Origin of the sequence: Achromobacter sp. ACRQX, from assembly GCF_022346505.1 — a bacterium.
In the GTDB taxonomy this organism is placed as follows: domain Bacteria; phylum Pseudomonadota; class Gammaproteobacteria; order Burkholderiales; family Burkholderiaceae_B; genus Achromobacter; species Achromobacter animicus.
This window is the reverse complement of sequence record NZ_JAKRML010000041.1, coordinates 1-53,948: the sequence shown is the minus strand read 5'-3', so window position 1 is coordinate 53,948 and position 53,948 is coordinate 1. Positions and strand designations below refer to the sequence as shown.

General features: G+C 63.8%; 63 protein-coding genes and 1 pseudogene. 17 read left to right on the top strand and 47 right to left on the bottom strand.

Features of this window, described 5'->3' with window-relative positions; translation table 11 throughout:
• The coding region (locus MHZ91_RS26225) for a DUF4148 domain-containing protein (RefSeq protein ID WP_239216369.1) at positions 1-267 on the bottom strand (267 nt) is incomplete at its 3' end.
• Positions 268-569: 302 nt separating this feature from the next.
• Positions 570-1,736, bottom strand: coding sequence for a mandelate racemase/muconate lactonizing enzyme family protein (locus MHZ91_RS26220; RefSeq protein ID WP_239216367.1), 1,167 nt, complete (start codon positions 1,734-1,736; stop codon positions 570-572).
• Positions 1,737-1,831: 95 nt separating this feature from the next.
• On the opposite strand from MHZ91_RS26220, the gene MHZ91_RS26215 reads away from it, so the two are divergent.
• Positions 1,832-2,761: a LysR substrate-binding domain-containing protein gene (locus MHZ91_RS26215; RefSeq protein ID WP_239216365.1), complete on the top strand. Its 930-nt coding sequence runs from the start codon at positions 1,832-1,834 to the stop codon at positions 2,759-2,761.
• 100 nt (positions 2,762-2,861) lie between these two features.
• Here the strand turns inward: MHZ91_RS26215 and ssb are convergent, their stop codons facing one another.
• On the bottom strand, positions 2,862-3,377 hold the full coding sequence (gene ssb / locus MHZ91_RS26210; RefSeq protein ID WP_175124763.1) for a single-stranded DNA-binding protein: 516 nt from the start codon (positions 3,375-3,377) through the stop codon (positions 2,862-2,864).
• Between the two features lie 295 nt (positions 3,378-3,672).
• Positions 3,673-4,857, bottom strand: a complete 1,185-nt coding sequence (locus MHZ91_RS26205) for an MFS transporter (protein WP_218342508.1) — start codon at positions 4,855-4,857, stop codon at positions 3,673-3,675.
• Positions 4,858-5,097: 240 nt separating this feature from the next.
• Here MHZ91_RS26205 and uvrA point away from each other — a divergent pair, with 240 nt between their 5' ends.
• Both uvrA and MHZ91_RS26195 read left to right on the top strand, forming a co-directional pair.
• Positions 5,098-7,953, top strand: coding sequence for an excinuclease ABC subunit UvrA (gene uvrA, locus MHZ91_RS26200; RefSeq protein WP_239216363.1), 2,856 nt, complete (start codon positions 5,098-5,100; stop codon positions 7,951-7,953).
• Positions 7,954-7,985: 32 nt separating this feature from the next.
• Positions 7,986-8,648, top strand: a complete 663-nt coding sequence (locus MHZ91_RS26195) for a glutathione S-transferase family protein (RefSeq protein WP_239216361.1) — start codon at positions 7,986-7,988, stop codon at positions 8,646-8,648.
• A gap of 31 nt (positions 8,649-8,679) precedes the next feature.
• On the opposite strand, the gene MHZ91_RS26190 is transcribed toward MHZ91_RS26195, so the two are convergent.
• The 3 genes from MHZ91_RS26190 to MHZ91_RS26180 are packed head-to-tail and all read right to left on the bottom strand — an operon-like array spanning position 8,680 to position 11,546.
• Positions 8,680-9,807, bottom strand: coding sequence for a deoxyguanosinetriphosphate triphosphohydrolase (locus MHZ91_RS26190; protein ID WP_239216359.1), 1,128 nt, complete (start codon positions 9,805-9,807; stop codon positions 8,680-8,682).
• Positions 9,808-9,831: 24 nt separating this feature from the next.
• Positions 9,832-10,908: a 3-dehydroquinate synthase gene (gene aroB, locus MHZ91_RS26185; RefSeq protein WP_175124768.1), complete on the bottom strand. Its 1,077-nt coding sequence runs from the start codon at positions 10,906-10,908 to the stop codon at positions 9,832-9,834.
• Entirely contained in the window at positions 10,905-11,546 is a 642-nt protein-coding gene (locus MHZ91_RS26180) for a shikimate kinase (protein WP_175124769.1), read from the bottom strand. The genes aroB and MHZ91_RS26180 overlap by 4 nt, the downstream gene beginning before the upstream one ends.
• A 113-nt stretch (positions 11,547-11,659) precedes the next feature.
• Here MHZ91_RS26180 and MHZ91_RS26175 point away from each other — a divergent pair, with 113 nt between their 5' ends.
• Positions 11,660-14,107 carry a penicillin-binding protein 1A gene (locus tag MHZ91_RS26175; protein ID WP_175124770.1) on the top strand — a complete coding sequence of 816 codons (2,448 nt, stop codon included), beginning with the start codon at positions 11,660-11,662 and terminating at the stop codon, positions 14,105-14,107.
• 34 nt (positions 14,108-14,141) lie between these two features.
• On the opposite strand, the gene cyaY is transcribed toward MHZ91_RS26175, so the two are convergent.
• Positions 14,142-14,471, bottom strand: a complete 330-nt coding sequence (gene cyaY / locus MHZ91_RS26170; protein WP_175124771.1) for an iron donor protein CyaY — start codon at positions 14,469-14,471, stop codon at positions 14,142-14,144.
• Positions 14,472-14,526: 55 nt separating this feature from the next.
• Here cyaY and MHZ91_RS26165 point away from each other — a divergent pair, with 55 nt between their 5' ends.
• Both MHZ91_RS26165 and lysA read left to right on the top strand, forming a co-directional pair.
• Positions 14,527-14,694: a lipoprotein gene (locus MHZ91_RS26165; protein ID WP_239216358.1), complete on the top strand. Its 168-nt coding sequence runs from the start codon at positions 14,527-14,529 to the stop codon at positions 14,692-14,694.
• Positions 14,691-15,983 carry a diaminopimelate decarboxylase gene (gene lysA, locus MHZ91_RS26160; RefSeq protein ID WP_239216357.1) on the top strand — a complete coding sequence of 431 codons (1,293 nt, stop codon included), beginning with the start codon at positions 14,691-14,693 and terminating at the stop codon, positions 15,981-15,983. The genes MHZ91_RS26165 and lysA overlap by 4 nt, the downstream gene beginning before the upstream one ends.
• Positions 15,984-16,055: 72 nt before the next feature.
• Here lysA and ccsB read toward each other — a convergent pair whose 3' ends face one another.
• The 3 genes from ccsB to MHZ91_RS26145 form a co-directional block, all read right to left on the bottom strand.
• Positions 16,056-17,402: a c-type cytochrome biogenesis protein CcsB gene (gene ccsB / locus MHZ91_RS26155; protein WP_175136918.1), complete on the bottom strand. Its 1,347-nt coding sequence runs from the start codon at positions 17,400-17,402 to the stop codon at positions 16,056-16,058.
• Positions 17,403-17,410: 8 nt separating this feature from the next.
• Positions 17,411-19,492: a cytochrome c biogenesis protein ResB gene (locus MHZ91_RS26150; RefSeq protein WP_175124775.1), complete on the bottom strand. Its 2,082-nt coding sequence runs from the start codon at positions 19,490-19,492 to the stop codon at positions 17,411-17,413.
• A 120-nt stretch (positions 19,493-19,612) separates the two neighbouring features.
• Positions 19,613-20,314: a cytochrome c gene (locus MHZ91_RS26145; protein WP_175124857.1), complete on the bottom strand. Its 702-nt coding sequence runs from the start codon at positions 20,312-20,314 to the stop codon at positions 19,613-19,615.
• A 264-nt stretch (positions 20,315-20,578) separates the two neighbouring features.
• Between MHZ91_RS26145 and yihA the strand changes: the two genes are divergently transcribed.
• Together yihA and hemB are read left to right on the top strand one after the other, a co-directional pair.
• Complete coding sequence (yihA, locus tag MHZ91_RS26140; RefSeq protein WP_056571052.1) at positions 20,579-21,202, top strand: ribosome biogenesis GTP-binding protein YihA/YsxC; 624 nt, start codon at positions 20,579-20,581, stop codon at positions 21,200-21,202.
• On the top strand, positions 21,199-22,215 hold the full coding sequence (hemB, locus tag MHZ91_RS26135) for a porphobilinogen synthase (RefSeq protein ID WP_239216356.1): 1,017 nt from the start codon (positions 21,199-21,201) through the stop codon (positions 22,213-22,215). The genes yihA and hemB overlap by 4 nt, the downstream gene beginning before the upstream one ends.
• A gap of 79 nt (positions 22,216-22,294) precedes the next feature.
• Here hemB and MHZ91_RS26130 read toward each other — a convergent pair whose 3' ends face one another.
• The 3 genes from MHZ91_RS26130 to cutA all read right to left on the bottom strand — a co-directional run bounded on the left by MHZ91_RS26130 (position 22,295) and on the right by cutA (position 25,624).
• Complete coding sequence (locus MHZ91_RS26130; RefSeq protein ID WP_175124858.1) at positions 22,295-23,176, bottom strand: DMT family transporter; 882 nt, start codon at positions 23,174-23,176, stop codon at positions 22,295-22,297.
• Positions 23,177-23,381: 205 nt separating this feature from the next.
• The gene (gene dsbD, locus MHZ91_RS26125) at positions 23,382-25,277 is read right to left on the bottom strand and encodes a protein-disulfide reductase DsbD (protein ID WP_370647878.1); all 1,896 of its coding nucleotides are present in this window, start codon (positions 25,275-25,277) and stop codon (positions 23,382-23,384) included.
• Positions 25,277-25,624, bottom strand: coding sequence for a divalent-cation tolerance protein CutA (gene cutA, locus MHZ91_RS26120; RefSeq protein ID WP_175136921.1), 348 nt, complete (start codon positions 25,622-25,624; stop codon positions 25,277-25,279). The genes dsbD and cutA overlap by 1 nt, the downstream gene beginning before the upstream one ends.
• A gap of 122 nt (positions 25,625-25,746) precedes the next feature.
• Between cutA and MHZ91_RS26115 the strand changes: the two genes are divergently transcribed.
• Entirely contained in the window at positions 25,747-26,211 is a 465-nt protein-coding gene (locus tag MHZ91_RS26115) for an HIT family protein (protein WP_175124779.1), read from the top strand.
• 106 nt (positions 26,212-26,317) lie between these two features.
• Here MHZ91_RS26115 and rplQ read toward each other — a convergent pair whose 3' ends face one another.
• The 19 genes from rplQ to MHZ91_RS26020 form a co-directional block, all read right to left on the bottom strand.
• On the bottom strand, positions 26,318-26,710 hold the full coding sequence (gene rplQ / locus MHZ91_RS26110; protein ID WP_006389635.1) for a 50S ribosomal protein L17: 393 nt from the start codon (positions 26,708-26,710) through the stop codon (positions 26,318-26,320).
• Between the two features lie 186 nt (positions 26,711-26,896).
• Positions 26,897-27,883 (bottom strand): DNA-directed RNA polymerase subunit alpha, encoded by a 987-nt coding sequence (gene rpoA / locus MHZ91_RS26105; protein ID WP_008169002.1) that lies wholly within the window; start codon positions 27,881-27,883, stop codon positions 26,897-26,899.
• A gap of 229 nt (positions 27,884-28,112) precedes the next feature.
• Complete coding sequence (rpsD, locus tag MHZ91_RS26100; protein WP_175124780.1) at positions 28,113-28,736, bottom strand: 30S ribosomal protein S4; 624 nt, start codon at positions 28,734-28,736, stop codon at positions 28,113-28,115.
• Positions 28,737-28,747: 11 nt separating this feature from the next.
• Positions 28,748-29,149: a 30S ribosomal protein S11 gene (rpsK, locus tag MHZ91_RS26095; protein ID WP_006216516.1), complete on the bottom strand. Its 402-nt coding sequence runs from the start codon at positions 29,147-29,149 to the stop codon at positions 28,748-28,750.
• A gap of 15 nt (positions 29,150-29,164) precedes the next feature.
• Positions 29,165-29,530: a 30S ribosomal protein S13 gene (rpsM, locus tag MHZ91_RS26090; protein ID WP_008168996.1), complete on the bottom strand. Its 366-nt coding sequence runs from the start codon at positions 29,528-29,530 to the stop codon at positions 29,165-29,167.
• Positions 29,531-29,573: 43 nt separating this feature from the next.
• Positions 29,574-29,687 carry a 50S ribosomal protein L36 gene (rpmJ, locus tag MHZ91_RS26085; protein ID WP_003806928.1) on the bottom strand — a complete coding sequence of 38 codons (114 nt, stop codon included), beginning with the start codon at positions 29,685-29,687 and terminating at the stop codon, positions 29,574-29,576.
• A 34-nt stretch (positions 29,688-29,721) separates the two neighbouring features.
• A complete protein-coding gene (infA, locus tag MHZ91_RS26080; RefSeq protein ID WP_003806927.1) occupies positions 29,722-29,940 on the bottom strand; it encodes a translation initiation factor IF-1 in 219 nt (72 codons plus the stop codon).
• A gap of 8 nt (positions 29,941-29,948) precedes the next feature.
• Positions 29,949-31,274, bottom strand: a complete 1,326-nt coding sequence (gene secY, locus MHZ91_RS26075; protein WP_056327063.1) for a preprotein translocase subunit SecY — start codon at positions 31,272-31,274, stop codon at positions 29,949-29,951.
• Between the two features lie 13 nt (positions 31,275-31,287).
• Positions 31,288-31,728, bottom strand: coding sequence for a 50S ribosomal protein L15 (gene rplO / locus MHZ91_RS26070; RefSeq protein WP_175124781.1), 441 nt, complete (start codon positions 31,726-31,728; stop codon positions 31,288-31,290).
• A gap of 9 nt (positions 31,729-31,737) precedes the next feature.
• Complete coding sequence (gene rpmD, locus MHZ91_RS26065; protein WP_006216520.1) at positions 31,738-31,923, bottom strand: 50S ribosomal protein L30; 186 nt, start codon at positions 31,921-31,923, stop codon at positions 31,738-31,740.
• A 3-nt stretch (positions 31,924-31,926) separates the two neighbouring features.
• Positions 31,927-32,448: a 30S ribosomal protein S5 gene (gene rpsE / locus MHZ91_RS26060; RefSeq protein ID WP_008168987.1), complete on the bottom strand. Its 522-nt coding sequence runs from the start codon at positions 32,446-32,448 to the stop codon at positions 31,927-31,929.
• 15 nt (positions 32,449-32,463) lie between these two features.
• On the bottom strand, positions 32,464-32,829 hold the full coding sequence (gene rplR, locus MHZ91_RS26055) for a 50S ribosomal protein L18 (protein WP_008168985.1): 366 nt from the start codon (positions 32,827-32,829) through the stop codon (positions 32,464-32,466).
• Between the two features lie 21 nt (positions 32,830-32,850).
• Positions 32,851-33,384 (bottom strand): 50S ribosomal protein L6, encoded by a 534-nt coding sequence (gene rplF / locus MHZ91_RS26050; protein WP_062838799.1) that lies wholly within the window; start codon positions 33,382-33,384, stop codon positions 32,851-32,853.
• A gap of 12 nt (positions 33,385-33,396) precedes the next feature.
• Positions 33,397-33,792 (bottom strand): 30S ribosomal protein S8, encoded by a 396-nt coding sequence (gene rpsH / locus MHZ91_RS26045; protein ID WP_006216525.1) that lies wholly within the window; start codon positions 33,790-33,792, stop codon positions 33,397-33,399.
• 10 nt (positions 33,793-33,802) lie between these two features.
• Positions 33,803-34,108: a 30S ribosomal protein S14 gene (gene rpsN, locus MHZ91_RS26040; protein WP_006216527.1), complete on the bottom strand. Its 306-nt coding sequence runs from the start codon at positions 34,106-34,108 to the stop codon at positions 33,803-33,805.
• A 12-nt stretch (positions 34,109-34,120) separates the two neighbouring features.
• Positions 34,121-34,660 (bottom strand): 50S ribosomal protein L5, encoded by a 540-nt coding sequence (rplE, locus tag MHZ91_RS26035; protein WP_008168978.1) that lies wholly within the window; start codon positions 34,658-34,660, stop codon positions 34,121-34,123.
• A 12-nt stretch (positions 34,661-34,672) separates the two neighbouring features.
• Positions 34,673-34,993 (bottom strand): 50S ribosomal protein L24, encoded by a 321-nt coding sequence (rplX, locus tag MHZ91_RS26030; protein ID WP_008168975.1) that lies wholly within the window; start codon positions 34,991-34,993, stop codon positions 34,673-34,675.
• Positions 34,994-35,004: 11 nt separating this feature from the next.
• Positions 35,005-35,373, bottom strand: coding sequence for a 50S ribosomal protein L14 (rplN, locus tag MHZ91_RS26025; RefSeq protein WP_006216531.1), 369 nt, complete (start codon positions 35,371-35,373; stop codon positions 35,005-35,007).
• 339 nt (positions 35,374-35,712) lie between these two features.
• Positions 35,713-36,465, bottom strand: coding sequence for an aspartyl/asparaginyl beta-hydroxylase domain-containing protein (locus tag MHZ91_RS26020; RefSeq protein ID WP_239216371.1), 753 nt, complete (start codon positions 36,463-36,465; stop codon positions 35,713-35,715).
• 220 nt (positions 36,466-36,685) lie between these two features.
• Here MHZ91_RS26020 and MHZ91_RS26015 point away from each other — a divergent pair, with 220 nt between their 5' ends.
• On the top strand, positions 36,686-38,113 hold the full coding sequence (locus MHZ91_RS26015; protein ID WP_175124782.1) for an NAD-dependent succinate-semialdehyde dehydrogenase: 1,428 nt from the start codon (positions 36,686-36,688) through the stop codon (positions 38,111-38,113).
• Between the two features lie 240 nt (positions 38,114-38,353).
• Positions 38,354-40,525, top strand: coding sequence for a metallophosphoesterase (locus MHZ91_RS26010; protein ID WP_239216355.1), 2,172 nt, complete (start codon positions 38,354-38,356; stop codon positions 40,523-40,525).
• A gap of 98 nt (positions 40,526-40,623) precedes the next feature.
• On the opposite strand, the gene MHZ91_RS26005 is transcribed toward MHZ91_RS26010, so the two are convergent.
• The gene (locus tag MHZ91_RS26005) at positions 40,624-41,592 is read right to left on the bottom strand and encodes a helix-turn-helix domain-containing protein (protein WP_175136924.1); all 969 of its coding nucleotides are present in this window, start codon (positions 41,590-41,592) and stop codon (positions 40,624-40,626) included.
• Positions 41,593-41,746: 154 nt separating this feature from the next.
• On the opposite strand from MHZ91_RS26005, the gene MHZ91_RS26000 reads away from it, so the two are divergent.
• From MHZ91_RS26000 to MHZ91_RS25975, 6 genes are read left to right on the top strand one after another with little or no spacing between them, the layout of a single operon-like run.
• Positions 41,747-42,640 (top strand): alpha/beta fold hydrolase, encoded by an 894-nt coding sequence (locus MHZ91_RS26000; protein WP_239216354.1) that lies wholly within the window; start codon positions 41,747-41,749, stop codon positions 42,638-42,640.
• Between the two features lie 15 nt (positions 42,641-42,655).
• The gene (locus MHZ91_RS25995; protein WP_056571020.1) at positions 42,656-43,828 is read left to right on the top strand and encodes a substrate-binding domain-containing protein; all 1,173 of its coding nucleotides are present in this window, start codon (positions 42,656-42,658) and stop codon (positions 43,826-43,828) included.
• A 12-nt stretch (positions 43,829-43,840) separates the two neighbouring features.
• Positions 43,841-44,608: an ABC transporter ATP-binding protein gene (locus tag MHZ91_RS25990; protein ID WP_175136927.1), complete on the top strand. Its 768-nt coding sequence runs from the start codon at positions 43,841-43,843 to the stop codon at positions 44,606-44,608.
• Positions 44,605-45,357 carry an ABC transporter ATP-binding protein gene (locus tag MHZ91_RS25985; protein ID WP_175136928.1) on the top strand — a complete coding sequence of 251 codons (753 nt, stop codon included), beginning with the start codon at positions 44,605-44,607 and terminating at the stop codon, positions 45,355-45,357. Before MHZ91_RS25990 ends, MHZ91_RS25985 begins: the two co-directional genes overlap by 4 nt.
• Positions 45,354-46,364 carry a branched-chain amino acid ABC transporter permease gene (locus tag MHZ91_RS25980; RefSeq protein ID WP_239216353.1) on the top strand — a complete coding sequence of 337 codons (1,011 nt, stop codon included), beginning with the start codon at positions 45,354-45,356 and terminating at the stop codon, positions 46,362-46,364. The genes MHZ91_RS25985 and MHZ91_RS25980 overlap by 4 nt, the downstream gene beginning before the upstream one ends.
• A gap of 11 nt (positions 46,365-46,375) precedes the next feature.
• A complete protein-coding gene (locus MHZ91_RS25975; RefSeq protein WP_239216352.1) occupies positions 46,376-47,443 on the top strand; it encodes a branched-chain amino acid ABC transporter permease in 1,068 nt (355 codons plus the stop codon).
• Between the two features lie 59 nt (positions 47,444-47,502).
• Here MHZ91_RS25975 and MHZ91_RS25970 read toward each other — a convergent pair whose 3' ends face one another.
• The 13 genes and pseudogenes from MHZ91_RS25970 to MHZ91_RS25910 form a co-directional block, all read right to left on the bottom strand.
• A complete protein-coding gene (locus tag MHZ91_RS25970) occupies positions 47,503-48,159 on the bottom strand; it encodes a hypothetical protein (protein WP_239216351.1) in 657 nt (218 codons plus the stop codon).
• Positions 48,160-48,265: 106 nt separating this feature from the next.
• Positions 48,266-48,547, bottom strand: coding sequence for a 30S ribosomal protein S17 (gene rpsQ, locus MHZ91_RS25965; protein WP_006216549.1), 282 nt, complete (start codon positions 48,545-48,547; stop codon positions 48,266-48,268).
• Positions 48,548-48,549: 2 nt separating this feature from the next.
• Positions 48,550-48,741 carry a 50S ribosomal protein L29 gene (rpmC, locus tag MHZ91_RS25960; protein WP_003806912.1) on the bottom strand — a complete coding sequence of 64 codons (192 nt, stop codon included), beginning with the start codon at positions 48,739-48,741 and terminating at the stop codon, positions 48,550-48,552.
• Between the two features lie 11 nt (positions 48,742-48,752).
• Positions 48,753-49,169, bottom strand: a complete 417-nt coding sequence (rplP, locus tag MHZ91_RS25955) for a 50S ribosomal protein L16 (RefSeq protein WP_006389610.1) — start codon at positions 49,167-49,169, stop codon at positions 48,753-48,755.
• 2 nt (positions 49,170-49,171) lie between these two features.
• Complete coding sequence (gene rpsC, locus MHZ91_RS25950; RefSeq protein WP_008168950.1) at positions 49,172-49,963, bottom strand: 30S ribosomal protein S3; 792 nt, start codon at positions 49,961-49,963, stop codon at positions 49,172-49,174.
• A gap of 9 nt (positions 49,964-49,972) precedes the next feature.
• Positions 49,973-50,302 carry a 50S ribosomal protein L22 gene (gene rplV / locus MHZ91_RS25945; RefSeq protein ID WP_006227021.1) on the bottom strand — a complete coding sequence of 110 codons (330 nt, stop codon included), beginning with the start codon at positions 50,300-50,302 and terminating at the stop codon, positions 49,973-49,975.
• A gap of 3 nt (positions 50,303-50,305) precedes the next feature.
• Positions 50,306-50,581 carry a 30S ribosomal protein S19 gene (gene rpsS / locus MHZ91_RS25940; RefSeq protein ID WP_006216555.1) on the bottom strand — a complete coding sequence of 92 codons (276 nt, stop codon included), beginning with the start codon at positions 50,579-50,581 and terminating at the stop codon, positions 50,306-50,308.
• A gap of 12 nt (positions 50,582-50,593) precedes the next feature.
• Positions 50,594-51,421: a 50S ribosomal protein L2 gene (rplB, locus tag MHZ91_RS25935; RefSeq protein ID WP_056327037.1), complete on the bottom strand. Its 828-nt coding sequence runs from the start codon at positions 51,419-51,421 to the stop codon at positions 50,594-50,596.
• Entirely contained in the window at positions 51,422-51,718 is a 297-nt protein-coding gene (gene rplW / locus MHZ91_RS25930; RefSeq protein WP_006216557.1) for a 50S ribosomal protein L23, read from the bottom strand. It lies immediately after the preceding gene.
• Positions 51,715-52,335, bottom strand: coding sequence for a 50S ribosomal protein L4 (gene rplD, locus MHZ91_RS25925; RefSeq protein WP_008168948.1), 621 nt, complete (start codon positions 52,333-52,335; stop codon positions 51,715-51,717). The genes rplW and rplD overlap by 4 nt, the downstream gene beginning before the upstream one ends.
• 4 nt (positions 52,336-52,339) lie before the next feature.
• Complete coding sequence (gene rplC / locus MHZ91_RS25920) at positions 52,340-53,029, bottom strand: 50S ribosomal protein L3 (protein ID WP_008168945.1); 690 nt, start codon at positions 53,027-53,029, stop codon at positions 52,340-52,342.
• A gap of 412 nt (positions 53,030-53,441) precedes the next feature.
• Positions 53,442-53,753, bottom strand: coding sequence for a 30S ribosomal protein S10 (rpsJ, locus tag MHZ91_RS25915; protein ID WP_003806903.1), 312 nt, complete (start codon positions 53,751-53,753; stop codon positions 53,442-53,444).
• A 74-nt stretch (positions 53,754-53,827) separates the two neighbouring features.
• Positions 53,828-53,948 (bottom strand): annotated as a pseudogene (locus MHZ91_RS25910) (elongation factor Tu); the annotation flags it as partial.

Below are 53,948 nucleotides of genomic sequence, written 5' to 3'. Positions count from 1 at the left end.
GGTCAGACCTTGAGCGCGGGCAGCAGCCAGTTCTTGCTTGACCTGAGCGCGGGTCTTGTCGCTGGTGAAAGCGATCGGGGCAGCGGCGTAGCCTTCTTCACCGAATGCCAGTTCACCGTTGGTGCGGGCGGCGGCCAGTTCTTGCTGCACTTGAGCGCGGGTCACCGTGCTTTGGGTGTTCAGTTCAGGCGGATAGTCCAGTTCGCCAGCTTGGGCAGCGCCGATGAAGGAAGCGGAAAGGATCAGGGCGGATACGAGGGTCTTCATGGTCAATCTCCAGTTTTAGATGCAGTATGCGTTTCAGTTAGCTATCTACTTGTAGGTAGATGTCGAGAGAAATAAAAAAGCGATCCTACTGTATTTCTGATTTCGGCGCCGGGCGGTTTGTTGTTTGCGCTGCGTCGATGGGATGAATCTTACCTACTACTAAATAGACGACGCAAGCCGGTAAAGTGAAACAATTTATGTCGCGACGCAGGCCAACCACATCGGATGCGGCGTGACGGCCTGAATCAGTGCAGTGCGGCGGTTACCGCTGGCGCGGCCAACGGGACCGCCGTCGCCGGCAATCAGGCCGACAGCGCCTGCATCACGGCGTACAGATCGGACTTGCCCTCAAAGCCGATGCCCGGCAGATCCGGCATCGTGACGTAGCCGGCCTCCACCTTCACCCCGTCCGGAAAGCCGCCAAAGGGCTGGAACAGATCCGGGTAGCTCTCATTACCGCCCAGACCCAGACCCGCCGCGATGTTCAGCGACATCTGATGCCCGCCATGCGGCACGCAGCGGCTCGCGGACCAGCCGTGCTGACGCAGCATCGCGAGCGTGCGCAGGTACTCCACCAGCCCATAGCTGAGCGCGCAATCGAACTGCAGATAATCGCGGTCGGCGCGCATGCCGCCATAGCGGATCAGGTTGCGCGCATCCTGCATCGAGAACAGGTTTTCGCCCGTGGCCATGGGCTTGTCGTAGTAATTACGCAGCGTCGCCTGCAGCTCGAAGTCGAGCGGATCGCCCGGCTCCTCGTACCAGAACAGGTCGTACTGCGACAGCGCCTTGGCGTAGGCAATCGCCGTGTCCAGGTCGAACCGCCCGTTCGCATCCACAGCCAGCTTCTGGCCGTCCTGCAGCACGCTCAGCACCGAGTCGATCCGGCGAAGGTCCTCGTCCAGCGACGCGCCGCCGATCTTCTTTTTCACGACCGTATAGCCGCGATCGAGATACCTGCGCATTTCGTCCTTGAGCGCGGCGTGGTCCTGCCCTGGGTGGTAGTAGCCGCCGGCCGCGTACACAAACACCCGCCGGTCCGGCTGGCCAGTGCCGTAGCGTTCGGCCAGCAACTGGAAAAGCGGCTTGCCTTCGATTTTTGCGACCGCATCCCACACGGCCATGTCGATGGTGCCGATCGCCACCGACCGCTCACCGTGACCGCCGGGCTTCTCGTTCTTGAACATCGCGTCCCAGACCTTGTGCGGATCCAGGTTGCGCCCCGTGGCGTCCACCAGCGTGTCCGGGTCTGCTTCCAGCACGCGCGGGATGAATCGCTCGCGCATGAGCTTGCCCTGTCCATAGCGGCCATTCGAATTGAAGCCGTACCCGACCACCGGCTTACCGTCGCGGATCACGTCGGTGATCACGGCGACCAGGCTCAGCGTCATCTTGCTGAAGTCGATGTATGCGTTGCGGATGGGCGAGCTGATGGGCAGGGTCTGCTCGCGGATGTCGACGATTCTCATGGCTTGTCTCCGGTTGGGTCGCATCGGGAATCGATAGATTAGTGGCGCATCCCTGCTCTAGAATTCACCCAAGTTCATTTGATTATTTACTTTCAGTGAAAGCCGACCTCGCCTCCGAGCTGCAGTTCTTCGTGCTGATCGCCCGGCTGGGCAGCCTGTCCGCGGCGGCGCGGCAACTGGATCTGACGCCACCGGCGGCCACCAAGCGACTGGCCCTGATGGAAAAGCGCCTTGGCGTGCGGCTGGTCAACCGCACCACGCGCAGCATCAGCCTGACCAACGAAGGCGAGACTTACCTTGCCTATGCGACCCGGATCCTGGCGGACCTGCGCGAGATGGAGGACGTCGTGTCCAGCAGCAGCGCCCAGCCGCGCGGCCTGATCCGCGTCAACGCCACGCTGGGGTTCGGCCGCACGACCATCGCGCCGCTGGTCTCCGACTTTGCGAAGCGCTATCCGCAGGTGCAGGTTGAACTGGAGGTCACGGACCGGCCCGTCGACCTGGTGGAAGGCGCATTCGATCTGGCCATCCGCTTCGGCGAACTGCCCGACAAACGCCTCGCCGCCCGCCGCATCATGACCAACCGCCGCTTTCTGTGCGCGTCGCCCCGCTACCTGAAGGCGCACGGCACGCCGGCAACCCTGGCCGACCTGGCGCATCACCAGTGCATTCTGCACCGGCAAAACGACGAGGCGCACGGCGTCTGGCGGTTCACGCACAAAGGCCGCGTCGAAATGGTGAAGGTGGAAGGCGGACTATCCAGCAACGATGGCGACATCGTCCTGGGCTGGGCCCTGGACGGCCACGGCATCCTCATCCGGTCGGAATGGGATCTGGCCAAGTATCTGGAAAGCGGCAGGCTGCGGGTGGTGCTGCCCGACTTCACGCTGCCGTCGGCGGACCTGTTCGTTTACTACCCGCAGCGCCGCAACCAGACGGCCCGCGCGCGGGCGTTTATCGATTTTCTGGTTGAGGCATTTCAGCCAGGTCCTGCAAAGGAAATCGCTGGCGCGGACCGTCCCTAGCCCTTGAGACGCGGCTGCGTCGCCCCTTGTTCCCCAAAAGCAAAACCCCGGCCTTCCATTGAAAGCCGGGGTCTTGAACATACGTAACGCGAGGCGACGCTTAGAACGGAATATCGTCGTCCATATCCGCCAGGTTGGCGCCGCTGCTGGCCGGGGCCGCTGCGGGAGCCGGGCGCTGCTGAGGCGCCGGGCGTTGGGCCGGAGCAGCGCGCTGCTGGCGCGGCGCGTCGTCGTAGCCGCCGCCACCGTAGTTGCCGCCACCACCGCCGCCGCCGTCTTCGCGGCCGCCCAGCATTTGCATCTGGTCAGCGACGACTTCGGTGCTGTAGCGGTCGGCGCCGGTGTCCTTGTCTTGCCACTTGCGTGTCTTCAGGCGGCCTTCGATGTAGACCGAGCGGCCCTTCTTCAGGTATTCGCCGGCAATTTCAGCCAGGCGGTTGTACATGACGACGCGGTGCCATTCCGTTTCTTCGCGCTTTTCGCCGCTGGCCTTGTCCTTCCAGGACGAGGTCGTGGCGATCGACATGTTGCAGATTGCCGCCCCGTCGGGGCTGTAGCGGACTTCCGGGTCGCGACCCAGATTGCCCACGAGTATGACTTTGTTAACCGATGCCATGCCGATGTCCCTCTGTTGTTGACAGCCTGCGACTAGCGTTGCCGCGAGCGCGCCGGCAACAACATAAAAAAGCGATGTTGAAGACCGGCTTCATGAAACTCGCCGGTCATCGAAGCGATGACCGGCGATGCCCAGGTGAAGCCTGTGTTGATGCGTATTATCGACGAAAGCGCCCGCCGCGCCAAACGGGATCGGTGACAAATCGATCACCGCAGGCAAACCATTTCGGCGCTGTTGGACGCCGTTCGGGGCCAGATCCGCGACTTTCCGAAGGCTGCGGGAAAGCCCGCAACGGTCAGGCCAGGGGCCGCAGCGCCCAGGTGACCGCCAGCCACACGGCCGACAGGATTGCCGCGCCGATGAACACGGCGCTGGCGCCCGAATGCCCCGCCAGCCAGCCGCCCAGCGCGCCCCCGGCGAACAGGCCCGCGGCCTGCGCGGTGTTGTAGAAGCCCAGCGCCAATCCCTTGTAGGCCTGCGGCGCCACGCGCGAGACCAGCGACGGTTGCAGCGCCTCCAGCACATTGAAGGCAACGAAGAATCCGGTCAGCGCGATGGCCAGCGTGTAAAAGCCCTGGCTGGCGGCCGGCAGCAGCGCGCACACGAGCACCAGGCCGGCCACCGACGCGCGCAGCGCGCCGCGGTGCGCCCTGCGCTTTTCGGCCACGAAGACCACCGGCACCATCAGCACGAACGACACCAGGATGACCGGCAGGTAGACCTTCCACAGGTCACGCGCGTCCAGTCCGCCGACCTTGGCCAGCAGCGCCGGCACCACGACAAACAGCGACACCTGGATCAGATGCAGGACAAAGACGCCAAAATTCAGCCGCAACAGGTCGCGATGGGTCAGGACCTCGCGCGGCTTGGCCGCCTGCATCGTTCGGGCCTGCGTGCGAGGCACCACGGGCACCACGAAGCGCGCCACGGCCAGGCAGACGACGCCCAGGCAGGCGATGGTCCAGAACAGGCCCGACAGCCCCCACCAGCCCACCAGCACCGGCGACAGCACCAGGGACACGGCGAACGACAATCCGATCGATGCGCCCACCATCGCCATCGCGCGCGTGCGCACCTCGTCGCGGGTGGCGTCGGCCAGCCAGGCGGTGACCGCGGCGGAAATGGCGCCGGCGCCCTGGATGGCGCGGCCTATGGTGATCCAGAAGACGTCCGTCGCCTGCGCACAGACGATGCTGCCGGCGATAAACAGCAACAACCCGAAGATCACCACCGGACGGCGCCCCCAGCGATCGGACGCCAGACCGAAGGGAATCTGCATGAACGCCTGGGTCAGGCCGTACATGCCCAGCGCCAGCCCCACGCGGGCAGGATCGTCGCCGCCCGGCATGCCGCTTGCGGCAACGGCAAAAACCGGCAGCAACAGGAACAGCCCCAGCATCCGCGCGGCGAACAGGCCGGCCAGGGCCACGCTGGCGCGGCGCTCGGAGGGAGTCAATTTCAGTTTTTTATCTGCCGGCATGCGGAAATTTCAACGATGACTAGGGCGGCGCGCATGCTTCTCATGTCATACGCTCACGGTCTGATGCTTGCGGTGCGGCGCCGGCCTCGGGCCAGTCCAACCGGATGAACGGCCTTGAACGCGAGAGGATTCGGCGCGCTATAGTACCAAGTTGGCCTTTGAAATCGCTTAAATGCGCCCAAAGGGTGCGCGGGATCAAAGGCGTCATCGACGACGCAACTGGACGTTACCCATACCGACGTGACCATACGCATCCGGGGTGCTCGCACCCACAATCTCAAGAACGTCTCGCTGGACCTGCCGCGCCACAAGCTGGTGGTCGTCACTGGCCTGTCCGGGTCCGGCAAATCCTCGCTGGCATTCGACACGCTGTACGCGGAAGGCCAGCGGCGCTACGTGGAAAGCCTTTCGGCCTACGCCCGCCAGTTCCTGCAACTGATGGACAAGCCGGATGTGGATCTCATCGAGGGCCTGTCTCCGGCCATCTCGATCGAACAGAAGGCCGCGGGACACAACCCGCGCTCCACGGTCGGCACCATCACCGAAATCCACGACTACCTGCGCCTGCTCTACGCGCGGGTCGGCACGCCCTACTGCCCCGACCACGGCCTGCCGCTGCAGGCCCAGAGCGTCAGCCAGATGGTGGACGCGGTGCTGGGTTGGACGCCCGAGACGCGGCTGGCGGTGCTGGCGCCCATTGCGCGCGGCAAGAAAGGCAGCTTCGAGGACGAATGCGCCAGCCTGCAGGCGCAGGGCTACGTTCGTCTGCGCGTCGATGGCCAGTTGGTGGAAATCGACGGCATGGCGCCGCTGAAGAAGACCGAGAAGCACGATATCGACGTCGTCATCGACCGCCTGCGCATCAAGCCCGAAAGCAAGCAGCGCCTGGCCGAAAGCTTCGAGACGGCGCTGCAGCTCGCCGAAGGCCGTGCCCTGGCGCTGGACATGGACAGCGAGCGCGAACAGGTCTTCTCCAGCCGCTACGCGTGCCCGGTGTGCAGCCACAGCCTGCCCGAACTCGAACCGCGCCTGTTCAGCTTCAACAATCCGATGGGCGCCTGCCCCAGTTGCGACGGCATCGGACAGGTCGGCTTCTTCGATCCCAAGCGGGTCGTCGCCTTTCCGGAACTCAGCCTGGCCGCCGGCGCGATCCGCGGCTGGGATCGCCGCAATGCCTTCACGCACTCGCTGCTGACCAGCCTGGCCGCGCATTACGAATTCGACATCGAAGCGCCTTTTGAAGACCTGCCCGAAGCGTTGCGCGACAAGGTCCTGTACGGATCCGGCGAAGAAGAGATCTCGTTCCTGTACTTGAACGAAAAAGGCCGCAGCACCGTCAAGCGCCACACCTTCGAGGGCGTCATCCCGAATCTGGAGCGCCGCTGGCGCGAAACGGACTCGGCGACGGTGCGCGAAGAACTGGGCAAATACCGCAACATCAAGACCTGCCCTGACTGCGCCGGCTCGCGCCTGCGCCCCGAAGCGCGCAATGTGCTGATCGGCCATGACCCGCGCGGCGGCGAACGCCACGGCCAGGCCATCTACGAAGTCGAGGCCATGCCGCTGTCCAGCTGCCTGGACTGGTTCCGCAACCTGAACCTGACGGGCGCCAAGCAGGAGATCGCGCAGCGCATCGTGCGCGAGATCGAGGCCCGGCTGAGCTTCCTGAACAACGTCGGCCTGAACTACCTGTCACTGGACCGCAGCGCGGACACGATCTCCGGCGGCGAGGCACAGCGCATCCGGCTGGCCAGCCAGATCGGCTCGGGCCTGACGGGCGTGATGTACGTGCTGGACGAGCCCTCCATCGGCCTGCACCAGCGCGACAACGACCGCCTGATCGGCACGCTGCAGCACCTGCGCGATCTCGGCAACAGCGTCATTGTGGTCGAGCATGACGAGGACATGATCCGCATGGCCGACTGGGTCGTGGACATGGGACCGGGCGCGGGCGAGCACGGCGGCGAAGTCGTCGCTCAAGGCGATCCCGAGACCGTGCAGCGCGATCCCAATTCGCTGACCGGCCAATACCTGAGCGGCGCGCGCGCCATCGCCATCCCGAAGCGCCGCCCTGTCGACGACGAACTGCCGTGGCTGACGCTCACCGGCGCCACCGGCAACAACCTCAAGAACGTCGACCTGCACGTGCCCGCCGGCCGCCTCGTCTGCGTGACCGGCGTGTCCGGTTCGGGCAAGTCCACGCTCATCAACGACACGCTGGCGGTGGCTGTGTCGCGCCAGTTGCATCACGCGCAGAGCGAGCCCGCCCCCTACGTGTCGATGCAGGGGCTGGAGAACTTCGACAAGATCATCAGCGTGGATCAAAGCCCCATCGGGCGCACGCCGCGCAGCAATCCCGCCACGTACACGGGACTGTTCACGCCGATCCGCGAACTCTTCGCCGGCGTGCCGGAAGCGCGCACGCGCGGCTATGACCCGGGGCGGTTCAGTTTCAACGTGAAGGGCGGCCGCTGCGAAGCCTGCCAGGGCGACGGCGTGGTCAAGGTCGAGATGCACTTTCTGCCCGACATGTACGTGCCCTGCGACGTCTGTCACGGCAAGCGCTACAACCGCGAGACGCTCGAGATCCGCTACCGCGGCCGCAACATCAGCGAAGTGCTGGACCTGACGGTGGAGCAGGCGCTCGAATATTTCGAATCGGTGCCCGCCATCTCGCGCAAGCTGCATACGCTGATCGACGTGGGTCTGTCGTACATCCGCCTGGGGCAAAGCGCGACCACGCTGTCCGGCGGCGAGGCGCAGCGCGTGAAGCTTTCGCAGGAGCTGTCGCGCCGCAGCACCGGGCGCACGCTGTACATCCTGGACGAGCCGACCACCGGCCTGCATTTCCGCGACATCGAACTGCTGCTGCAAGTGCTCAATCAGTTGGTGGACGCCGGCAACACAGTGCTCATCATCGAGCACAACCTGGACGTCATCAAGACGGCCGACTGGCTTATCGACATGGGTCCTGAAGGCGGCGACGGCGGCGGCAGGGTCGTGGCGCAAGGCACGCCGGAAATCGTGGCAGCAACGCAGGCCAGCCATACCGGCCAGTATCTGGGCAAGCTTTTGCGCCGCAAGCCGGGCGACTGAACACCCCCACTCCATCCAATGGGAAAGCCAGCATGTACACCCTGATCATCGGCAACAAGAACTACTCGTCCTGGTCCATGCGTCCGTGGATCGCGCTGCGCGCCGCGGGCATCGCGTTCACGGAGCAGAAGGTCGGCCTGTTCACCGAGGAATTTTCCAAGCGTGTCGCGGCGGTGTCGCCCGCCGGCCTGGTGCCCGTGCTGCTGGACGGCGATTTCGCCGTGTGGGATTCGCTGGCCATCTGCGAGTACGCCGCCGAGCGTCATCCGGAGGCCGCCTTGTGGCCGAAAGATGCCAAGGCCCGTGCCCGCGCGCGTTCGCTGGCCGCGCAGATGCACAGCGGTTTCGGCGCGCTGCGCCAAGCCATGCCGATGAATGTCGAAGCCGATTTGCCGGGCATCGACTTCCCCGACGCGGCGCTCGCGGACGTCGCGCGCGTGCAGGCCATCTGGCAGGAAACGCGTGTGCAGTTCGGCCAGGGCGGCCCGTTTCTTTTTGGGCGGCTTTCCATTGCCGACGCCTTCTTTGCGCCGGTGGTCTCGCGTTTCAAGACCTACAACATCGCCGCGGAAGGTCCGGTGCGCGAGTACATGGACGCTGTCCTGGCGCTGCCGGCTATGCGGGAATGGACGCGGGACGCGCTGGCCGAAGCGACCTTCGTCGAGGCCGACGAGCCCTACCGCAAACAGCGCTGAAGACTATCCGCCCGAGGGCACGGGCGGCTTGCTACGCCATGTCGAACAGCCGCTTGTGTTCGCGGATGGCGTAGCGGTCGGTCATGCCGGCGATATAGTCCGAGATGGCGCGCGCCTGTTCGTTGAACTGCGCGCGGCGGTAATCGGGCGGCAGCAGACGCGGATCATCCAGGAACACCGCAAAAAGCTCGCGCACGATGCGCCGCGCCTTGCGCGTCATGCGCAGCACGCGATAGTGGCGGTACAGGTTGTCGAACAGGAATTTCTTCAGCGTGTCGGCTTCGCGGCGGATCTCGTCGGAAAACCCCGCCAGCGGCGGCGAGCGGCGCACGTCGTCCGCGCTGGCCGGCGCCGCGTCGCGGATGCACGCCAGCGACGTGTGGGTCAGGTCGACGATCAGCGTATTGATCATGCGGCGTATCGTTTCAGCAACTGCGCGCCGCGGCGCCAGACCGGGATAGCGGTCCATCACGTAAGCATGGTGGCGCTCGAAGATCGACACTTCCTTCAGCTGATCCAGCGTGATGAGCCCGGACCGCAGGCCGTCGTCCACGTCGTGGTTGTTATAAGCGATCTCGTCAGCCAGGTTGGCAAGCTGCGCCTCCAGCGACGGCTGCGTGCGGTTCAGAAACCGTTCGCCGACATCTCCCAGCACCCGTGCGTGGGCCACCGAACAATGCTTGAGAATGCCCTCGCGCGTCTCGAAACACAGGTTCAAGCCATTGAAGTCGGCATAGCGCTCTTCAAGCTCATCCACCACCCGCAGGCTTTGCAGGTTGTGTTCAAAGCCGCCCGCCTCCGGCGCCAGTTCGCGCATGCAGGCGTTCAGCTCGTCCTGGCCGGCATGGCCGAACGGCGTGTGCCCCAGGTCGTGCGCCAGCGAAATGGCTTCGGTCAGGTCTTCGGACAGCCCCATGCTGCGCGCCAGCGTGCGCGCGATCTGCGCCACTTCCAGGCTGTGCGTGAGGCGAGTGCGGAATAGATCACCCTCGTGATTGACGAAGACCTGCGTCTTGTATTCCAGCCGCCGGAAGGCGCTGGAATGGACGATGCGATCCCGGTCGCGCTGGAATTCCGTGCGGTTCTCGGGTGGCGGCTCGGCATGCGCCCGGCCGCGCGATCGGGACGGGTGAGAAGCATAGGAAGCCAGTTCATTCATCTGCAACACCGTCCTTCACTACGTTTACTGGGTGGTTCGTGCCAGCACGGCGCGCACCGCGTCGTCGGGGGCCGGCCGCATCAGGGCCTCACCGATGCGTGTCATGAGCACGTAGCGGATCGAGCCGCCTTCGGTCTTCTTGTCCACCTGCATCAGGTCCAACCAACGGTCGGCGCCCAGGTCCGGCGCGACGGTCGGGCAGCCGATGGCCTGGACCAGCGCGCGAACGCGTTCGACGTCGGCGGGATCAAAGCCGGCCACATCGGCCGACAGCTCAGCGGCTTGCACCATGCCGCAGCCCACGGCCTCGCCGTGCAGCCAGGCGCCGTAGCCCAGGCCCGATTCGATGGCATGGCCGAATGTATGTCCCAGGTTCAGGATGGCGCGCAGCCCGGATTCCCGCTCGTCCTTGCCCACCACCTGCGCCTTCAGCTCGCACGAGCGGCGGATGGCATACGTGACGGCCTCGGGGTCCAGGGCGCGCAGTTTTTGCGCATTGTCCTCGCACCAGCGCCAGAATTCCGGATCCAGGATGAGGCCGTACTTGATGACCTCGGCCAAGCCTGCCGAGACCTCGCGCGCCGGCAGGGTGCCCAGCACGTCGGTATCGATCTCGACCGCGATCGGCTGGTAGAAGGCGCCGATCATGTTCTTGCCCAGCGGGTGGTTCACGGCCGTCTTGCCGCCCACCGAGGAGTCGACCTGCGCCAGCAGCGTGGTGGGCACCTGCAGGAAACGCACGCCGCGCATGTACACGGCCGCGGCAAAACCGGTCATGTCGCCGATGACGCCGCCGCCCAGCGCCACCAGGACGCAGCGCCGGTCCAGTCGATTGCCCAGCAGCGCGTCGAAGATCAGGTTGAGCGACTGCCAGTCCTTATAGGCCTCGCCGTCGGGGAGTTCGATGCGCAGCACCCGCTTGCCCGTGCGCGCCAGCGCGGCTTCCGCGCGTTCGGCATACAGGGCCGCCACGGTCGGATTGGTCACCACCGCAATTGCGGTGGCGTCCGCGGGAATGCATTGATCCAGGGAGTCCAGACGGCCCGGTCCGATGTGGATCGGATAGCTTCCGCCCGGAGTTTCAACGTCAACAACGTTCATATGCGCTTCTCGAATGCTTGTAATTGCGGCAGCAGCGCCTTGACCAGGGTGTGGATGGGCATTGACCCCGTTTCCACCACCAGGTCGGCGACTTCCTTGTATAGGGGCTCGCGCCGGGTCATCAGGTCGCGAAGGGTGCCGCGCGGGTCGGCGGTGGCCAGGAGGGGCCGGTTGCGGTCGCGGCAGGTCCGGCGGAACAATTCGTCCACGCTGGCGCGCAGATAGACGACGATGCCGCGCTCGTGCAGAAGCTGCCGGTTCCCGGCGTCCAGGATGGCGCCGCCGCCCGTTGCAAGAATTATGTTGCGCCGTTGGGTACACTCTTCCAAGGCGGCGGACTCTCGGCGACGAAAACCGGCTTCGCCCTCGATTTCGAAGATTACCGGCACCCGCACGCCGCAACGCGCCTCGAGCTCATGATCCAGATCCATAAAGTCGCGCCCCAGCGCGCGCGCCAGGCTACGGCCTATGGTTGTCTTGCCCGCGCCCATCATTCCGACCAAAAATACCGGCAGGTCGTGCGGCAACGACGCGGTCTTGCCCGTGCACTCGACGGCGCAGGGCTGGCTTTCAGGCGCAGCGTCGGCGCGCGCCGGGTCCGGGGCTGCCTCCGGACATGAGTTAGCGGCAAAGTTCATGGCGGCATTATCACATTTGCCGCAGTTGCCCGCGCACCACACTGACCTATTTTGTTACAGAAACCGATCCGCCACGATGAGGCGGGACCGGAGATACCCGTAAAATCGCCGCGATGAGCAAGCCCCAGAATTCCTCCAAGAAAGACAAGCCCGCCAGCAGCGGCTCCCCGATACTGCGGTTCTTCGTTAAAACCGGCATCCTTTTCGCCGGCCTGTTCCTGTGCGGCGTCCTGCTCGCGGGCATGGCGCTGGCGCTCGCGTGGCCCAACCTGCCCGACCTGAACGCCATGACGGACTACCGTCCGCGGGTGCCGCTGCGCGTGTACACCGCAGACCGCGTCCTCATCGGCGAGTTCGGCGAAGAACGCCGCAACGTGCTGCGCTTCAACGAAATCCCGGACGTCATGAAATCGGCGGTCCTGGCGGCCGAGGACGACCGCTTCTACCAGCACGGCGGGATCGACTGGATGGGCGTGGTGCGGGCCGGCCTGACCAACCTGATCAACATGTCCAAGACGCAGGGCGCCAGCACGATCACGATGCAGGTCGCGCGCAACTTCTACCTGTCGTCCGAAAAGACCTATTCACGCAAGTTCTACGAACTGCTGCTGACCTTCAAGATTGAATCCGAGCTCACCAAGGACCAGATCCTCGAGCTCTACATGAACCAGATCTACCTGGGTCATCGCGCTTACGGATTTGCGGCCGCGTCGCGTACGTATTTCGGCAAGCCGCTGTCCGAAATCACGCCGGCCGAAGCCGCCATGCTGGCCGGCATCCCCAAGGCCCCCTCGCGCTTCAACCCCATTGCCAACCGCCCCCGCGCCGAACTCCGCCAGCGCTACGTGCTGGGCCGCATGCACTCGCTGGGCTACCTGACGGAACCCGAATACAAGCAGGCGATGGCGCAGCCCATCGTCATGAAGTCCGCCGAAGGCACCCCGGCCGGCGGCTATTCCATCCATGGCGAATACGTGGCCGAGCTGGCGCGCCAGCTCCTCTACAACGTGTACCAGGACAACGTCTATTCGCGCGGCATCAACATCTACACGACCGTGCAGTCCAAGGACCAGGAAGCCGCCTACCGCGCCGTGCGCGAAGGCGTGCTGGAATACACGCGCCGCGCGCCCTACCCCGGCCCGGAAGAACAGCTGGACCTGCCCGCCGGCACCGAGAACAACCCCGCCGCGCTGGACGAGTTCCTGGATGGCGTGTTCGACAAGTTCCCCGACAGCGGCGACCTGCTGACCGCGGTCGTGCTGTCGGCCAGCCCCACCGAAGTGAAGCTGGCGCGCAGCTCGCGCGAAGTCATCACCGTGACGGACAAGAAGGTGCTCGGTGTCGTGGCCCGCGCGCTGAACGACAAGGCCAAGCCGGAACAGCGCATCAAGCGCGGCTCCGTGGTCTACATCCGCAAGTTCGGCGACAACTGGGAAATCATCAACCTGCCGTCGGTGCAGGCAGCGTTCGTCGCGCTGTCGCCGCAGGACGGCGCCATCCGTGCCATGGTCGGCGGCTTCGATTTCTACCGCGGCAACTTCAACCGCGTGACACAGGCATGGCGCCAGCCGGGCTCGAACATCAAGCCCTTCATCTACGCCGCCTCGCTGGAACGCGGCCTGACGCCGGGCACGCAGATCTCGGACCAGCCGTTTGAACTGACCGCCGCGCAAACCGGCTCGAAGGCCTGGAATCCCAAGAACTACGGCAACCAGTACGAGCCCATGCTGACGCTGCGCCAAGGCCTGTACAAGTCCAAGAACATGGTGTCGATCCGCATCCTGCAGGCCATCGGCCCGCAGTACGCGCAGGATTACCTGACCCGCTTCGGCTTTGACAAGGCGCGGCAGCCCGCCGTGCTGCCGCTGGCGCTGGGCGCAGGTTCGGTCACGCCGCTGCAACTGGCCGGCGCCTTCTCGGTGTTCGCCAACGGCGGCTACCGCGTCACGCCTTATCTCATCGACCGCGTCACCGACAGCAGCGGCAAGGTCATCATGCAATCCAAGCCGGTTGTGGCCGGCGACGCGGCAGCCCGCGCCATCGACCCGCGCACCGCCTGGGTCATGGACGACATCCTGCGCGGCGTCACCACGTACGGCACCGCGGCGCGCGCCCGGGCGCTCCTCAAGCGCGGCGACATCGCCGGCAAGACGGGCACGACCAACGAATCCGTGGACGCCTGGTTCTCGGGCTACACGCCGACGCTGGCGGCAACCGCCTGGCTGGGCTTTGACCAGCCCAAGTCGCTGGGTTCGCGCGAAACCGGCGGTGGCGTCGCCATGCCGATCTGGGTGGACTACATGCAGAGCGTGCTGAAGGGCGTGCCGGAAGAAAAGCAGCGTCCGCGTCCGGACGGTCTGCTCGTCGAAAATGGCGAGTTCTACTTCTCGGAGTTTCCGCCGGGACAAGCCGTGGCGCGCCTCGGACTGCCCGAAGCCGACACGCTGGGTGAATTCCTGAATGGCCTGAGCAGCAGCTCCAGCGAGGACACCCGGATCAAGGTCGCGCCGGGCGTGGGGACGCAAACCACCACGCCCTGGTCGCAGAAGATTCCCTTCTGATGCAAAAAGGCCGGCCCAGTGGGCCGGCCTTTTTTTACAGCCGTATCGTCACGGGGACGCCGGCGGCAGCGGAGCAGATCTGAGACAGGGCGTCCGGCAGCTGCGGTCCTCCCCGGGTATCGTTCCAGTGCTGGCCATCAAAGCGGTAGTGGAAGCCGCCGCTGCGCGCGGCGACCCACAGCTCCTGCATGGCGGCCTGGCTGTTCACCACGACGTGGGTGTTGTCCTCGAAAACCATGGTCAGCACATTGCCGCTGCGGCTGGTTTCGACATCGACGTCGAGCGAAGCCGCCCAGTCATCGGCCTGGCTTTCGATGCTGTCCAGCACCTGGTCGATCAACGCAAGAAATTCGGTTTCGGTCATAATCGAGCCTGCAAGAATTACGGAGTTCCCAGTGTTCCAATTGGCATACAGCCGCATGGCTCTTCGCATTGTAGCCACGCTCATGGCGACCGGCATCGTGGCGGCCTGCGGGTACAAGGGGCCGCTCTCCATGCCGCCGCCCCCTGAAGGCAGCAAGGCGCCGGCCAGCACGCAGCAGACCGCGCCGCCGGTGCAGATCCCTCCGGCCCCGACCCTCCCATGACGCCACCGTTCCCCACTCCGCCAGACCTGGCCGGCCATCCCTACTTCCAGTACCGCAATAATGTGTTGTACGCCGAAGATGTGCCGCTTGACCATCTGGCCGAACGGTTGGGAACACCCCTTTACGTCTACTCCCGCGCGGCGCTGAAAGCCGCGTGGCAATCCTATTGCAGCGCCATCGGACCGCGTCCGGTGCTCGTCTGCTATGGCATGAAGGCCAACTCCAATCTGGCCGTGCTCGGCGAATTTGCGCGGTTGGGCGCCGGCTTTGACATCGTGTCCGGCGGCGAACTGCATCGCGCGCTTACCGCCGGCGCCGATGCTTCCCGCATCGTGTTCTCAGGCGTGGGCAAGCAGGCCTGGGAAATGCGCGATGCGCTGCGCGCTGGCGTAAAGTGCTTCAACGTCGAATCGGTCGACGAACTGCACCGCCTGTCCGACGTCGCGGCACACATGGGCCTGCGCGCCCCCGTGTCGCTGCGCGTGAACCCGGACGTCGACGCCCGCACGCACCCGTACATCTCGACCGGCCTGAAGGAAAACAAATTCGGCATCGCCATCGGCGACGCGCTCGAGGCCTACCGCACTGCGCAGTCGCTGCCTGGTCTTCAGATCGTCGGCGTGGACTGCCACATCGGCTCGCAGCTCACCGACATCAGTCCCTACTTCGATGCCCTCGAAAAGCTGCTGGACCTGATCGAAAGCCTGCAACAGGCGGGCATCCCTATCGAACACCTGGACCTGGGCGGTGGACTGGGCATCCGCTACCTGGACGAGACGCCGCCTTCGCCCCGCGCCCTGCTCGACCGCGTTTTTGAACGGATGAACGCGCGCGGCCAAGGTCATCTGCAACTGGTGCTGGAACCGGGACGCTCGCTCGTCGGCAACGCCGGCGTGCTGCTCACCACCGTCCAGTACATCAAGCATGCCGAAGCCCGCAATTTCGCCATCGTCGACGCAGCCATGAACGACCTGCTGCGCCCGGCGCTCTATGACGCGTTCCATGGCGTGCAGCCGCTGCATCCGCGCGCCGGCGACCCCGCCGAATACGACCTCGTCGGCCCCGTGTGCGAAAGCGCCGACTGGCTCGCCAAACAGCGCCTGCTGACCATCCGCCAGGGCGACGTGCTGGCGGTGGAATCGGCCGGCGCCTACGGCATGACCATGGCCAGCAACTACAACTCGCGCGGGCGCCCGGCCGAGGTCATGGTTGATGGCGACAAATACTATGTCGTGCGTCAGCGCGAAACCTTGGCGGACCAGCTTCGCGGCGAATCGCTGCTACCCTGAACCGGCGTCGCGCAAAAGACAAAGGCCCCTGCATCCAGGGGCCTTCGTTCGTCTGCCAGGATGTTCGCGGCGTTAAAGCTGGCCGTACGAGTGCAGGCCCGACAGGAACATGTTCACGCCCAGGAACGCAAACCCCGTGATCAACAGGCCTATCAGCGCCCAGTAGGCAGCCATCGCGCCACGCAGGCCCTTGATAAGCCGCATGTGCAGCCAGGCCGCGTAATTCAGCCAGACGATCAGCGCCCAGGTTTCCTTCGGGTCCCACTGCCAGTACGCGCCCCACGCGTCGGCCGCCCACAGCGCCCCCAAAATGGTGGCCACCGTGAAGAAGGCGAACCCGATCGCGATGGCGCGATACATGATGTCGTCCAGCACTTCCAGCGAGGGTAGCGCCTCCGCGATGCGGCGGCGGCCCAGAAGAATGGCGCCCACGATCACCGCGCCCACGCCGAAGTACAGCATCCAGGTGGCCGACAAGCCATCAGTGCGGAACACCATCGGCTCGGCACACAGCAACACGCCCAGGATGAACAGCGGCGCCAGCTTGGCCCACGACGTGGTCTGACCGTGCTGCTTGACCAGGTACGCAAAGCCCACCATCGCCGCCAGCGAGAACGTGCCGTAGCCGATGAAATTGGCGGGCACGTGCAGTTTCATCCACCAGCTTTTTAGCGCGGGCACCAGCGGCTGGATCTGTCCCGCGTCGCGCGTGAACGAATACCAGAGCAGGAACACGACGGCCGAGGTGACCACCAGCATCACGAAGCCGCCCAGCGCGCGCGTGGCGTACTTGCGTTCGTAGTACAGATAGAACAGCGCCGTGATGAGGCAAAACAGCACGAAGACTTCATACAGGTTGCTGACCGGGATATGACCCAGGTCCGGACCCATCAGATGGCCCTCGCGCCAGCGCACGAGCAGACCCGTGACGCCAGCAAACACCGCGCCCCAATTCAGCGCCGTGCCCAGCCAGGCGGCCGTCGGGCTGAAAAGGCCGATCCAGTAGCACACCATCGACAGCGCAAACAGCGCGCTCATCCAAAGAATGGCGGACTGCGAAGAAAACAGAAACTTCAGGAAGAACACCTGCTCGGCGCGGGCAAGGTCGGTGCCATAGAGCATCAGCGCCAGGCCCGACGAGATCGCACAGGCGATCATCAGCCGGCGCAGCGGCCGCCACAGCCAGCCCAGCCAGGCCACCGCGGGCACCGTGCCGCACAGGATGATCTTCTCGTAGTAGTCCATCGCGTGCCCGTAGCGGGTCAGCGCGAATCCCGCGCCCGCTGCCAGCAGCAAAAAGAAGACGATGTCGGTCCAGTCGGGCTTGCCGCGTTGCGCGCGGCTGTCGCCGGTTTCGGATAAGGCGTCCTGCCAGAGCGTTTCAGGCGACGGGGGTTGCGTGGTGGTCGTCGTGGACATAAATAACCTCAGGACCCTTTTTTCTGGCGCAGCAGCGCCTGCTTGAAGCGTTCAAACTCTTGATTGAAGTCAAGTGTACGCTTCTGAGACGTCATGGCCGCCAGGACGCTGCTGCCGCCGCCTTGCGGCTTGACCCAGATCCAGACACGACGATCGCGAATGTAGAACATGGAGAACACGCCCAGGACCAGCAGCAGGCTGCCCAGGTAGACCGTGTTTTTGCCCGGCGTGCGGCTGACCTGGAACACGCTGGCCTGCACGTGATTGAAGTCGGCCAGCGACAGGAACACCGGCGCGGGATAGACGGTCAGGTCGGACAGCGCCGCCACTGCCAGGCGCGACCACACCGCCGCACGTTCGCCCTCCTGGCCCTCGACGGGCACGGGCGGCTGACCCGCGCGTTCGCGCGCGATGGCGCGCAATTCGTTCATGCTGGCGCCGATCAGGCGGATCACGACATCGGCCGCGCGCTCAAGATCCGGGGCCGGCGTATTGGCTTGCAGGAAAGCCGCGACGGCCTGCAGGCCGCCGGCGGCAAAGGTGTCCAGCGCGCGCTCTGCCGCGGTTTCCAGCGGTTGGCGGTCCGCGCCCGATGGGCTGTTGCGTTCGGCAAAGCGGCGGGCGGCTTCCTTGCGCGCGGCCGGATCGGCCAGGGTGGCGCGCAGGCGCATGAATTCAGCGATGGTGCTGTCGTCGTCGGCCGGAATGCGCAGATAGCGGAACGGCTCGGACGCGTTGTTGCGCACGCCGGCCAGGAACACGGCCGCGCCGTCCAGCTCGACGGGCAGCATGTAGTTCTGGAATTCGTGCGCCTGGCCCGCATCGTCGATCAGCTTGTACTCGACGCTGGGCCCGACGTTGCGCAGGTTCTCGTTCTTCTTGCCGGCAGCGCTGCCGGCAACCGATGCCACGTGTTCGGCAAAGCTCTGGTCGGCGCCCTTGGGGTCACCGCGGGTCAGGTCCTCGACGTTGATGGGACGCATGGCCGTGATCTCAATGCCCATGCTGCGCGGGCCCTTGGCCGTCTGCGCGGTGAGCTCGCTGGTCTTGCCGACCGTGCCATCGACCGAGAACGTGGCGTCGTTGGCGCCCACCAGCGGATAACCCTTGAGCGCGACCGTGCTGCCGCCATCGTCAAAGCTGGATTGATAGACCGTCATGCCCTTGAAGCGCAGCGGTTCGTTGACCTCGATGGTGGAATCGAAGGTCTTGCCGGTGTCCGGGTCCGTGACCTCGACTTCGCTGGCGAAGCGGCTGGGCATACCGGTGGAGTAATAGTCGACGACGAACTTCTTGAGCTTGAGCGTGAAGGGCATCGGCTGCACCAGGGCGCCGTCACCCACCATCACGACCGCGGTGCTGGCCTGGCCGCCCTCGGGCACTAGGACGCTGGCGCGAAAGCTCGGGTTGTTGACCGACAGGCGGCCGCTTTCCGGCACTTCGGAGATCAGCATGTTGTCGACGATGGGCTGCTTGCCGCCGAACATGACCTGCAGGCGCACCGGCAACTCGCTGTCGAGCAGGCCGCCGATACAGATGATGACCATGGCCGCGTGGGCGAACACATAACCCAGGCGGTTCGCGCTGCCCTTCTTGGCGGCCAGCAGGACGCCATCCTGGTCCTCGCGCACGCGCACCGCATACCCCATGCGGCCCAGCAGCGCCTTCAGGCCGGTCACGGTCTGCGGCACGCCGGTGGGCTCGGTGGTTTCCACGCGATGCGGGAATGCGCGCAAGCTGCCCTCGCGCACGTGCTCGCGGAACGACCGGGCGTCGCGCAGCATCTTGGGCGCATTGCGGATCAGGCACACCGAGGTCGACACGACCAGAAAGCCCATGATCAGCAGGAACCACCAGCTGTTGTAGACGTGCCAGATGGAGAACTTGTCGAACACTTCAAACCAGAACGGGCCGAACTGGTCGATGTAGTTGTTGGACGAGCGGTTCTGCTGCAGCACCGTCCCCACCAGGCTGGCCACGCAGATGAACATCAGCAGGCTGACGGCAAAACGCATCGAACCCAGAAGTTCAAAGAGATCGCCTGGCAGGCTGCGCAAAGAGGGGCGGGAGTGGGTTCGAGTCGAATTCATGAAAAAAGGGGGGCCGCGCTATCGGCTACCCCCCTCATAGACAGTGCATGACGGAACGAGGTTCCGGCACGCGCAAGTTGCATCAACGCGGACCGGCCGCGCACGTTGCGGCCGATCGTTCTACCGAAGGCCGGCCGCGTAATCCGACACCGCCTTGATGTCGGCATCCGACATGCGGTCCGCGATGGCATGCATGACGTCGTTCTTGCGGTCGCCGCTACGGAAAAGCTTCAGTTGCTCTTCGATGTACACGGGGAACTGGCCCGACAGACGGGGGTACTGACCGGGAATCCCGGCGCCATTGGCAGAATGGCATGCCGCGCAAGCCGGGACGTTGCGGTCTGGCAAACCGCCACGCCAGATCTTTTGACCTAGCTCAACCAGGTTCTCATGGCCAGCCGTGGCGGGCTCTTTGAGCGGCTGCGTTGCCAGGTACAGCGCGATGTTCTGCATGTCGGCCGGCGTCAGGTTCTGCACCATGACGGTCATGGGGCTGGGATTGCCGCCCGGGCCGTTGCGAACAGGCGCTTTGGCGCCTTCCTTCACCTTGAAGTCGGCAAGCTGCTTGGCCAAGTATTCGTGCGGCTGCGCGGCCAGGTTCGGGTTCACCGGAATGGTGCTGTTACCCGCCGCGCCGTGACAGGAGGCACAGGCAATGATGCCGCGGGCCGCGTCGCCTTGGTCAAACAGCTGACCGCCCTTGGCGGCATCTGGTTTGGCCGGGCCCGCAGCGCCATTGGCGGCGAAACTCGTAGCAGAGAGGGCGGAGGCGCCGAGCAACAGCCCGCTCGCAACCAACATCCGGGACAGCACACGCTTCATGAAGACCTCGACGATCACATCGATCAAGGCGCAAAAAGGCGCCCACGCCTGCCCGCACTCGCAGTAAAACCGTATCGAACCTGTTTTGCTTGTCCTGCTTGCGATCTTTCTGCGAAGCTGCGTCAGCGCTGCCCGAAAGGGGCTTTTATCGGCTGGATGACAGCTAAACAGTAAGCAAAAAAGACGGCTCCGCGCACGGGGACCACTGTAGCAAACGCCGGATTATACAATAGGGCTCGAAACCAACCGTATCGAAAGCCATCCGTGTCCCTCCTACATCGCGCCTCCTTCCTCACTTCCGCGGCTCGCCTCGACCAGTTGCCGCCCGCCGGCGCTCCCGAGGTCTGCTTTGTCGGCCGCTCCAACGCCGGCAAGTCCACGTCCATCAACGTGCTGTGCAACCAGCGCCGTCTTGCGTTCTCCAGCAAGACGCCGGGCCGCACGCGCCTGATCAACATGTTCGGCCTGCCGGACCCGCTGGACCCGGAAGCCCACATCGGCTATCTGGTCGACCTGCCCGGCTACGGCTATGCGTCCGTGGCCCGCAACGAGAAGGAAAAGTGGGCGGACATCCTGGGCGGCTACCTGCGCGACCGTGAGTCGCTCGTCGGCATCGTGCTGCTCATCGACATCCGCCGCGGCGTGACAGAACTGGACCGGCGTCTGGCGAACTTCATTGCACCCACCGGCCGCCCGGTGCTGGCGCTGCTGACCAAGGCCGACAAGCTGCCGTACGGTCAGCGCATGCGCACCGTGTTCTCGGTCCGCAAGGACCTGGCCGACATCGGCGCGCTGCACACGATTCCCTTCTCGGCGCCCGAGCGCATCGGCCTGGAAGAAGCCGGCGCCCACATCGAAAATTGGATTTCCCCCAAGGTCGTACCATGAACCCGCAGATCATCACCCCTGAGTTTCCGGTTTCCCGCCCCCGCCGCCTGCGCCGCGACGACTTCACCCGCCGTCTGGTGCGCGAGAACGCACTGACGGTCAATGACCTGATCTACCCCGTCTTCGTGGCCGAGGGCTCTGGCCTGCGGCAGGCCGTGGCGTCCCTGCCCGGCGTGGTCCGCTATTCGCTGGACACGCTGCTGCCGGTGGCCGAGGAATGCGTGGCGCTGGGCATCCCCGTGCTGTCGCTCTTTCCCGCCATCGACCCGTCGCTGAAGACCCCGGACGGCATCGAAGCCACCAATCCCGACGGCCTGATCCCGCGCGTGGTCCGCGAGCTGAAGTCGCGTTTCCCGGAACTGGGCGTGTTGTGCGATGTGGCGTTGGACCCGTACACCAGCCACGGCCAGGACGGCGTCATCGATGCGGACGGCTACGTGGTCAACGAACCCACCGTCGAGATCCTGGTCAAGCAGGCGCTCACGCAGGCCGAAGCCGGCGTCGACATGGTCGCCCCCAGCGACATGATGGACGGCCGCATCGGCGCGGTGCGTCGCGCGCTCGAGGCCAATGGCCACATCCATACGCGCATCATGGCGTATTCGGCCAAGTACGCCAGCGCGTTCTACGGCCCCTTCCGCGATGCCGTGGGCTCGGCCACCAATCTGGGCAAGTCCAACAAGATGGCCTACCAGATGGATCCGGGCAACATCGACGAGGCGCTGCGTGAAGTGGCCGGCGACCTGCAGGAAGGCGCCGACATGGTGATGGTCAAGCCGGGCATGCCTTACCTGGACGTGCTGCGCCGGGTCAAGGACACGTTCCGCGTGCCGACCTTCGCCTACCAGGTCAGCGGCGAATACGCCATGATCAAGGCGGCCGCCGCCAATGGTTGGCTGGATCACGACAAGGTCATGATGGAAGCGCTGCTGGCCTTCAAGCGCGCCGGCGCCGACGGCATCCTGACGTACTTCGCCATCGAAGCGGCCAAGCTGCTGAAAAACCAGCGCTAGAAAGACCTCCGGGCGCGGCGGCTTTGGCCGTCTGCGCTCGGCGCCTCCCGCCGGCCAGGACGCCGGCAATCCCCCGCCATCAAGCCTTTGCGGCGGCAGCCCGCGCCGGCTGCGCGCCGCGGCGCAGCCCCAGCCACGTCCCGCCCAGCACACAGCCCAGACCGACGACATGCGTCAGCGTGACGTGCTCGTCCAGGAACAGGGCCGCGAACAGCAGCCCGAAGATCGGCAGCCAGTTCACGAACAGCGCGGCGCGGCTGATCCCCAGCCGCGCGATGCCCGCGTTCCACACGATGTTGCTGATACCGGACGCGACCACCGCCGAAAACATCAGCACCGCCCAAGGCCACCATGCCATCTGCCACGTCTCAGCGTGGTACGACGACGGCGTCAGCGCGGCATGTCCCACCAGCATCACGCCGCCGGCCAGGTACATGTACCAGAGCATCCCCAGCGGATCCATCATGCGTGACATCCGCTGGATGACGAGGCCGCCAAACACGAACACCAGCACGGCCACGAACACCACGGCATCGCCCCAGCCGGTCAACCCGAGCTGCGCGCCGCTGCCCACCACCACCATGCCGACGCCCAGGAGGCCGAGCAGCGCGCCGGCAATGCGGGTCGCCGTGAGTTTTTCACGGTAGAAGATGGCGGCAAGAAAGGCGGACAGCAACGGGCTGGTGGCCATGATCAGCGTGCCATTGGCCGCCGACGACACTCGCAAACCCGACACCAACGCCACCTGGTGCGCATACACCACCAGAAAGCCGGCAAGCGCCACCCAGCCCAGCTGCGCGCTACCCAACTTGGGGATACGGCCGCCGCGCGCCTTGATGATGAGGGTGACGGTAATGAACGCAATGACGATCCGAACGGCGGCGAGCGCCTGGATGTCCATATGCTGGGTCAGATACTTGATGGAGACGATGTTCAGGCCCCACGTGGCCATGACGAACATCAATTGAAGATAAATCAGACCGTTCCGGTCCTGACTTGCATCAACGGTGGGGGACGTCACGGCGCCGGCCTGGAGGGAGTGGGATGCGCCGCGCGAGCAGCGAAGCGATCATGGTATATCGCGCCCTTTCTTGATTCAACGCAAGCGTCGTCGCGTTGCGCGCATCAGACGCTGGCGCATGCCCCGCCGCCAGCGTGCTCGTCCCTCAACGCACGAGCACGCGGTCCAGCGATTCCGTGAAGCGCTTTGCGTCCTGAAAGCCCACTACGCGCGCATCCGCGATTTCCTTACCGCCCGGCTCGAAGAACATGATGCCCGGCGGGCCGAACAGCCGGAAGCGCTTGAGCAGCGCGCGGTCGTCGGCATTGTTCGCGGTCACATCCGCCTGCACCAGCACCATGCCCGCCATGCGCTGCGCGACGCCCGGATCCGTGAAGGTGAAGCGCTCCATCTCGCGGCACGACACGCACCACTCCGCATAGAAGTCCAGCATCACCGGCCGGGTGCTTTGCGCCAGCAGCGCGTCCAGCTCGGCATTGCTGCGCACACGCGTGAAATGGACCTCGCCCGCCGCGGCGGCGCCGGCAGCCGGCGCATCGCCGCGCGCGGCCAAGTGCGACAGCGGCTGCAGCACGTCGCGCCCGCCACTGGCCGCACCGACGAGCCACGCCGCGGCCGCCAAGGCAAGCAACAGGCCCAGGCCCTTGCCGAACATGCGTCCGGCGCCCGCGCCTTGCGGCAAGGCGTCGAAGGCGCGCAGCATCACGGCCGACACGACAGCCAGGAACGCCCACCCCGTCATCTGGACCCAGGTGGGCACGACGGGAATCAGCATCCACCACGCGGTCGCCAGCAGCAGCATGCCGAACAGCCGCTTGACGCCATCCATCCACGGTCCGGCCTTGGGCAGCAAGGCGGACGACGACGCGCCGACGATCAACAGCGGCACGCCCATCCCCCATGCCATCGCAAACAGCGCCGATCCGCCCAGGACCACGTCCCCGGTCTGCGAGATATACAGCAAGGCGCCGGCCAGCGGCGCGGCCACGCACGGGCCGACGATCAGCGCCGACAAGGCGCCCATGACCAGGGCGCCGGTGTAGCGTCCGCCCGGCACGCGCGACGAGCGCTCGGACAGCATCGCCTGCACGCCCGACGGCATCTGGAACGTGAATACATCGAACATCGCCAGCGCCAGCACGGTCAGCAGGATGGCAAAGAGGGTCAGGATCCACGGCGTCTGCAACCAGGCCGCGAGTCCCGCGCCGCTCAGGCCGGCTGCCACGCCCAGCGCGGTGTACACCACCGACATGCCCAGCACGTAGGTGGCGGCCAAAGCCAATCCGCGTCCGCGGCTAGGCCGCTCCTGCTGCGCGCCGCCCAGCACGATGGACGACAGGATGGGGATCATGGGCAGAACGCACGGCGTGAAAGCCAGCAACAGGCCCAGCACCAGAAACACGCCAGCCGTCTTGATCCATCCCAGGCCACCCAGCGCGTCGGCCAGGCCCGTGTCTCCGGCATTGACCAGCGCGGACAAGCCGCCGGAAGCCGCTTGCGGCGCCAACGCCCCGCCAAGCCCCGTGCCCGCCACCGTATATCCACCTGCCACAGGCGTGAGCTTCACGGTGCTGTCCATCGGCGGATAGCAAAGGCCGGCATCCGCGCAGCCCTGGCCCGTCAGCGTCAGCGTGAACGGCTGTCCGCCGGCTCCCACCGGGACGCGGATCGTCACGTCCTTGTGGAAGACTTCCATGTCCTTTTCAAAGGTCGGGTCGTACTTGACCTCGCCCTTGGGATAAACGGCCTCGCCCAACGTGGTGGCATCGGCGGGGCTGATGGCAATGGCGAAGCGCTCGCGGTACATGTAATAGCCGGGCGCGACCTTGTAGTGCAGCTCCAGCGTGTCCGCGGACGCCATGTTGGCGCTGAACACGAACGCCTTTTCAGGCTCCAGGAACTCGGTATCCGCGCGCGCGGCAGCCTGCCATCCGAACAGCAGGATGGCCGTCGCCAGCAGCATCAGGCAGTGCCTGAAAAAGGGGGAGGTCGCGCTCTCGGCGCGTCCGCGCGCGCCGACCGTACCGGCAAGTTGCAACATCAGTTTCTCTTGTTCTGCGTAATGGCCGTCTGCTCGCGCACCCAGTCCAGGTATGGCGCTGCGCCGGCGATGACCGGCAGCACGATGATCTCGGGAACGTCGTAGGGATGCATTTTCGACAAGGCCTGCACGACGGCGGCATGCCGCGCGTAGGTCGTCTTGATCTGGATGGGGATTTCTTCCGTCCCTTCGACCTCTCCGTTCCACAGGTAGATGGACAACCCGGGCGCGCCGAGGTTCACGCACGCGGCCAGTCCGTCTTCGACGAGCACGTGCGCAATGCGTTTGGCCAGCAACAGGTCCGGCGCATTGCTGATGACCAGCACGACGTCGTCATCGCGCAACATGGAGCCTCCTTGGGATACCCGCGTGGGATGTAACTCGCGGTATTTTATCGGTATTGCGGCCACCTTCCCGGAACCGCCGCGCGCCAGGCCGCCGCGCCGCCCTCTTACACGCCGAGGCAAGCATGTCCGACAACTGCCTGTTCTGCCGCATCGCCCGTCACGAGATTCCCGCGCACGTCATCCACGAAGACGATCGCCTGCTGGCCTTCCTCGACATCCAGCCCGTGCGCCCCGGGCATACGCTCATCATTCCCAAGCAGCACTATCCCTATTACGAAGACATGCCGGCTGACCTGGCCGCCAGCATCGTCAACCTGGGCCAGCGGCTGGGCCGCCAGATGAAACGCCTGTACGGCGTCGAGCGCGTGGGGTTTGCGTTCACGGGCATCCACGTCGCGCACGCGCACGCCCATGTCGTTCCGATGCATCACCCGCAGGACGTCACGTCCACGCAATACATCGAGCAGCAGGACCTGACTTTCAGGATGCCGCCTCAGCCGCCCCAGGATGTGTTGGCCGCCACAGCCGCGGAGCTGCGGGGGCAGTTGCGCGGCGGGCGCGAACGCGAGGATGCGGGCAACGCCTGATCGGTGCATTCGCGTCCCATCGCGAATCGCAGAGCCCGATCGTGCTACCCAAAAAAACAAGGGCGGGTCCGAAGACCCGCCCTTGTCGCTTATCTAGCTGCCGAAATTACTCGGCGCTGTCCTCAGCGGCTTCATCGACTTCCGGACGGTCAACCAGTTCCATGAAAGCCATGGGAGCGTTGTCGCCTTGACGGAAGCCCATCTTCAGCACGCGGGTGTAGCCGCCGTTACGGGCCGCGTAGCGCGGGCCGATTTCGGCAAACAGCTTCACAACCGCATCGCGATCGCGCAGACGGGCAAAAGCCAGACGCTTGTTCGCGAGCGTGGGCTCCTTGCCCAGCGTGATCAGGGGTTCGATGACGCGGCGCAATTCTTTCGCCTTCGGCAGCGTGGTCTTGATGGCTTCGTGGGTGATCAACGAAACGGCCATGTTGCGGAACATGGCAAGACGGTGACTGCTGGTGCGGTTGAGCTTACGCAAGCCATTACCGTGACGCATGATAAGTTTCCTTTGAATCTAAAGAAGGCGTTTCCGCCATCGGGTTGCCGGCTCTTCTATCAGCCTGCAATCAGGCTGCGGTCCGGTAGAAAACGGGGCATTTTACGACGATTTCGCAAACTGCCCGGCGGTGAGGCCGGGCGCTGCGGGAGACGCCCCTTTTCAGGGGCGGCACCCTTTCAAGACTTACGGACGCTCCAGGCCCAGGGGCGGCCAGTTCTCGAGCTTCATGCCGAGGGTCAGGCCACGTGCAGCCAGCACTTCCTTGATCTCGTTGAGCGACTTGCGACCCAGGTTCGGGGTCTTGAGCAGCTCGTTTTCGGTACGCTGGATCAGGTCGCCGATGTAGTAGATGTTTTCGGCCTTCAGGCAGTTGGCCGAACGCACCGTCAGCTCCAGGTCGTCGACCGGACGCAGCAGCACCGGGTCGATCTGCGGCGTGCCGCGGACCGGGGCTTCGTACGAATCGCCAGCGCCTTCCAGGGCGGCGAAGACCGAGATCTGGTCCATCAGGATGCGGGCCGACTGGCGCACCGCTTCCTCGGGCGAGATCACGCCGTTGGTTTCGATGTCCAGGACCAGCTTGTCCAGGTCGGTGCGTTGTTCAACGCGGGCGCTTTCAACGGCGTAGCTCACGCGGCGGACCGGGCTGAACGACGCGTCCAGAACGATGCGGCCGATGGTGTGGGTGCGGTCTTCCGACAGCGCGCGCACGTTGCCCGGCACGTAGCCGCGGCCCTTTTCGACCTTGATCTGCATTTCCAGCTTGCCTGCTTCCGTCAGGTTGCAGATGGCGTGGCCGGGGTTGATGATCTCGACGTCGTGCGGCAGCTCGATGTCGCTGGCCAGCACCGTGCCGGCGCCGGACTTGCGCAGAACCAGCGTCACTTCGTCGCGGTTGTGCAGCTTGAAGACCACGCCCTTCAGGTTCAGCAGGATGTCGACGACATCTTCGCGAACGCCCGGGATGGTCGAGTATTCATGCACCACGCCCGTCATCTGGACTTCGGTCGGCGCGTAGCCGGTCATCGAAGACAGCAGGATGCGGCGCAGGGCGTTGCCCAGCGTGTGACCGTAGCCACGCTCGAACGGCTCCATCACGATCTTGGCATGGTGCGTGCCGACCGGTTCGACTTCAATGGAGCGCGGCTTCAGGAAACCTTGAGTGGACATTTACTGTGTTCCTTTTCAATACCCTCGGCTCGTTACACCGATAAGGCTGATGGACAGGGTGAGACTTGATGCTCAAACCATGGGCGGCGCAAAAACGCTGCCCGATACTTACCGCAAAGCCCGCTCCACCAAATGGCGAAAGCGGGCTGCTGCGGGACTTGCTAACGGGTCAACCGGGTCGCGTGACCAGCTTGCCAGCACCTTGCGAAGGAGGCGCCGGCAGGCGTGATTAACGCGAGTACAGTTCGACGACCATCGATTCGTTGATGTCGCGAGCGACGTCAGCGCGATCGGGGGCCGACTTGAACGTGCCGGTCAGCTTGGCCGCGTCGACTTCCACCCACTGGGGGATGCCGATGCTGGTGGCCAGGTCGAGCGATTCCTTGATACGGCCTTGCTTCTTGGCCTTTTCACGAACCGAGACGACGTCGCCAGCCTTGACCAGCATCGAAGCGATGTCAGCCGTGTGGCCGTTCAGTTCGATGGCGCGGTGGCTCACCAGCTGGCGAGCTTCGGCGCGCGTCGAGCCGAAGCCCATGCGGTAGACGACGTTGTCCAGACGCGATTCCAGCAGCTGGATCAGCGTTTCGCCGGTGTTGCCACGGCGACGCTCGGCTTCCGCGAAGTACTTGCGGAATTGCTTTTCCAGCACGCCGTACATGCGCTTCAGCTTTTGCTTTTCGCGCAGCTGCAGGCCGTAGTCGGAAGTGCGGGCACCCGAAGTGCGGCCGTGTTGGCCAGGCTTGGAATCCAGCTTGCACTTGGAATCCAGCGAGCGGCGGGCGCTCTTCAGGAACAGGTCAGTACCCTCGCGGCGCGAGAGCTTGCATTTGGGTCCAATATAACGTGCCATGTGGATTCCCTTTAGATACGACGACGCTTCGGCGGACGGCAGCCGTTGTGCGGAACGGGCGTGATGTCGGCGATGGACGAAATCTTGATGCCCAGCGCGTTCAGCGCACGGACCGACGACTCGCGGCCAGGACCGGGGCCCTTGATGCGGACTTCCAGCGTCTTGATGCCATACTCGAGCGCAACGCGGCCAGCCGTTTCAGCGGCAACCTGCGCGGCAAACGGGGTCGACTTGCGCGAACCCTTGAAGCCAGCACCGCCCGACGTGGCCCACGACAGTGCGTTGCCCTGACGATCGGTGATGGTGATGATGGTGTTGTTGAACGAAGCGTGAACGTGCGCGATGCCGTCCGAGACGTTCTTCTTGACCTTTTTGCGCACGCGCGAAGCGCCGCTGGTGGAAGCTTTCGCCATAATCCTGTTCCTCGATTATTTCTTCAGGGACGCAGCAGCACGACGCGGGCCCTTACGGGTCCGGGCGTTGGTGCGAGTGCGCTGGCCGCGCACGGGCAAACCGCGCTTGTGACGCATACCGCGGTAGGTTCCCAGGTCGATCAAACGCTTGATCGAGAGCTGTACTTCACGACGCAGGTCGCCTTCAACCGTGAACAAACCAACATGTTCGCGGACGCGTTCCAATTCAGCGTCGCTCAGATCCTTGACCTTTTTGTCAAAGGGTACGTTTGCCGCTTCGCAAATCTTGCGAGCGCGCGTACGACCGATGCCAAAAATGGCGGTCAGGCCGATCTCGGCGTGCTGTTGCGGCGGAATGTTAATGCCAGCAATACGGGCCATGACTGTTCCTTGAATAAATCCGTTGCGTAGTCGCTAACCCGAGTTAGCCTTGACGCTGCTTGTGACGCGGGTCGGTGCAGATAACGCGCACCACGCCGTGACGTTTGATAACTTTGCAGTTGCGGCAGATCCGCTTAACCGATGCCATTACTTTCATGGTTGACTCCTAATTTTCCGTAATCCGGTTTCGCTCACTTGGAGCGGAAAACAATCCTGGCTCGCGTCAGGTCATAGGGCGTGAGCTCCACTGTGACCTTGTCACCCGGCAGGATCCGGATGTAATGCATACGCATCTTGCCGGAAATATGGCCCAACACCACGTGGCCGTTTTCGAGCTTGACGCGAAATGTCGCGTTCGGGAGGTTCTCAAGAACCTCACCTTGCATCTGAATGACGTCGTCCTTGGACATTCTTTTGCTTACCGCATCGGCAAACCCGCGCCCTTGAAGTTGGCCTTCTTGAGCAACGAGTCGTACTGGTGAGACATCATGTAGGCCTGAACCTGCGCCATGAAATCCATCGTCACCACCACAATGATCAACAGAGACGTACCACCGAAGTAGAAGGGAACGTTCCAGCGCATCACCAAGAATTCCGGCAACAGGCACACCAACGTGATGTAGATGGCACCTGCGAGCGTCAAACGCATCAGGATCTTGTCGATGTAGCGCGCCGTTTGCTCGCCCGGACGGATGCCCGGAACAAACGCACCACTCTTCTTCAGGTTGTCCGCCGTTTCGCGGCTGTTGAAAACCAGAGCCGTGTAGAAAAAGCAGAAGAAAATAATCGCGACCGAGTACAGCGTGATGTAGAGCGGTTGACGAGGCGACAGGGCCGCAGCCAGGTCGCTAAGCCAGCGCATGTTCTCGCTGCTGGAGAACCAGCTCGTGATCGTGGCCGGGAACAGAATGATCGACGACGCGAAGATCGGCGGAATCACCCCTGCCATGTTCAGCTTCAGCGGCAAATGCGAGCTTTGACCACCGTAGACCTTGTTGCCGACCTGACGCTTGGCGTAGTTCACCGTGATCTTGCGCTGTCCGCGTTCCACGAACACCACAAAAGCGGTAACCAGCACCACCAGAGCCACGATGAACAGTGCCGAAAGCACAGACATCGCGTTGGTGCGGACCAGGTCCAACAGTGCAGCCAGCGCCGCGGGAAGACCCGCCACGATACCTGCGAAGATCAGGATGGAAATCCCGTTGCCCAGACCGCGTTCCGTGATCTGCTCACCCAGCCACATGACGAACATGGTGCCAGTGACCAGAGTCACGACGGTCGTGAAGCGGAACAGCATGCCCGGATCGATCACCAGTCCCTGCTGAGACTCCAACGCCACCGAAATGCCCACGGCTTGCACCAGCGCCAGCACGACCGTGCCGTAGCGGGTGTATTGGGTAATCTTCCGACGGCCGGATTCGCCCTCTTTCTTGAGCGCTTCCAGCGACGGCACCACCACCGACATCAACTGCATGATGATGGATGCCGAAATGTACGGCATGATCCCCAGGGCAAAAATCGAGAAACGCGAGAGCGCTCCGCCCGAGAACATGTTGAACAGGCCCAGGATCCCGCCCTGGTTCTGACGGAACAAGTCCGCCAGCGCGTCCGGGTTGATACCCGGAACCGGGATGTGTGTACCCAAACGGTAAACCACCAGGGCGAGCACCAGGAACACCAGACGGCGCTTCAGATCGCCGTATCGTGCTCCGGATTTGCCCAATGCCTGCGCGTTAGCCACTCGTCACCTCTGATCAAGCAAGCGAGCCGCCCGCGGCTTCGATGGCGGCGCGAGCGCCGGCCGTCGCGGTAATGCCCTTGAGCACGACCTTGCGCGAGAGTTCACCAGACTTGATGACCTTGGCGTAACGAACCGCCTGGCCAATCACGCCGGCCGCCTTCAGCGCTTGCACATCGATGTCATCGATGGGCAGGGCCTGGAGGTCCGACAAGAGAACTTGTGCATACAGGTGTTGACCCAGCGGGGTGAAACCACGCTTGGGCAGGCGACGTTGCAGCGGCATTTGACCGCCTTCGAAGCCAACCTTGTGGAAACCGCCCGAGCGCGACTTCTGACCCTTGTGACCACGGCCGGCGGTCTTACCCAGACCCGAACCGATGCCACGGCCGACGCGGCGCTTGGCGTGCTTGGAGCCCTCGGCGGGCTTCAGCGTATTAAGTTGCATATCCGACATGGTGATTCCTTAGGCTTCCGAGACGGAAACGAGATAATCCACCTTACGGATCATCCCACGCACCTCGGGCGTATCGACCAGCACGCGGCTGCTGTTGATGCGGCCCAAGCCCAAACCGCGAACCGTATCACGGTGCGATTGCTTGGTACCGATCACCGAGCGCACGAGGGTCACTTTGATCTGCTTCTGAGCCATGATTTACCCCAGGATCTCTTCGACCGTCTTGCCGCGCTTGGCAGCAACATCGGCCGGGGTCAGGGAGGCGCGCAGGCCGTTCAACGTGGCGCGAACCATGTTGTAGGGGTTGCTCGAGCCCAGGCTCTTGGCAACCACGTTACGCACACCCATCACTTCGAAAATAGCGCGCATCGGGCCGCCGGCGATAACGCCAGTACCTTCAGCAGCGGGCGAAATCAGCACGGTAGCGGCGCCATGCTTGCCGACCACGGTGTGGTGCAGCGTGCCGTTCTTCAGAGCGACCTTGAACATGCCGCGACGGGCCTGTTCCATAGCCTTCTGAACGGACACCGGCACTTCACGCGCCTTGCCCTTACCCATGCCGATGCGGCCATCGCCATCGCCAACCACGGTCAGCGCGGCAAAGCTCATGGTGCGACCACCCTTGACCACTTTGCTCACGCGGTTGACCGCGATCATCTTTTCGCGGAGGCCGTCATCGTTCTCTTTTTCCGCGGCGTTCTTGCCTTGTACTTTAGCCATTTGACAGATCCTCGCTTAGAACTTCAGGCCGGCTTCACGCGCGGCATCGGCCAGCGCCTTGACGCGGCCATGGTAACGAAAGCCCGAGCGATCGAAAGCGACCAGTTCGATACCGGCAGCCTTGGCCTTTTCGGCCACGCGCTTGCCAACCAGCGTCGCAGCGGCTTTGTTGCCACCCTGACCGGTTTGGCCGGCCAGTTGCGCACGCACTTCGGCTTCCACCGTCGAGGCGCTGACCAGAACGCGATCGCCTTCCGGCGAAATGATGTTGGCGTAGATGTGCTGGTTCGAGCGGAAAATCGAGAGGCGATGAACGCGCAGCTCGTTGATCTTCCGGCGAGTCGGAACCGCACGACGCAAACGGGAAACTTTTTTGTCCATGATTCGTCCTTGCGTGCGCCGTTATTTCTTCTTGGTTTCTTTGATGACGACGCGTTCGTCCGAGTAACGCACGCCCTTGCCCTTGTAGGGTTCGGGTTCGCGGTACGCGCGGATTTCAGCGGCCACCTGACCGACGACTTGCTTGTTGGAGCCCTTGATGACGATTTCCGTCTGGGTGGGGCATTCGGCCTTGATACCGGCCGGCAACTGATGCAAAACGTCGTGCGAGAAACCGAGCTGCAGCTTAACGGCGTCGCCTTGAACCGAGGCGCGGTAACCCACGCCGACCAGGTTCAGCTTGCGCTCGAATCCCTTGCTCACGCCGTTGACCATGTTGGCCACGAGCGCGCGCACGGTGCCCGACATGGCGTTGGCGTGACGGGAATCGTTGGCAGCGGCAAACGTGAGCTTGCCACCGTCCAGCGAGATCGTGACGTCGCCAGTCAGGGGTTGGGTCAGGGAGCCCAGCGGGCCCTTGACAGTGATCTGATCCTGCTTGATGTCAGCTTCGACACCCTTGGGCAGTTCGACCGGATACTTAGCGATACGTGACATTCGAATTTCTCCTTAGGCCACGTAGCACAGCACTTCGCCGCCGACGCCGTTGGCGCGAGCCTTACGGTCGGTCATGACGCCGCGCGAGGTCGAAACGATAGCCACGCCCAGGCCGTTCATGACCTGAGGAATGCTGGTACGGCCCTTGTAGATACGCAGACCAGGGCGCGAGACGCGTTCGATGCGCTCGATGACCGGACGGCCAGCGTAGTACTTCAGGGTGATCTCGAGCTCAGGCTTGGCCTGGGTGCCCTTGATTTCAAAGCTGTCGATGTAGCCTTCGTCTTTCAGCACAGCGGCAATAGCCGCCTTCAGCTTCGAGGAGGGCATGCTCACCGTAACTTTGTCCACTTGCTGCGCATTGCGAATGCGGGTCAGCATATCGGCGATGGGATCGCTCATGCTCATATTGTTTCTCCTACCAGCTGGCCTTGGTGATGCCGGGGATTTCACCCTTCATCGCCATTTCACGCAGTTTGTGGCGCGTCAGGCCGAACTTGCGGAACACGCCGCGAGGACGACCGGTGACCACGCAGCGGTTGCGTTGACGCGTCGGGTTGGCATTGCGCGGCAGCTGTTGCAGCTTGAGCCGAGCTTGGTAACGTTCTTCGTCGGTCTTCGACTGGTCGTCGATGATCGCCTTCAACTCAGCGCGCTTGGCAGCGAACTTGTCAGCCAGCTTGGCGCGCTTGATGTCGCGATTGATGAGGGAAAGTTTAGCCACGTCATCAGCCCCTTAGTTACGGAACGGGAAGCTGAAGGCCGTCAACAGCGCCTTGGCTTCTTCGTCGGTCTTGGCGGAGGTGGTGATGCTGATGTTCAGCCCACGCAGCGCGTCGATCTTGTCGTACTCGATTTCGGGGAAAATGATCTGCTCTTTCACCCCGATGTTGTAGTTGCCACGGCCGTCGAACGCACGACCCGAGATACCGCGGAAGTCGCGCACGCGAGGCAGCGCAACCGCCACCAGGCGATCCAGGAATTCGTACATGCGTTGACCACGCAGCGTGACCATGCAACCAATCGGGTAGTTTTCGCGGATCTTGAAACCGGCGATAGCCTTCTTGGTCTTCGTCACGACGGGCTTCTGGCCGGCGATCTTGGTCAGATCCGACACAGCGTGCTCGATGACTTTCTTGTCGGAGACCGCTTCCGAGACACCCATGTTCAGGGTGATCTTGGTGATGCGCGGCACTTCCATTGCGCTCTTGTAGCCAAACTTGGCCTGCAGGTCGCCAGCGACCTTGCTCTTGTAGAAATCTTGCAAACGAGACATGTCTATCGCCCCTTACGCCTTGGCGCCGACAACGGCACCATTGGAACGGAACACGCGGACCTTGCGACCTTCGACTTCTTGAACGCCCACGCGGTCGCCACGACCGGTTGCGGGGTTGAAGAGCGCCACATTCGAGATGTGGATCGGCATGGTCTTTTCGACAATCCCGCCCGGGTTGTTAGCCATCGGGTTGGCTTTCACGTGCTTCTTGGCAACGTTGACGCCTTCGACCAGAACGTGGTCGGCGCCAACGCGGGCCAGCACCGTGCCACGACGCTTCTTGTCGCGGCCGGTCAGGACGATGACTTCGTCGCCTTTACGAATGTTGTTCATCGTAGGGCTCCTTACAGCACTTCCGGGGCCAGCGACACGATCTTCATGAACTTCTCGGTACGCAGTTCACGCGTAACGGGTCCGAAGATGCGGGTGCCGATAGGCTCCAGCTTGGCGTTGAGCAACACGGCAGCATTGCCACCGAAACGAATCAGCGAACCGTCTTTACGGCGCACGCCCTTGGCGGTACGAACCACCACGGCATTGTAAATTTCGCCTTTCTTGACGCGTCCGCGCGGAGCCGCATCTTTGACGCTCACCTTGATGATGTCGCCGATACCGGCATAACGGCGCTTGGAGCCACCGAGCACCTTAATGCACATGACATGACGCGCACCAGTGTTATCGGCCACGTCCAGCGTGGTCTGCATTTGGATCATGATTTTTCCTGTTCCAACTTAACTGGAAATACGGTTTTCCCAACAAGGGAACACTGCAATTCCTGCCAGTTTTGGTCCCGTCAGGTCAGCCGCCCTGCTTTTTTGTCGGCAAGTCCGTACTACTGGACCAGCAACTGGTGGCAACGCAACGACCCTGGGTTGAAATCCTGCGGGTATTCCCCCCGACGCGCTCACCTAACCTTCGGCTAAGTGAATCGACAATCTGGGAAAGCTGATAATTCTAACGTGGTTAATTTTTGAGCGCAAGCACTTTGTTGGGATTGCGCACAAAAGACCACGCCCCCTGTCAAGGGGGTCGGTTTGTCGGGCCATCCGCCCCTATTTCTGGCGGTAGTAGCCCTTCTCCCAGGCGTCATGATTTGCCTTGCCGCGACGGATTTCATCCGTGAACGGTGCGGCCATGAGCACAAGGCGATTTAGCCATTTTACAGGAGCTCGGCAGGGACGCTCGAAATCCACGAAAAGCACGGCTCTGACGCCGCCGGTGTCATTGTGCACCTCGTGGGGATACAGGTCGTCAAAGACCACCGCCTGTCCTTCGCGCCAGCTATAGCGCTGGCCGCCGACTTCTATCCAGCAGCTTTCGGGCGGGTCGGGGACGACCAGGCCGAGGTGCAGGCGCAGCACGCCGTTGTACGGCCCCGTGTGCAGCGGGATGCGCTTGCCGGCTTCGAGGATGGAGAAGAAGGCAGTGCGCAGGCCCGGGATGTCCTGCAGGGCGCGCGCGGTGGACGGACATCGGGCAAGGTTGCGTTCAGAGCGCAGGCCATAGCCCAGGAAGACGAACGTCTTCCATCGGTCGTCGGAGGTGATCATGCCCACATCCGGGGAGAGTTCGTGGAAGGCCGGAAGCGCCTGGCGGTCGGCCAGCAGGCTCATCAGTTCGGCCCGAATGGCAGGCGCCCGCGCTTCGAGGGTGGCAACCCACGGGAACTGGCTGTTCTGGAATATCGGCTTGTCGCCGACCAGCGAGGCCTGCGCAATGCGCTGACGCAGCCAGTCAATGAAGCGGAAAACAACCCGCGAATAGAGGCTGGGCTTGGCGGCCGGACGCGCATCGATGGGTTGCACGATGGATATACGGATGACAGCCGAAGATTCCTCATTTTTGTCCACGGCGATGCGCTTGTCCACGGTGGCACGCGTGCCGGCACTTGGCACGCCAATGGACCCAAGCCCGCGGCGGGGATTGGCTCCTTCCACTGCGGGGAAGCTGGTTTAGACTGCCGTGGGCGACAGCGGTCGCTCTCGCCCTTGGCTACCCATTCCTATTACGCAAGGAACGACAGGCATGTATGAACAGTTGGCGCTGTATATCGACGGCGAATTCGTCGCCGGCGAGGGCAGGCGCACCCAGGACGTCATCAACCCCGCCACGCTCGAGGTGCTGGGCCAGCTGCCTCACGCCACGCAAGCCGATCTGGACCGCGCCCTTGCCGCTGCCCAGCGCGCCTTCGAATCGTGGAAGAAGTCCTCGCCCATGGACCGCTCGGCGATCCTGCGCAAGGTCGCCACGCTGTCGCGAGAGCGCGCCCAGGAGATCGGCCGCAACATGACGCTGGATCAGGGCAAGCCGCTGGCCGAAGCCGTGGGCGAAGTCACCTCCTGCGCGGAACATGCCGACTGGCACGCTGAGGAATGCCGCCGCATTTACGGACGCGTCATCCAGCCGCGCAATCCGGATGTGCGCCAGATCGTGGTGCGCGAACCCATCGGCGTCTGCGCCGCCTTCACGCCCTGGAACTTCCCGTACAACCAAGCCATCCGCAAGATCGCCGCCGCCATTGGCGCCGGCTGCACGGTCGTGCTCAAGGGTCCCGAGGACTCGCCCAGCGCGGTCATGGCGATTGCGCGCATGTTCCACGATGCGGGTCTGCCCAAGGGCTGCCTGAACATCGTCTGGGGCGAACCCGCCACCATCTCCGATTACCTGATCCGTTCGCCGATCGTGCGCAAGGTGTCGTTCACCGGCTCCGTTCCGGTCGGCAAGCAGCTTGCGGCGCTGGCAGGCGCGCACATGAAACGCGTCACCATGGAACTGGGCGGCCACTCGCCCGTGCTGGTGTTCGACGACGCGGACATCGACCGCGCCGCCGAGATGCTGGCCAAGTTCAAGGTGCGCAACGCGGGCCAGGTCTGCGTGTCGCCCACCCGCTTCTACGTGCAGGACGGCGCGTACGAGCAGTTCCTGGCGCGGTTCTCTGAGGTCCTCAAGAACATCAAGGTCGGCGACGGCCTGGAAGCCGGCACCGAGATGGGGCCGCTGGCGCATGAGCGCCGCGTGCCCGCCATGAGCGCCTTCATCGACGACGCCAAGAAGCACGGCGCCAAGGTGGTGGTGGGCGGCGGTCCGCTGGACCGCAAGGGCTTCTTCTTTGCGCCGACCGTGGTCACGGAACTGCCCGACAACGCCATGCTGATGACCGAAGAGCCGTTCGGCCCCGTGGCGCCCGTCGTCCGTTTCAAGGACACCGACGAGGTGCTGCGCCGCGCCAACAGCCTGCCCTTCGGCCTGTCCTCGTACGTGTTCACGAATTCGCTGAAGACCGCGACCAAAGTGTCCAACGGCCTGGAAGCCGGCATGGTCAACATCAATCACTTCGGCAGCGCCCTGGCCGAGACCCCCTTTGGCGGCATCAAGGACAGCGGCATCGGCAGCGAAGGCGGCACGGAGACCTTCGAGGGCTATCTGGTCACCAAGTTCATCACGCACGTCTGATCCTGCGGTCATCGCAAAGCAAAGCCCCGCACCTGGCGTGCGGGGCTTTTTTTTGTCTGTCGTGTGGCGCGGACCGGTCAGGGATTCATGACGCTGTCATGCGGCTCAGTGAGCATTGGGCCCGCTTACAAGCAGCTGACCCCAGCAGCTGACCCAAATCGCTTAACCGCGGCTGCCGCTTCCGCATGGCCAACGCCCATGCGCGACCGCCGCCGCACTGACCCGTGGATTCCGCCCTCGATGACGTTTCGCCCTTCCCGCCCCGTCCGCGCCGCAGCCTCCCTGCTGCTCGTTGCCCTGCTCGCCGCTTGCGGCGGCGACAAGGACGACGACAACACGCCACCGCCCGTCGCCGAGACGCCGCCCCCGGCCGAAACGCCCGCGCAACCGCCCGCGCCCGTGCAGGTTGCGTTCATGCCCGACATCCACTTTCACGACGTCTACGCGGACTTCAAGGACGGCTCATTCCCTGGCATCCCCAACCCGAAAGCGGGCGACAACGCGACCATCCGCACGATGTACGCGCAGCTGACGTCCACGCGCCTCTTCAACGAAAACTACTTCGCCTTCCTGGCCGCGCTGGACGACGCCGTGAAACGCGGCGTGAAGTACATCGCACTGCCGGGCGACTTCTCGGACGACGGCCAGCCTGTGCACATGCGCGGCCTGGTCAAGATCATGGACGACTATTCGAAGAAGCACGGCATCCAGTTCTTTGCCGCGCCCGGCAACCATGACCCCAACCGCCCCTTCAACCAGCCCGCGGGCAAGGGCGACTACCTTGGCCTGGATCCCGTGACGGGCGCGATCGGCTTTTCGCAGCCAATCTACAGCCGCGGCGCAAACGTATGCAACACCGCCTACAGCGGCGACTGGACGCGCATCGGCAACACCTATTGCACCGAGGAAGTGCTGCACATGGGCTACTCGGGCATTACGACCGCGCTCGAGCAGCATGGCTTCATGCCGCAGCCGCAGAACGTGTATTACGAAACCCCGTACAGCACCTACAAGTACGAAGACTACGATTACGCCACGGCGGTTTCGCAAGCCAACTGGATCAACCGTCAGTACGAGATCTGCGCCGAAGGCACCGGCGGTCCGAACAAGCCGCAGAACTACACGCTGTGCAAGATGGTGCCCGACACGTCGTACGTGGTCGAGCCCGTCGAGGGCGTGTGGCTGGTGGGCCTGGATGCCAACGTCTACGTGCCGACGGGTCCGGGCGCCCACGACTTCACCGGCTCGGGTGACCAGGGCTACAACAAGATGCTGACCCACAAGGCGCACGTCATCACGTGGCTGACCGACGTGGTGGCGCGCGGCAAGGCGCAGGGCAAGCAGGTCATCGCCTTCAGCCACTTCCCGATGTCCGAGTTCTTCAATGGCGCGTCCGACGACATCGAAGCGCTGCTGGGCGCGAACAAGATGCAGATGATCCGCCGTCCCGCGGAGAACACCACGCGCGCGCTGGCCGAGACCGGTTTGAAGGTACACGTGGGCGGCCACATGCACTTCAACGACATGGCGCTGCGCAACTACGGCGGCGACCACGCGCTCTTCAACATCCAGGCGCCCTCCATGGCCGCCTATGTGCCCGCGTACAAGCTCATGACGCTGCAGAGCGCCGATGAGATCGAAGTGCAGACCATCCGCCTGGACAAGGTGCCGCGCTTCGATGAGCTGTTCGACCTGTACCGCGCGGAAAACGCCTACACCGTGCCGCCGCGCTGGGACGTTTCCATCCTGGACGCCAAGGACTACGGCGATTTCACCTATCGCTACATGAGCGAACTGGTGCGCCTGCGCCTGCTGAACGACGACTGGCGCTGCGAGATGCGGGAGCTGGTCAAGAGCCCGCTGACGGGCGCCGACCTGCTGGCGTTGTCGCAACTGCAGACGACGGTCACGCTCAAGGAATTGGCGAACACCGGCAATCAGAACAATCTGACGCCCGCGTTCTTTGCATGCCTGTCTGACGGCGGCGGCAGCGGCGCCAGCAATCCGGCCTATGCCGCGGATGCCGCCAACGCGCAATCGCGCGCGCAAGCCTTGGCCCAGGCCAACGGCATGCAGCTGGCGGACTTCGCGCAGTGGACGGCGCTGGAGATGGCCGGGGACTTCGTGCGCCTGGCCAATGCCGGCGACCTCGCGTTTACCGATATCCCGGCGCAGCGCGCCAGCCAGTACAAGCTGCTGGCTCAAGCACTGAACCAGACCAACGCCGCGGTGCAGATGAACGGCAACAACGTCAGCGACGCCAACACGCCCGCAGACCTGTTCAAGGCGCGCTTCAAGCCGCTGATGGCGATCATGCTCAAGCTCGCCAACGGTGCGCCGTCCGAGCACATCCGCCTGGACCTGACGACCAACAGCATCGTCAACCTGTCCAACCAGCCTTCGCCGTTCTAAGCCTGATTCGAAGGTTCCGAAAGGCCGACGGCCCGCTGATCAAGCGGGCCGTTTTTGTTTGGCGGCATTGCCTGGCGCGCAACGGTCCGCGTTCACGCCTACAAGGCGCGCCCGCCCGCGCGCAGGTCCCGCGGCGTCATGCCGAAGCGCTGCTTGAACAGCCGGCTGAAATGCGAAGGATGAGAGAAACCCACCTGATACGCCAGCTCGGCGATGCCGCGATGGCGGTGCCGCACGTCCAGCAGCAGTTCGCGGCACCGGTCCAGCCGCTGCTCGAAGATGAACGACTCCACCGACAACCCACCCGCGCGCAGGATGCGGTGCAGATAGGCGACCGAGACGCCGCAGCCCTGCGCCACCCGCGCGGGAGACAGATCCGGGTCGGCGAGATGCTGGCGGATATAGGCCAGCACGCGCGCTCTGTGCGCCACTGTGACGCTGCTGTCGGCCTCCGAGACCTGTCCCTGTCCCGGCTGCACCAGGAAGAGCACGATGAGATCGATCAGGCGCTCGCCCAGTTCGGCGGCCTCGGTCTCGGACCAGCCGTCCATGCCTTTGAACAGGTGATCCATGTAGCCGGCCAGCAGCGCGCCGCGGGGCGACCCGTCGTCGGTGCGCAGCTTGTAGAAGGCGCCGATGCGTGAATCCCGCTGCGACAGTGCACTGCGCGGGAACGAGACGCTCAGGCTGCGGTAGCCCGCCGCGCCGTTCGCGGTTGCCTGATACGGCAGGCTCTGGTTCATCAGATAAACGCAGCCGGGTTCGACCTGAAATTCGCGACCCTGCTGACGCACTGCCAGCGGACCGGCCAGCGGCAGGCCGAAGGTATAGAACTCCTGATCCAGCCGCGACACGTTGCCCGGCGTGCGTTCCAGCCGCTGGCCCTGGTAATGCAGATCGTTGAATTGAAGGCTGGCGCGTCGCGCATAGCGGACATGGCCCGCGAAGTGACCGGGTTTGCCGCCATGCACCTCGAACGGCCCGAAAGCATCGGCCAGCGCGGCGCGCCACGCATCGCGCCGGTCGGCGCCGGCGCTGGCCGAAATGGCGAATTCCGTATCTGGCATGGCACGGTCTCCTGGGGGCTGCGCAAATTGATCTTGCGTCTACATATTGTTGACTCACCCTGCTGTGGGGTGGCCGGCGCATTGTGGGCGCGCTTGCCGCAAGTCTATATTCAGCCCGATAAGCACACAACCTGGACAAACCGGGAGGAGACGCATGGACGAGGCAGGGTCGGCAACCGCGCGCCATACGCCGGCGTCGCGCTATCTGCGCTGCGCAGGGCGCGAGTTGCACTACACGGACTGGGGCGCTTCTGACGCGCCGCCCATCATCATGTGGCATGGCCTGGCCCGCACCGGCCGAGACTTTGACGAGCTGGCGCAGGCACTGGCCGGCGACTACCGCGTGATCTGTCCCGACGCGATCGGGCGCGGCCTATCGCAATGGAGCCCCGATCCGGTCGCCGAGTACCGGCTCGACTTCTACGCCACGTTGGCGCGCGCCCTGCTGGACGGCCTGTCGCTGGCGCGCGTGCGCTGGGTGGGAACGTCCATGGGCGGCGCGACCGGCATGCATGCGGCCGCGACCACGTTGCGCGATCGCATTTCGCACCTGGTCGTCAACGACATCGGGCCGGAACTGCCGCAGCCTGCCATCGAGCGCATCCTGGCCTATGCCGGCAACCCGCCGGCCTTCGACACGGTGACGGAGCTCGAAGCCTGGCTGCGCGCCGCCTACAAACCCTATGGCTGGCAGAGCGACGATCAGTGGCGCCGGATGGCGGAAACGTCGGTGCGCCGGCTGCCCGACGGCCGCGTCACCGCCCATTACGATCCGGCCATCGTCGGACAGTTCAGCCATCACCCGAACGACTATGACCGGTGGGCCGGCTACGACACGCTGCGCATCCCGACGTTGCTTTTGCGCGGCGCCGAATCGGACCTGCTGCTGCCCGACGTTGCGCACGCCATGACGCAGCGCGGCCCCCGCGCACAGCGCATCGACTTTCCCGATTGCGGGCACGCCCCCGCGCTGAACGTGCCCGCCCAGATCGAACCCATCCGTCAATTTCTCGCCAGGCCGGACGACACGGCCGCGCGCGCCCACTGACACCAGGAGACTTCCATGAAACGCATTCTGCTCGCCGCCATGGCCAGCCTGTGCATGAGTTCCGCGCTGGCGGCAAAGGACTTCGTTGTCGCCCATGTCTATGACAAGACCGGCCCGCTTGAGGCTTACGCCAAGCAGACCCAGAACGGACTGATGCTGGGGCTGGAATACGCCACGCAGGGCACCATGACGGTGGCCGGGCGCAAGATCCGCGTCATCGAGAAAGACAACCAGGGCAAGCCCGATGTGGCCCGCGCGCAACTCGCGTCCGCCTATGCCGACGACAACGCCGACATCGCCGTCGGTCCGACGTCGTCGGGCGTGGCGCTGGCAATGCTGCCGATCGCGGAGGAATACGAAAAGATCCTGCTGGTGGAGCCGGCGGTGGCCGATTCCATTACCGGCGAGAAGTGGAACAAGTACATCTTCCGCACCGGACGCAACTCCTCGCAGGACGCCATCGCGAACGCCGTGGCGTTCGACCAGGAAGGCACGTCGATCGCCATGCTGGCGCAGGACTATGCCTTTGGCCGCGACGGCGTCAAAGCCTTCAAGGGCGCGCTCAAGAACGCCAAGATCGTGCACGAGGAATACCTGCCGGCCAACGCGACCGACTTCACGGCCGGCGCGCAGCGGCTGTTCGACGCGCTGAAGGACAAGCCCGGCCGCAAGATCATCTTCATCCTGTGGGCCGGCGCCGGCAATCCGTTCAAGATCGCCGATCTGGATCCCAAGCGCTACGGCATCGAGATCGCCACGGGAGGCAACACGCTGACCGCCATGACGCCGCTCAAATCCCTGGCGGGCATGGAAGGCGCCACGTATTACTACTACGGCATCCCCAAGAACCCGGTCAATGATTGGCTCGTGGCCGAGCATCAGAAGCGTTTCGGCCAACCGCCCGACTTTTTCACCGCAGGCGGCATGGCATCGGGCATCGCGATCGTTGCGGCCTTGAACAAGACTGGTGGCGATTCGGATACCGACAAGCTCATCAAGGCGATGGAAGGCATGAGCTTCGACACGCCCAAGGGCAAGATGACGTTCCGGCCCGAGGACCATCAGGCCATGCAGTCGATGTATCACTTCCGGATCAAGAACGATCCCTCGGTGCCATGGGCAGTCCAGGACCTGGTCAAGGAAATCACGCCGGACCAGATGGCCGTGCCTATCCAGAACAAGCGCTGATTCCCGCCGCTCATGCTTGAGACCCATTCGCTCACCGTTCGCTTCGGCGGTCATGTGGCGGTCAATGATGTCAGTTGCGCCTACGCGCCCGGCACCTTGACCGCCATCGTCGGCCCGAACGGCGCCGGCAAGACGACGTACTTCAATCTGATTTCGGGGCAGTTGCGCGCCAGTGCCGGCACCGTGACATTGAACGGACGCGATCTGACCACGCTGTCCGCGCCGGCCCGCATGCACGCGGGGCTAGGCCGCGCATTTCAGCTGACGCAGCTATTCCCCCGGCTGAGCGTTCACGAAAACGTGCGGCTTGCCCTGCAGTCTCGGCAACAGGGCATGGGTTGGCGCCACATCCGGTTCTGGCGCACGTGGCGCGACGATCGCGGTCTCATGGAGCGTGCCGATGCCCTGCTCGCACGCACACGGCTGACCGCCCGCCGCGACCAACCCGCCGCCGACCTGCCCCACGGCGACCAGCGCAAGCTGGAGATCGCCATGCTTATCGCGCTGGAGCCTTCGGTGTTCATGTTCGACGAACCTACCGCCGGCATGAGCGTGGATGACGTGCCCGTCGTGCTGGACCTCATCCGCGAGCTGAAGGCCGACGCGTCCAAGACCATTCTGCTCGTCGAGCACAAGATGGATGTCGTGCGCGAGCTGGCGGACCGCATCGTCGTGCTGCACAACGGGCGGCTGATGGCCGACGGCGATCCGGCCACCGTGATTGCCTCGCCCATCGTGCAGCAGGCCTACCTGGGCATCAGCGCGCAGGAGGCGGCATGACGGCGCAACCGCTTCTGGAATTGAAGGACGTGCACACGCACATCGGCGCGTATCACATCCTGCACGGCGTGAACCTGTCGGTGCCGGCATCGGCGGTCACCATGCTGCTCGGGCGCAATGGCGCGGGCAAGACGACGACGCTGCGCACCATCATGGGATTGTGGCGCGCATCGCAGGGCCAGATCTGCCTGGACGCCAAGCCGATCGGCGGACCCGGCACGCGCGCGTCGCCACCCGACATGGCGCGCATGGGCATGGCTTATGTGCCCGAGAACATGGGCATCTTCGGCGACCTGTCCGTGAAGGAGAACATCCTGCTCGCGGCACGCCTTGCCAGAAATGCCGCGCAACTGGACACCGCCCGGCTGGAATGGATCTTCGGGTTCTTTCCGGCGTTGAAGAAGTTCTGGCTGCACCCCGCCGGCAAACTGTCGGGCGGGCAGAAGCAGATGCTGGCGATGGCGCGCGCGATCATCGAGCCGCGGCGCCTGCTGCTGGTCGACGAACCCAGCAAGGGTCTGGCGCCGGCCATCATCCAGAACATGATCGACGCGTTCATCGAACTCAAACAGTCCAGCACCACCATCCTGCTGGTCGAACAGAACTTCAACTTTGCCCGCCGCGTTGGCGACTACGCGGCAATCATGGACAACGGCCAGGTCGTGCACGCAGGCGCCATGGCCGACCTGGCCGCGGACGAGGCGCTGCAGACACGCCTTTTGGGCCTGTCACTGGGAAGCCACCAATGAGCACGCTGGACATCGAAGCGCCGCTGCCGCGCGCACGCGCCGACCTCATGCCTGTGCTGCTGGTGCTGGCGCTGGCGGTCATCGCATTGCCCCTGGTCGGGTCGTTTTCCACCTGGGTCACGCTGACCTTCGCCGGGCTGGCGATGGGCATGATCATCTTCATCGTGGCGTCGGGCATGACGCTCGTCTTCGGCCTGATGGACGTGCTCAATTTCGGCCACGGCCTGTTCATTGCCATCGGCGCCTACATGGCGGCCACCGTGCTGGGTTCCATGGCTGACTGGACGCAGTCCGGCAGCCTGTGGACCAATCTGGTCGCCGTGCTGCCAGCCATGATCGTGGGCATGCTGGTGGCGGGCGCCGTGGGCCTGGCGTTTGAGCGCGTGATCGTGCGGCCGGTCTACGGCCAGCATCTGAAGCAGATCCTCATCACGATGGGCGGCATGATCATCGGCGAAGAGATCATCAAGATGATGTGGGGACCGCAAACGATCACGTTGCCGTTGCCCGAATCCCTGCGCGGCGCGTTCCTGCTGGGCGACGCCGCCATCGAGAAGTATCGCGTGGTGGCGCTGGTGGTCGGCCTGATCGTGCTGGGCGGCATGCTGTGGGTGTTGAACCGCACCAAGCTTGGCCTGCTGATCCGCGCCGGCGTCGAAGACCGTGAGATGGTCGAAAGCCTGGGCTACCGGATCCGGCATCTGTTTGTCGGGGTGTTCGTTGCCGGGTCGATGCTGGCCGGATTGGGCGGCGTGTTGTGGGGGATGTACCAGCAATCCATCGTGCCGCAGTTGGGCGCGCAGGTGAACGTGCTGATCTTCATCGTCATCATGATCGGCGGCCTGGGCTCCACGGTGGGCTGCCTGATCGGCGCGCTGCTGGTCGGGCTGATGGCCAACTACACCGGCTTTCTGATGCCGAAGGCCGCCCTCTTCTCGAACATCGCGCTGATGGTCGCCATTTTGCTGTGGCGCCCGCAAGGCGTGTACCCCGTCACGAACCGCTAGGAGCCGCCGACATGTCGTTTCGCCTGCTTTCCGGCGATCCTCCGCGCAGCGCGATCCTGGCGCTGCTGCTCATGGCAATCGTGGCCGCGCTGGCCGCGGCGCCCTTCCTGTTTCCCGGCCCCAAGGCATTGGCCGTCGCGGCGAAGATCCTCGTCTTCATCGTCCTGGTTGCCAGCTACGACCTGCTGCTGGGATACACCGGCATCGTCAGCTTCGCGCACACCATGTTCTTTGGCATTGGCGCGTACGGCGTGGCGATCGCCAGCATACGCATGGAACCCGGCTGGACGGCGGTGTTTGCCGGGACCGCGGCCGGACTGGCCGTGTCGCTCGCCTTCGCCTTGCTGATCGGCCTGGCCAGTCTGCGCGTGCGCGCCATTTTCTACGCGATGATCACCTTGGCCGTCGCTGCGGCGTTTCAGACGCTGGTGTCGCAGTTGTCGGAATTGACCGGTGGCGAGGATGGCCTGAACTTCAAGGTTCCGCAGATGTTGCGACCGGCGTTCCGTCCGCTTTCTGAACCCCTGTTTGGCGTCACAGTCGACGGACGGATCATCACTTACTACCTGATCGCGGCGGTCTGCGTGGTGCTCTTCCTGATGTTGCTGCGCATCGTGAATTCGCCGTTCGGCCGCGTGCTGCAGGCGATTCGCGAGAATCCTTTCCGCGCCGAAGCGATCGGCTACCGCACGGTGCTTTACCGCAGCCTGTCGAACCTGCTTGCGGCGGCGTTCGCGACCTTGGCGGGCGCGCTGTATGCGCTTTGGCTGCGCTACAACGGCCCGGACACGACGTTGTCGTTCGAGATCATGCTCAACATCCTGCTGATGGTCGTGATCGGCGGAATGGGCACCATGTACGGCGCAGTGGTCGGTGCGAGCCTGTTCGTGTTCGCGCAGAGCTATCTGCAGGACGGCTTGCATGCCGTGCATGAGGTCGTGGCGGGCATCCCCCCGCTGGCCCTGCTGTTCGAGCCGGACCGCTGGCTGCTCTGGCTCGGAATTCTGTTCGTGCTGTCGGTGTATTACTTTCCGACCGGCGTCGCCGGACGGCTGCGGGAGTTTGCTCGGCGCCCATAGGCAGTGCCGCGGAACAACATCGCGTTCTGCGCGTCTGTCATCCGGCCTCAGGCCCTGGGCTAGCGTCCGCCCTGCCTGAGCGTATCGGCACCACGCCTCAACTCATCGACGCGCCGCTGCATGTCGTCCACACTGCGCTGCGTCTGACTGCTGGTGCGATTCAGTTGAGAACCCGACGGCGTGGGCATCAAGGGCGGCATGGTCATCTGACCGCCAGGGGTCAGCGGAATCATGGCCGGTGGGTGCGGATCCGCATGTGGCGGCGGGGCGTTCAGCACGCGCTCCAACACCTTCAGCTGGTCTCGCTGCGCCTGCAATGCGCGTTCCTGGTCCAGCAAACTCTGCTCGTCCTCGTCTTCGGTACCGAAGATGGCGGCATGATCTTTGGATCTGCCATCCAATTGAACTCGCGGATCCGGCCCGGCATTGAGCAGTTGCTTGCCGAGCGTCGTTGCATCCATCGGCGGTGGCGTGGAACCGCGCGCCGCAGGCGGAGCACCCTCGGTTGCGCTCGCGCCACGTACGCCGGCAGCGGAGCTTGGCAACATCGGAGCGGGAAACGTGCCGGCAATGGCAGCCTCGCCCGCACCAGGCGCGGCGCTGGCGGCGGACGGCATGGGCGCGCCTCGCTCCTGCGCGAACGCGGCGCCGGCGGCCATTGCCATCAAGCACGCGATGGCGACGGCAAGCCCGGCTGATTTGCGGACGATGACCATGCTTCCCTACAGAATTCCCAAATACGACACATAAAAAAACGGCAAGGGTTTTGGCCCTTGCCGTTTTATATCAGAACGGCGAACCGTTCCGAGGTGCAGCTTTCACTTAGATGATACGTGCGGCTTCAACCAGACGCACCACACGCCACGACTTCGAGCGCGAGATGGGACGGCCTTCAGCGATTTCAACCGTATCGCCTTCGTTGTACTGGTTCGATTCATCGTGCGCCTTGTACTTCGCGGAACGCATGATGATCTTGCCAAAGATGGGGTGCTTGACGCGGCGCTCAACCAGAACGACGACAGTCTTGTCCATCTTGTTGCTGACGACCTTGCCAACCAGCGTGCGCTGGCGCTTGGCCACTTGGGTGTTTTGAGTTTCGCTCATCTTTATTTCCCTGCCTTCTCGGTCAGCAAGGTGCGGACGCGAGCGATGTCGCGGCGCACGTTGCGCAGCTGGCTGGTGTTGGCCAGTTGCTGCGTGGCTTTCTGCATGCGCAGACCGAATTGGGCCTTCAGCAGGCTTTCGAGCTCTTTGCCGAGCTCGGCGGCGTCTTTCGAACGGAGTTCGCTAGCTTTCATGTTAGTACTCCTTAAGCACCGATATGACGCGCGACGAACGTGGTCGAAATCGGCAGCTTGGCAGCGGCCAGGCGGAAAGCTTCACGCGCGAGCTCTTCGCTAACCCCTTCCATTTCGTAGAGCACCTTGCCGGGCTGGATTTCAGCAACCCAGTACTCCGGGTTGCCCTTACCGTTACCCATACGGACTTCGGCAGGCTTCTGCGAGATGGGCTTATCCGGGAAAATGCGAATCCAGATACGGCCGCCACGCTTGATGTGACGATTGATGGCGCGACGAGCAGCTTCGATCTGACGGGCGGTCAGACGGCCACGGCCGGTAGCCTTCAGGCCGAACTCGCCGAACGACACGTGGGTGCCACGAGTCGCCAGACCGGTGTTGCGGCCCTTCTGCTCTTTGCGATACTTTCTGCGGGAGGGTTGCAGCATGGTTATTCTCCTTCAGGCGCCGGAGCAGCGTCCGCCTTGCGGGGAGCGCGGCCACGACCACCCGGACGACCGGTGCGAGCACCGTCCGGACGATCACCACGCGGAGCGCGGCGCGGACGACGTTCTTCTTCACGCGGGGCTGCGGTTTCCGGCGGCAATTCGCCGTTGGCCAGCATGTCGCCCTTGTAGACCCAGACCTTGATGCCGATCACGCCGTACGTGGTGTGGGCTTCGGAGGTGCCGTAGTCGATGTTGGCCTTGAGGGTGTGCAGCGGCACACGGCCTTCGCGATACCACTCGGTGCGAGCAATTTCGATACCGTTCAGACGGCCCGAGCTCATGATCTTGATGCCTTGGGCACCCAGACGCATGGCGTTCTGCATCGCGCGCTTCATGGCGCGGCGGAACATGATGCGCTTCTCGAGCTGTTGCGAGATCGAGTCGGCGATCAGTTGAGCATCGGTTTCCGGCTTGCGGATTTCTTCGATGTTGACGTGCACGGGCACGCCCATCAGACGCTGCAGATCAGCCTTCAGGCTTTCGATGTCTTCGCCGCGCTTGCCGATCACCACGCCCGGACGAGCCGAGTAGACGGTGATGCGGGCATTCTTGGCGGGACGCTCGATGATCACGCGACCAACGGAGGCGCTCTTGAGCTTCTTCTTCAGGTACTCGCGAACGCGAATGTCTTCGGCCAGCATCGAGCCGAAGGCCTTGTCGTCGGCGAACCAACGCGAGGACCAATTACGGGTGACCGCGAGACGGAACCCAGTGGGGTGAATTTTCTGACCCATCGTGACTCCTTAAGCTCCGACCTTGACCGTGATGTGGCAGGTCTGCTTCTCGATACGGTTGCCGCGGCCCTTGGCGCGAGCGGAGAAGCGCTTCATCGACTGAGCCTTGTCCACGAAGATCGTGGTGACTTTCAGTTCGTCGATGTCGGCGCCGTCGTTGTGCTCGGCGTTGGCGATGGCGGACTCGACAGCCTTCTTCAGGATGACGGCAGCCTTCTTCGGCGAGAAGGTGAGGATTTCCAGCGCACGGCCGACCTTCTGGCCACGGATCAGGTCCGCAACCAAACGGGTCTTCTGAGCGGAGATGTGAACCCCACGGATAATGGCAGTAGTTTCCATCGCTTACCTCTTCGCCTTCTTGTCCGCGGCGTGACCCTTGAACGTACGGGTCAGCGCGAACTCGCCCAGCTTGTGACCGACCATGTTCTCGTTGATATAAACGGGAACATGCTGCTTGCCGTTGTGCACAGCGATCGTCAGACCGATGAACTCGGGCAGGATCGTGGAACGACGCGACCAGGTCTTGATCGGCTTCTTGTCTTTGCCCGCAACGGCCGTGTCCACCTTTTTGATCAGGTGAGCATCGACAAACGGGCCTTTCTTGATCGAACGTGACATAGTGTTCGCCTCTTACTTGCGCTTGCGCCGTTGGACGATCATATTGTTCGTCCGCTTGTTGCGACGGGTCTTGTAACCCTTCGACGGAGTGCCCCACGGGCTGACCGGCTCGCGTGCTTCACCGGTACGGCCTTCGCCGCCACCGTGCGGGTGATCCACCGGGTTCATGGCGACGCCACGAACGGTCGGGCGGACACCGCGCCAACGCATTGCACCGGCCTTGCCGATTTGGCGCAGGCTGTGTTCTTCGTTACCGACTTCACCGATGGTGGCGCGGCATTCGATGTGCACACGGCGGACTTCACCCGAGCGCAGACGCACCTGAGCGTAGATGCCTTCGCGAGCCAGCAGGACGGCGGAAGCGCCAGCCGAGCGGACCATCTGGGCACCCTTGCCGGGGAGCATTTCGACGCAGTGGATCGTCGTACCGACCGGGATGTTGCGGATCGGCAGCGTGTTGCCAGCGCGGATCGGAGCATCGGTGCCCGACAGCACGGTCGCACCGACTTCCAGGCCACGGGGAGCGATGATGTAACGACGTTCGCCGTCGGCGTAGCACAGCAGAGCGATGTGCGCCGTACGGTTGGGGTCATATTCCAGACGCTCGACCTTTGCCGGGATGCCGTCCTTATCGCGACGGAAGTCGACGATACGGTAGTGCTGCTTGTGACCACCGCCACGATGACGGATCGTGATGTGACCGTTGTTGTTACGGCCAGAACCACGGGTCTTCTTTTCGAGCAGCGGCGCGTAGGGCTCACCCTTGTGCAGGTTCGGGCTGACAACCTTCACCATGCCACGGCGGCCAGCCGAAGTCGGCTTAACTTTTACGAGGGCCATTTACTTCACCTCCGCAAAGTCGATTTCCTGGCCGTCCTTGAGCGAGACGTAAGCCTTGCGCTCATTACGGCGACGGCCAACGAATCGGCCAAAGCGCTTGACTTTGCCCTTACGGTTGAGGACCTGCACGGACTCGACCTGCACCTTGAAGAGCAGTTCGACGGCAGCCTTGATTTCCGGCTTGGTAGCGTCAGCCACGACACGGAAAGCGACTTGCTGATTCTTCTCAGCGACGAACGTGGCCTTTTCGGTCACGATCGGAGCCAGAATGACTTGCATCAAGCGTTCAGCGTTCATCCCAGCATCTCCTCGAGTTGAGCGATGGCCGGCTTGGTGATCAGCACTTTCTTGTAGTGGACCAGCGACAACGGATCGGCATAACGGGGCTCGACAACGGCAACGTGCGGCAGGTTGCGGGTGGCGAGGTAAACATTTTCATCGACGCTGTCGGTGATGATCAGGACCGAGTCCAGGCCCAGGCTCTTCAGCTTTGCAGCGGCAGCCTTGGTCTTGGGCGATTCCAGATCAAACGATTCAACGACGGCGATGCGGTCTTCGCGAGCGAGCTGCGACAGGATCGAGCGGATCCCGGCGCGGTACATCTTCTTGTTGACCTTCTGGCTGAAGTTCTCTTCGGGCGAGTTCGGGAAAGTCCGACCACCACCACGCCACAGCGGCGACGAAGTCATACCAGCGCGAGCGCGGCCGGTACCCTTTTGACGCCAGGGCTTCTTGGTGGAGTGCTTGACTTCCGTACGGTCCTTCTGAGCACGATTGCCGGAACGCGCGTTGGCTTGGAAAGCCACGACGATCTGGTGAATCAGCGCTTCGTTGAAGTCACGGCCGAAGATCGTGTCCGGCGCGCTGAACGTAGCAGCGGCCTGACCTTGGTCGTTCAGGAGCTTGAGATCCATTTACTTACGCTCCCTTCTTGGCCGGGGCCTTGATGGCCGGGCGCACAACGATGTCGGCGCCAGCGTGGCCGGGGACAGCGCCCTTGACCAGCAGCAGGCCGCGCTCAACGTCAACGCGAACGACGTCGAGGTTTTGAACGGTGCGGGTGACGTCACCCAGGTGACCGGCCATGCGCTTACCCGGGAAAATGCGGCCCGGATCTTGTGCTTGACCAATCGAGCCCGGAACGCGGTGCGAACGGGAGTTACCGTGCGACGCGCGCTGCGAACCGAAGTTGTGACGCTTGATGGTACCGGCGAAGCCTTTACCAATGGTCGTGCCCGTGACGTCGACCTGTTGGCCGGCTTCGAACACGGATTCCACGGCGATCACGGAACCGGCCGCAAATTCAGCGGCGCGAGCGGGATCAAGGCGGAATTCTTTGAGGATGCTACCGGCTTCAGCGCCGGCCTTGGCGTAGTGGCCCGTTTGCGGCTGAGCCACACGCGAGGCACGACGAGTGCCATAAGCCACCTGGATGGCGGCGTAGCCGTCGGTTTCCAGCGACTTAACTTGGGTCACGCGGTTGTTGGACACGTCCAGCACGGTCACCGGGATGGATTCACCTTCCTCGGTAAAAATGCGGGTCATGCCGACCTTGCGACCCACCAGCCCCAGCCGGTGAGCGGCGGGCGTGGGTGTCGAATTCGACATCGTTTTCTCCATTCCCGACTGCGATTGGTCGGGGCTAATCAGGCAAAAGGTAACGGCCTTTGCCCTACGACTATGTTCAACCTGGATTAGGCGCAGCGCCCTCAAACAGCAAGGTGGCTTGGGCTTTGTCCATAGTTAGACTTGCCACAAAATGGCAAGCTTCGCATATTAGCATGTTTTTTCTAAGCGGCACAAGCACTTAGCGGATTCAGGCCATGCCTCGGTGGGCATTTTTGCCACGGTTTGCGCGGCCTGGCGGGCATGCTGCCTTTCAGCGTCGTTTGAGCAGGTAGTGAGCACATGCTTACATGCTCTTTCGGGCCGGAACGCGAAAACAAAATGGCCGCAGTCCCGAGGGAGTGCGGCCATTTTTTTACGAACCTGCCGGCGAAGGTAGCAGGCCCGGAGCGTCTTACTGCAGCGCGATTTCGACGTCGACGCCGGCCGGCAGGTCCAGACGCATCAGGGCGTCAACGGTCTTGTCGGTGGGATCAACGATGTCCATCAGGCGCTGATGGGTACGGATTTCGAACTGGTCACGCGACGTCTTGTTGACGTGCGGCGAACGCAGAACGTCGTAGCGACGGATACGCGTGGGCAGCGGCACCGGACCGCGGACGACAGCGCCCGTGCGCTTGGCGGTGTCGACGATTTCGGCGGCCGATTGATCGATCAGCTTGTAATCGAAGGCTTTCAAGCGGATGCGGATCTTTTGGTTTTTCATGGCGTTTCCTAAAGAACGAGACGCGAGGGCGGGATCACGCCCTCGCTGGTTGGGTGCTGCTTAATAGATCCGAATTACTTCAGGATCTTGGCGACGACGCCGGCGCCGACGGTACGACCGCCTTCACGGATGGCGAAACGCAGACCTTCTTCCATGGCGATCGGGGCCAGCAGCTTGACGGTCATCGTCACGTTG

Excerpts from the sequence above, each read along its gene's own strand:
- MHZ91_RS26220 (WP_239216367.1), bottom strand. The coding sequence starts at position 1,736 with ATGAGAATCGTCGACATCCGCGAGCAGACCCTGCCCATCAGCTCGCCC.
- ssb (WP_175124763.1), bottom strand. The coding sequence starts at position 3,377 with ATGGCATCGGTTAACAAAGTCATACTCGTGGGCAATCTGGGTCGCGAC.
- MHZ91_RS26205 (WP_218342508.1), bottom strand. The coding sequence starts at position 4,857 with ATGCCGGCAGATAAAAAACTGAAATTGACTCCCTCCGAGCGCCGCGCC.
- MHZ91_RS26195 (WP_239216361.1), top strand. The coding sequence starts at position 7,986 with ATGTACACCCTGATCATCGGCAACAAGAACTACTCGTCCTGGTCCATG.
- MHZ91_RS26190 (WP_239216359.1), bottom strand. The coding sequence starts at position 9,807 with ATGAATGAACTGGCTTCCTATGCTTCTCACCCGTCCCGATCGCGCGGC.
- aroB (WP_175124768.1), bottom strand. The coding sequence starts at position 10,908 with ATGAACGTTGTTGACGTTGAAACTCCGGGCGGAAGCTATCCGATCCAC.
- MHZ91_RS26180 (WP_175124769.1), bottom strand. The coding sequence starts at position 11,546 with ATGAACTTTGCCGCTAACTCATGTCCGGAGGCAGCCCCGGACCCGGCG.
- MHZ91_RS26175 (WP_175124770.1), top strand. The coding sequence starts at position 11,660 with ATGAGCAAGCCCCAGAATTCCTCCAAGAAAGACAAGCCCGCCAGCAGC.
- cyaY (WP_175124771.1), bottom strand. The coding sequence starts at position 14,471 with ATGACCGAAACCGAATTTCTTGCGTTGATCGACCAGGTGCTGGACAGC.
- MHZ91_RS26165 (WP_239216358.1), top strand. The coding sequence starts at position 14,527 with ATGGCTCTTCGCATTGTAGCCACGCTCATGGCGACCGGCATCGTGGCG.
- lysA (WP_239216357.1), top strand. The coding sequence starts at position 14,691 with ATGACGCCACCGTTCCCCACTCCGCCAGACCTGGCCGGCCATCCCTAC.
- ccsB (WP_175136918.1), bottom strand. The coding sequence starts at position 17,402 with ATGTCCACGACGACCACCACGCAACCCCCGTCGCCTGAAACGCTCTGG.
- MHZ91_RS26150 (WP_175124775.1), bottom strand. The coding sequence starts at position 19,492 with ATGAATTCGACTCGAACCCACTCCCGCCCCTCTTTGCGCAGCCTGCCA.
- MHZ91_RS26145 (WP_175124857.1), bottom strand. The coding sequence starts at position 20,314 with ATGAAGCGTGTGCTGTCCCGGATGTTGGTTGCGAGCGGGCTGTTGCTC.
- hemB (WP_239216356.1), top strand. The coding sequence starts at position 21,199 with ATGAACCCGCAGATCATCACCCCTGAGTTTCCGGTTTCCCGCCCCCGC.
- MHZ91_RS26130 (WP_175124858.1), bottom strand. The coding sequence starts at position 23,176 with ATGTTCGTCATGGCCACGTGGGGCCTGAACATCGTCTCCATCAAGTAT.
- dsbD (WP_370647878.1), bottom strand. The coding sequence starts at position 25,277 with ATGTTGCAACTTGCCGGTACGGTCGGCGCGCGCGGACGCGCCGAGAGC.
- cutA (WP_175136921.1), bottom strand. The coding sequence starts at position 25,624 with ATGTTGCGCGATGACGACGTCGTGCTGGTCATCAGCAATGCGCCGGAC.
- MHZ91_RS26115 (WP_175124779.1), top strand. The coding sequence starts at position 25,747 with ATGTCCGACAACTGCCTGTTCTGCCGCATCGCCCGTCACGAGATTCCC.
- rplQ (WP_006389635.1), bottom strand. The coding sequence starts at position 26,710 with ATGCGTCACGGTAATGGCTTGCGTAAGCTCAACCGCACCAGCAGTCAC.
- rpoA (WP_008169002.1), bottom strand. The coding sequence starts at position 27,883 with ATGTCCACTCAAGGTTTCCTGAAGCCGCGCTCCATTGAAGTCGAACCG.
- rpsD (WP_175124780.1), bottom strand. The coding sequence starts at position 28,736 with ATGGCACGTTATATTGGACCCAAATGCAAGCTCTCGCGCCGCGAGGGT.
- rpsK (WP_006216516.1), bottom strand. The coding sequence starts at position 29,149 with ATGGCGAAAGCTTCCACCAGCGGCGCTTCGCGCGTGCGCAAAAAGGTC.
- rpsM (WP_008168996.1), bottom strand. The coding sequence starts at position 29,530 with ATGGCCCGTATTGCTGGCATTAACATTCCGCCGCAACAGCACGCCGAG.
- rpmJ (WP_003806928.1), bottom strand. The coding sequence starts at position 29,687 with ATGAAAGTAATGGCATCGGTTAAGCGGATCTGCCGCAACTGCAAAGTT.
- infA (WP_003806927.1), bottom strand. The coding sequence starts at position 29,940 with ATGTCCAAGGACGACGTCATTCAGATGCAAGGTGAGGTTCTTGAGAAC.
- rplO (WP_175124781.1), bottom strand. The coding sequence starts at position 31,728 with ATGTCGGATATGCAACTTAATACGCTGAAGCCCGCCGAGGGCTCCAAG.
- rpmD (WP_006216520.1), bottom strand. The coding sequence starts at position 31,923 with ATGGCTCAGAAGCAGATCAAAGTGACCCTCGTGCGCTCGGTGATCGGT.
- rpsE (WP_008168987.1), bottom strand. The coding sequence starts at position 32,448 with ATGGCTAAAGTACAAGGCAAGAACGCCGCGGAAAAAGAGAACGATGAC.
- rplR (WP_008168985.1), bottom strand. The coding sequence starts at position 32,829 with ATGGACAAAAAAGTTTCCCGTTTGCGTCGTGCGGTTCCGACTCGCCGG.
- rplF (WP_062838799.1), bottom strand. The coding sequence starts at position 33,384 with ATGTCACGTATCGCTAAGTATCCGGTCGAACTGCCCAAGGGTGTCGAA.
- rpsH (WP_006216525.1), bottom strand. The coding sequence starts at position 33,792 with ATGAGCATGAGCGATCCCATCGCCGATATGCTGACCCGCATTCGCAAT.
- rplE (WP_008168978.1), bottom strand. The coding sequence starts at position 34,660 with ATGTCTCGTTTGCAAGATTTCTACAAGAGCAAGGTCGCTGGCGACCTG.
- rplX (WP_008168975.1), bottom strand. The coding sequence starts at position 34,993 with ATGAACAACATTCGTAAAGGCGACGAAGTCATCGTCCTGACCGGCCGC.
- rplN (WP_006216531.1), bottom strand. The coding sequence starts at position 35,373 with ATGATCCAAATGCAGACCACGCTGGACGTGGCCGATAACACTGGTGCG.
- MHZ91_RS26015 (WP_175124782.1), top strand. The coding sequence starts at position 36,686 with ATGTATGAACAGTTGGCGCTGTATATCGACGGCGAATTCGTCGCCGGC.
- MHZ91_RS26010 (WP_239216355.1), top strand. The coding sequence starts at position 38,354 with ATGACGTTTCGCCCTTCCCGCCCCGTCCGCGCCGCAGCCTCCCTGCTG.
- MHZ91_RS26005 (WP_175136924.1), bottom strand. The coding sequence starts at position 41,592 with ATGCCAGATACGGAATTCGCCATTTCGGCCAGCGCCGGCGCCGACCGG.
- MHZ91_RS26000 (WP_239216354.1), top strand. The coding sequence starts at position 41,747 with ATGGACGAGGCAGGGTCGGCAACCGCGCGCCATACGCCGGCGTCGCGC.
- MHZ91_RS25995 (WP_056571020.1), top strand. The coding sequence starts at position 42,656 with ATGAAACGCATTCTGCTCGCCGCCATGGCCAGCCTGTGCATGAGTTCC.
- MHZ91_RS25990 (WP_175136927.1), top strand. The coding sequence starts at position 43,841 with ATGCTTGAGACCCATTCGCTCACCGTTCGCTTCGGCGGTCATGTGGCG.
- MHZ91_RS25985 (WP_175136928.1), top strand. The coding sequence starts at position 44,605 with ATGACGGCGCAACCGCTTCTGGAATTGAAGGACGTGCACACGCACATC.
- MHZ91_RS25980 (WP_239216353.1), top strand. The coding sequence starts at position 45,354 with ATGAGCACGCTGGACATCGAAGCGCCGCTGCCGCGCGCACGCGCCGAC.
- MHZ91_RS25975 (WP_239216352.1), top strand. The coding sequence starts at position 46,376 with ATGTCGTTTCGCCTGCTTTCCGGCGATCCTCCGCGCAGCGCGATCCTG.
- MHZ91_RS25970 (WP_239216351.1), bottom strand. The coding sequence starts at position 48,159 with ATGGTCATCGTCCGCAAATCAGCCGGGCTTGCCGTCGCCATCGCGTGC.
- rpsQ (WP_006216549.1), bottom strand. The coding sequence starts at position 48,547 with ATGAGCGAAACTCAAAACACCCAAGTGGCCAAGCGCCAGCGCACGCTG.
- rpmC (WP_003806912.1), bottom strand. The coding sequence starts at position 48,741 with ATGAAAGCTAGCGAACTCCGTTCGAAAGACGCCGCCGAGCTCGGCAAA.
- rplP (WP_006389610.1), bottom strand. The coding sequence starts at position 49,169 with ATGCTGCAACCCTCCCGCAGAAAGTATCGCAAAGAGCAGAAGGGCCGC.
- rpsC (WP_008168950.1), bottom strand. The coding sequence starts at position 49,963 with ATGGGTCAGAAAATTCACCCCACTGGGTTCCGTCTCGCGGTCACCCGT.
- rplV (WP_006227021.1), bottom strand. The coding sequence starts at position 50,302 with ATGGAAACTACTGCCATTATCCGTGGGGTTCACATCTCCGCTCAGAAG.
- rpsS (WP_006216555.1), bottom strand. The coding sequence starts at position 50,581 with ATGTCACGTTCGATCAAGAAAGGCCCGTTTGTCGATGCTCACCTGATC.
- rplB (WP_056327037.1), bottom strand. The coding sequence starts at position 51,421 with ATGGCCCTCGTAAAAGTTAAGCCGACTTCGGCTGGCCGCCGTGGCATG.
- rplW (WP_006216557.1), bottom strand. The coding sequence starts at position 51,718 with ATGAACGCTGAACGCTTGATGCAAGTCATTCTGGCTCCGATCGTGACC.
- rplD (WP_008168948.1), bottom strand. The coding sequence starts at position 52,335 with ATGGATCTCAAGCTCCTGAACGACCAAGGTCAGGCCGCTGCTACGTTC.
- rplC (WP_008168945.1), bottom strand. The coding sequence starts at position 53,029 with ATGTCGAATTCGACACCCACGCCCGCCGCTCACCGGCTGGGGCTGGTG.
- rpsJ (WP_003806903.1), bottom strand. The coding sequence starts at position 53,753 with ATGAAAAACCAAAAGATCCGCATCCGCTTGAAAGCCTTCGATTACAAG.